This window comes from uncultured Methanobrevibacter sp., from assembly GCF_902770715.1.
GTDB lineage: Archaea > Methanobacteriota > Methanobacteria > Methanobacteriales > Methanobacteriaceae > Methanocatella.
In genome coordinates this window covers 1-56249 of record NZ_CACXTS010000010.1, presented here as the reverse complement: position 1 = coordinate 56249, position 56249 = coordinate 1, and the positions used below count along the sequence as shown (strand labels likewise).

The 56249-nt window shown below is 34.4% G+C and carries 59 protein-coding genes; 13 read left to right on the top strand and 46 right to left on the bottom strand.

The features are described 5' to 3' along the window. Nucleotides 1-375: 375 nt before the first annotated feature. The 3 genes from pdxT to QZU81_RS04410 all read right to left on the bottom strand — a co-directional run bounded on the left by pdxT (nt 376) and on the right by QZU81_RS04410 (nt 2824). Complete coding sequence (gene pdxT, locus QZU81_RS04420) at nt 376-966, bottom strand: pyridoxal 5'-phosphate synthase glutaminase subunit PdxT (RefSeq protein ID WP_292876359.1); 591 nt, start codon at nt 964-966, stop codon at nt 376-378. Between the two features lie 38 nt (nt 967-1004). Further along, entirely contained in the window at nt 1005-1886 is an 882-nt protein-coding gene (gene pdxS / locus QZU81_RS04415) for a pyridoxal 5'-phosphate synthase lyase subunit PdxS (protein WP_292883515.1), read from the bottom strand. 770 nt (nt 1887-2656) lie between these two features. Then, complete coding sequence (locus tag QZU81_RS04410; protein WP_292883509.1) at nt 2657-2824, bottom strand: hypothetical protein; 168 nt, start codon at nt 2822-2824, stop codon at nt 2657-2659. 764 nt (nt 2825-3588) lie between these two features. Here QZU81_RS04410 and QZU81_RS04405 point away from each other — a divergent pair. The 3 genes from QZU81_RS04405 to QZU81_RS04395 all read left to right on the top strand — a co-directional run bounded on the left by QZU81_RS04405 (nt 3589) and on the right by QZU81_RS04395 (nt 7005). Further along, the gene (locus QZU81_RS04405; RefSeq protein WP_295589613.1) at nt 3589-4557 is read left to right on the top strand and encodes a LytS/YhcK type 5TM receptor domain-containing protein; all 969 of its coding nucleotides are present in this window, start codon (nt 3589-3591) and stop codon (nt 4555-4557) included. A gap of 99 nt (nt 4558-4656) precedes the next feature. Next, entirely contained in the window at nt 4657-5232 is a 576-nt protein-coding gene (locus tag QZU81_RS04400; protein ID WP_295589611.1) for a TMEM175 family protein, read from the top strand. Between the two features lie 318 nt (nt 5233-5550). Beyond that, complete coding sequence (locus tag QZU81_RS04395; RefSeq protein ID WP_295589609.1) at nt 5551-7005, top strand: sodium-dependent transporter; 1455 nt, start codon at nt 5551-5553, stop codon at nt 7003-7005. Nucleotides 7006-7070: 65 nt separating this feature from the next. Here the strand turns inward: QZU81_RS04395 and QZU81_RS04390 are convergent, their stop codons facing one another. The 4 genes from QZU81_RS04390 to QZU81_RS04375 are packed head-to-tail and all read right to left on the bottom strand — an operon-like array spanning nt 7071 to nt 9198. Continuing rightward, on the bottom strand, nt 7071-7457 hold the full coding sequence (locus QZU81_RS04390) for a hypothetical protein (protein ID WP_295589608.1): 387 nt from the start codon (nt 7455-7457) through the stop codon (nt 7071-7073). Nucleotides 7458-7504: 47 nt separating this feature from the next. Further along, nucleotides 7505-8185, bottom strand: a complete 681-nt coding sequence (locus QZU81_RS04385; RefSeq protein ID WP_295589607.1) for a DNA alkylation repair protein — start codon at nt 8183-8185, stop codon at nt 7505-7507. Next, nucleotides 8186-8605 carry an RNA-binding protein gene (locus QZU81_RS04380; protein ID WP_292823322.1) on the bottom strand — a complete coding sequence of 140 codons (420 nt, stop codon included), beginning with the start codon at nt 8603-8605 and terminating at the stop codon, nt 8186-8188. 35 nt (nt 8606-8640) lie between these two features. Then, nucleotides 8641-9198, bottom strand: a complete 558-nt coding sequence (locus QZU81_RS04375; RefSeq protein WP_295589605.1) for a 50S ribosomal protein L15e — start codon at nt 9196-9198, stop codon at nt 8641-8643. A gap of 211 nt (nt 9199-9409) precedes the next feature. On the opposite strand from QZU81_RS04375, the gene QZU81_RS04370 reads away from it, so the two are divergent. Then, nucleotides 9410-9811 carry a DUF3795 domain-containing protein gene (locus tag QZU81_RS04370; protein WP_295589603.1) on the top strand — a complete coding sequence of 134 codons (402 nt, stop codon included), beginning with the start codon at nt 9410-9412 and terminating at the stop codon, nt 9809-9811. 162 nt (nt 9812-9973) lie between these two features. Here QZU81_RS04370 and QZU81_RS04365 read toward each other — a convergent pair whose 3' ends face one another. Continuing rightward, complete coding sequence (locus QZU81_RS04365) at nt 9974-14332, bottom strand: right-handed parallel beta-helix repeat-containing protein (protein ID WP_295589601.1); 4359 nt, start codon at nt 14330-14332, stop codon at nt 9974-9976. Between the two features lie 215 nt (nt 14333-14547). Here QZU81_RS04365 and QZU81_RS04360 point away from each other — a divergent pair, with 215 nt between their 5' ends. After that, nucleotides 14548-16011 (top strand): hypothetical protein, encoded by a 1464-nt coding sequence (locus QZU81_RS04360; RefSeq protein WP_295589599.1) that lies wholly within the window; start codon nt 14548-14550, stop codon nt 16009-16011. A 23-nt stretch (nt 16012-16034) separates the two neighbouring features. Here QZU81_RS04360 and QZU81_RS04355 read toward each other — a convergent pair whose 3' ends face one another. Next, the gene (locus QZU81_RS04355) at nt 16035-19034 is read right to left on the bottom strand and encodes a right-handed parallel beta-helix repeat-containing protein (protein ID WP_295589597.1); all 3000 of its coding nucleotides are present in this window, start codon (nt 19032-19034) and stop codon (nt 16035-16037) included. Nucleotides 19035-19297: 263 nt separating this feature from the next. Beyond that, nucleotides 19298-21115 carry an Ig-like domain repeat protein gene (locus tag QZU81_RS04350; RefSeq protein ID WP_295589596.1) on the bottom strand — a complete coding sequence of 606 codons (1818 nt, stop codon included), beginning with the start codon at nt 21113-21115 and terminating at the stop codon, nt 19298-19300. A 465-nt stretch (nt 21116-21580) separates the two neighbouring features. Between QZU81_RS04350 and QZU81_RS04345 the strand changes: the two genes are divergently transcribed. Further along, nucleotides 21581-23107 (top strand): hypothetical protein, encoded by a 1527-nt coding sequence (locus QZU81_RS04345; RefSeq protein WP_295589594.1) that lies wholly within the window; start codon nt 21581-21583, stop codon nt 23105-23107. 24 nt (nt 23108-23131) lie between these two features. Here QZU81_RS04345 and QZU81_RS04340 read toward each other — a convergent pair whose 3' ends face one another. The 35 genes from QZU81_RS04340 to QZU81_RS04170 form a co-directional block, all read right to left on the bottom strand. Further along, the gene (locus QZU81_RS04340) at nt 23132-23560 is read right to left on the bottom strand and encodes a DUF3021 domain-containing protein (RefSeq protein WP_295589593.1); all 429 of its coding nucleotides are present in this window, start codon (nt 23558-23560) and stop codon (nt 23132-23134) included. A gap of 8 nt (nt 23561-23568) precedes the next feature. Next, on the bottom strand, nt 23569-24009 hold the full coding sequence (locus QZU81_RS04335; protein WP_295589591.1) for a LytTR family DNA-binding domain-containing protein: 441 nt from the start codon (nt 24007-24009) through the stop codon (nt 23569-23571). Between the two features lie 3 nt (nt 24010-24012). Then, the gene (locus QZU81_RS04330; RefSeq protein WP_295589590.1) at nt 24013-24288 is read right to left on the bottom strand and encodes a 2TM domain-containing protein; all 276 of its coding nucleotides are present in this window, start codon (nt 24286-24288) and stop codon (nt 24013-24015) included. Further along, on the bottom strand, nt 24289-24540 hold the full coding sequence (locus QZU81_RS04325) for a 2TM domain-containing protein (RefSeq protein WP_295589588.1): 252 nt from the start codon (nt 24538-24540) through the stop codon (nt 24289-24291). 117 nt (nt 24541-24657) lie between these two features. Next, the gene (locus QZU81_RS04320) at nt 24658-25356 is read right to left on the bottom strand and encodes a diacylglycerol/polyprenol kinase family protein (protein ID WP_295589587.1); all 699 of its coding nucleotides are present in this window, start codon (nt 25354-25356) and stop codon (nt 24658-24660) included. Further along, a complete protein-coding gene (locus tag QZU81_RS04315) occupies nt 25356-26441 on the bottom strand; it encodes a tocopherol cyclase family protein (RefSeq protein WP_295589586.1) in 1086 nt (361 codons plus the stop codon). The genes QZU81_RS04320 and QZU81_RS04315 overlap by 1 nt, the downstream gene beginning before the upstream one ends. 130 nt (nt 26442-26571) lie before the next feature. Next, complete coding sequence (locus QZU81_RS04310; protein ID WP_295589584.1) at nt 26572-28680, bottom strand: nitrous oxide reductase family maturation protein NosD; 2109 nt, start codon at nt 28678-28680, stop codon at nt 26572-26574. Between the two features lie 380 nt (nt 28681-29060). After that, the gene (locus QZU81_RS04305) at nt 29061-29489 is read right to left on the bottom strand and encodes an EamA family transporter (RefSeq protein ID WP_295589582.1); all 429 of its coding nucleotides are present in this window, start codon (nt 29487-29489) and stop codon (nt 29061-29063) included. 44 nt (nt 29490-29533) lie between these two features. Continuing rightward, a complete protein-coding gene (upp, locus tag QZU81_RS04300) occupies nt 29534-30160 on the bottom strand; it encodes a uracil phosphoribosyltransferase (RefSeq protein WP_292851435.1) in 627 nt (208 codons plus the stop codon). Further along, nucleotides 30153-31442 carry a uracil-xanthine permease family protein gene (locus QZU81_RS04295; RefSeq protein ID WP_295589580.1) on the bottom strand — a complete coding sequence of 430 codons (1290 nt, stop codon included), beginning with the start codon at nt 31440-31442 and terminating at the stop codon, nt 30153-30155. The genes upp and QZU81_RS04295 overlap by 8 nt, the downstream gene beginning before the upstream one ends. A gap of 239 nt (nt 31443-31681) precedes the next feature. After that, on the bottom strand, nt 31682-32323 hold the full coding sequence (locus tag QZU81_RS04290; protein ID WP_292823348.1) for a queuosine precursor transporter: 642 nt from the start codon (nt 32321-32323) through the stop codon (nt 31682-31684). Between the two features lie 161 nt (nt 32324-32484). Then, entirely contained in the window at nt 32485-34206 is a 1722-nt protein-coding gene (locus tag QZU81_RS04285) for a hypothetical protein (protein WP_295589578.1), read from the bottom strand. After that, nucleotides 34164-34379 carry a hypothetical protein gene (locus tag QZU81_RS04280; protein WP_295589577.1) on the bottom strand — a complete coding sequence of 72 codons (216 nt, stop codon included), beginning with the start codon at nt 34377-34379 and terminating at the stop codon, nt 34164-34166. The genes QZU81_RS04285 and QZU81_RS04280 overlap by 43 nt, the downstream gene beginning before the upstream one ends. A 246-nt stretch (nt 34380-34625) precedes the next feature. Further along, entirely contained in the window at nt 34626-35261 is a 636-nt protein-coding gene (locus QZU81_RS04275; RefSeq protein ID WP_292823352.1) for an HPP family protein, read from the bottom strand. Between the two features lie 15 nt (nt 35262-35276). Beyond that, on the bottom strand, nt 35277-36104 hold the full coding sequence (locus QZU81_RS04270) for a 4Fe-4S binding protein (protein WP_295589575.1): 828 nt from the start codon (nt 36102-36104) through the stop codon (nt 35277-35279). Between the two features lie 25 nt (nt 36105-36129). After that, a complete protein-coding gene (locus QZU81_RS04265; RefSeq protein WP_292851420.1) occupies nt 36130-37062 on the bottom strand; it encodes a carbohydrate kinase family protein in 933 nt (310 codons plus the stop codon). Between the two features lie 9 nt (nt 37063-37071). Then, entirely contained in the window at nt 37072-37962 is an 891-nt protein-coding gene (locus QZU81_RS04260; protein ID WP_295589574.1) for a formylmethanofuran--tetrahydromethanopterin N-formyltransferase, read from the bottom strand. A 12-nt stretch (nt 37963-37974) separates the two neighbouring features. After that, entirely contained in the window at nt 37975-39021 is a 1047-nt protein-coding gene (locus QZU81_RS04255; RefSeq protein WP_295589572.1) for a hypothetical protein, read from the bottom strand. A 4-nt stretch (nt 39022-39025) separates the two neighbouring features. Then, the gene (locus tag QZU81_RS04250; protein ID WP_342764260.1) at nt 39026-40393 is read right to left on the bottom strand and encodes a 4Fe-4S binding protein; all 1368 of its coding nucleotides are present in this window, start codon (nt 40391-40393) and stop codon (nt 39026-39028) included. Next, nucleotides 40390-41418 (bottom strand): 4Fe-4S binding protein, encoded by a 1029-nt coding sequence (locus QZU81_RS04245; protein ID WP_292823365.1) that lies wholly within the window; start codon nt 41416-41418, stop codon nt 40390-40392. The genes QZU81_RS04250 and QZU81_RS04245 overlap by 4 nt, the downstream gene beginning before the upstream one ends. Then, nucleotides 41418-42542: a nickel-dependent hydrogenase large subunit gene (locus tag QZU81_RS04240; protein WP_292851408.1), complete on the bottom strand. Its 1125-nt coding sequence runs from the start codon at nt 42540-42542 to the stop codon at nt 41418-41420. Before QZU81_RS04240 ends, QZU81_RS04245 begins: the two co-directional genes overlap by 1 nt. After that, nucleotides 42539-42988, bottom strand: coding sequence for an NADH-quinone oxidoreductase subunit B family protein (locus QZU81_RS04235; protein ID WP_292823369.1), 450 nt, complete (start codon nt 42986-42988; stop codon nt 42539-42541). Before QZU81_RS04235 ends, QZU81_RS04240 begins: the two co-directional genes overlap by 4 nt. Before the next feature lie 34 nt (nt 42989-43022). Beyond that, entirely contained in the window at nt 43023-43415 is a 393-nt protein-coding gene (locus tag QZU81_RS04230) for a DUF1959 family protein (RefSeq protein WP_292851406.1), read from the bottom strand. Nucleotides 43416-43425: 10 nt separating this feature from the next. Then, complete coding sequence (locus tag QZU81_RS04225; protein ID WP_292851404.1) at nt 43426-43728, bottom strand: energy-converting hydrogenase subunit EhaL family protein; 303 nt, start codon at nt 43726-43728, stop codon at nt 43426-43428. A gap of 8 nt (nt 43729-43736) precedes the next feature. Next, nucleotides 43737-43991 (bottom strand): hypothetical protein, encoded by a 255-nt coding sequence (locus tag QZU81_RS04220; protein ID WP_295589569.1) that lies wholly within the window; start codon nt 43989-43991, stop codon nt 43737-43739. After that, complete coding sequence (locus tag QZU81_RS04215; protein WP_292851401.1) at nt 43988-44860, bottom strand: respiratory chain complex I subunit 1 family protein; 873 nt, start codon at nt 44858-44860, stop codon at nt 43988-43990. Before QZU81_RS04215 ends, QZU81_RS04220 begins: the two co-directional genes overlap by 4 nt. 9 nt (nt 44861-44869) lie before the next feature. After that, nucleotides 44870-45085 carry a DUF788 domain-containing protein gene (locus tag QZU81_RS04210; protein ID WP_295589567.1) on the bottom strand — a complete coding sequence of 72 codons (216 nt, stop codon included), beginning with the start codon at nt 45083-45085 and terminating at the stop codon, nt 44870-44872. Between the two features lie 9 nt (nt 45086-45094). After that, nucleotides 45095-45766, bottom strand: a complete 672-nt coding sequence (locus QZU81_RS04205; RefSeq protein WP_292851399.1) for a hypothetical protein — start codon at nt 45764-45766, stop codon at nt 45095-45097. Nucleotides 45767-45775: 9 nt separating this feature from the next. After that, nucleotides 45776-46471: an EhaG family protein gene (locus tag QZU81_RS04200; protein WP_295589565.1), complete on the bottom strand. Its 696-nt coding sequence runs from the start codon at nt 46469-46471 to the stop codon at nt 45776-45778. Then, the gene (locus QZU81_RS04195) at nt 46471-47064 is read right to left on the bottom strand and encodes an EhaF family protein (protein ID WP_295589563.1); all 594 of its coding nucleotides are present in this window, start codon (nt 47062-47064) and stop codon (nt 46471-46473) included. The genes QZU81_RS04200 and QZU81_RS04195 overlap by 1 nt, the downstream gene beginning before the upstream one ends. After that, nucleotides 47061-47321 carry a DUF2107 family protein gene (locus QZU81_RS04190; protein ID WP_295589561.1) on the bottom strand — a complete coding sequence of 87 codons (261 nt, stop codon included), beginning with the start codon at nt 47319-47321 and terminating at the stop codon, nt 47061-47063. Before QZU81_RS04190 ends, QZU81_RS04195 begins: the two co-directional genes overlap by 4 nt. Continuing rightward, entirely contained in the window at nt 47314-47583 is a 270-nt protein-coding gene (locus QZU81_RS04185) for an EhaD family protein (protein ID WP_292851393.1), read from the bottom strand. The genes QZU81_RS04190 and QZU81_RS04185 overlap by 8 nt, the downstream gene beginning before the upstream one ends. 5 nt (nt 47584-47588) lie before the next feature. Further along, the gene (locus tag QZU81_RS04180) at nt 47589-47837 is read right to left on the bottom strand and encodes a DUF2109 domain-containing protein (protein ID WP_295589558.1); all 249 of its coding nucleotides are present in this window, start codon (nt 47835-47837) and stop codon (nt 47589-47591) included. Nucleotides 47838-47841: 4 nt separating this feature from the next. Beyond that, on the bottom strand, nt 47842-48342 hold the full coding sequence (locus QZU81_RS04175; protein ID WP_292823393.1) for a hypothetical protein: 501 nt from the start codon (nt 48340-48342) through the stop codon (nt 47842-47844). Then, on the bottom strand, nt 48335-48724 hold the full coding sequence (locus tag QZU81_RS04170) for an energy-converting hydrogenase A subunit A EhaA (RefSeq protein WP_295589556.1): 390 nt from the start codon (nt 48722-48724) through the stop codon (nt 48335-48337). Before QZU81_RS04170 ends, QZU81_RS04175 begins: the two co-directional genes overlap by 8 nt. Before the next feature lie 114 nt (nt 48725-48838). On the opposite strand from QZU81_RS04170, the gene QZU81_RS04165 reads away from it, so the two are divergent. After that, on the top strand, nt 48839-49771 hold the full coding sequence (locus tag QZU81_RS04165) for an NAD-dependent epimerase/dehydratase family protein (RefSeq protein ID WP_295589554.1): 933 nt from the start codon (nt 48839-48841) through the stop codon (nt 49769-49771). 12 nt (nt 49772-49783) lie between these two features. Here QZU81_RS04165 and QZU81_RS04160 read toward each other — a convergent pair whose 3' ends face one another. After that, on the bottom strand, nt 49784-50155 hold the full coding sequence (locus QZU81_RS04160) for a hypothetical protein (protein ID WP_292851387.1): 372 nt from the start codon (nt 50153-50155) through the stop codon (nt 49784-49786). A gap of 226 nt (nt 50156-50381) precedes the next feature. Here QZU81_RS04160 and QZU81_RS04155 point away from each other — a divergent pair, with 226 nt between their 5' ends. The 6 genes from QZU81_RS04155 to gatD all read left to right on the top strand — a co-directional run. Continuing rightward, entirely contained in the window at nt 50382-50933 is a 552-nt protein-coding gene (locus tag QZU81_RS04155; RefSeq protein WP_292823401.1) for a helix-turn-helix domain-containing protein, read from the top strand. Nucleotides 50934-50953: 20 nt separating this feature from the next. Beyond that, entirely contained in the window at nt 50954-52621 is a 1668-nt protein-coding gene (locus QZU81_RS04150) for an AMP-binding protein (RefSeq protein ID WP_295589553.1), read from the top strand. 13 nt (nt 52622-52634) lie between these two features. After that, the gene (locus tag QZU81_RS04145) at nt 52635-52919 is read left to right on the top strand and encodes a 4Fe-4S dicluster domain-containing protein (RefSeq protein WP_292823405.1); all 285 of its coding nucleotides are present in this window, start codon (nt 52635-52637) and stop codon (nt 52917-52919) included. Continuing rightward, a complete protein-coding gene (locus QZU81_RS04140; RefSeq protein WP_295589550.1) occupies nt 52920-54035 on the top strand; it encodes a 3-methyl-2-oxobutanoate dehydrogenase subunit VorB in 1116 nt (371 codons plus the stop codon). A 13-nt stretch (nt 54036-54048) separates the two neighbouring features. After that, nucleotides 54049-55488, top strand: a complete 1440-nt coding sequence (locus QZU81_RS04135; RefSeq protein WP_295589549.1) for a 2-oxoacid:acceptor oxidoreductase family protein — start codon at nt 54049-54051, stop codon at nt 55486-55488. A gap of 9 nt (nt 55489-55497) precedes the next feature. Continuing rightward, nucleotides 55498-56249, top strand: a 752-nt coding sequence (gatD, locus tag QZU81_RS04130; RefSeq protein WP_295589547.1) for a Glu-tRNA(Gln) amidotransferase subunit GatD, incomplete at its 3' end; no start/stop codon positions are given.

Sequence of the window (56249 nt, the reverse complement as noted above, 5' to 3'; positions counted from 1 at the left end):
ATTTACAACATCCCCATCTTTAACATCCCCAATCAGCAACGGTGAATCTGGATCATGCAACTTCTGGTTCCTTTTGACCAACTTCATGTTGCTGTTGGCATAATAACATTAAATTTATAATCTCTTCTAATTAAATTTCATCACTAAACAAGAAGTCTAAGATATTCATATTTCGTATTCCTCTCTTGACATATTAAACTCATCAATGGATATTATATATTTTTGGATAATTGTCCTTAACCAGAATCATGGGAGGAATTCCCTTTCAATTGTTTCTTCATGAAAAACCTATATGGATAAGTATAAGTTAACAAATTTTAAAAAATTAAAATTGTTGCATTATAAGTTTACAATTTGATTAACTTCTAAAAGCAGTCAATGGTTCAGACTTGTTAAAACTTCTTCAATGAAATATTCATGAATTAAAGTGTCCTCTGTTAATTCTGGATGAAATGAAATTGCAATGTTGTGTCCTTGCTGAATGGCTATTATTTCACCATCAAATTCTGACAATATCTTAATATCATTTTTGGAGCCATCATAAGATTCAAGTGCCGGTGCTCTAATAAACACACCAGAATACTTTTGATTTAATATTTCAATTTCCGCTTCAAATGAATCCTTCTGCCTTCCATAGGTATTTCTTTTAACAGTTATGTCCATAAGTTCAAGTAGCGGCTGGTTGAAATCTGTTTTTTTGCCAAGAAGCACCATTCCAGCACAAGTTCCAAAGACAGGAATATTATTTTCTTTAATAACTTTATCAATACCCCTTTCCTTAATGAGCTTGCCAATTACAGTACTTTCCCCTCCGGATATGATTAATCCATCACATTTTTCAACATCATCACTGTATCTTACTTCTTCCACTTCTATATCGAGTTTTAAGTTTTCAACGGTTTTTCTTGTCATGTCAAAGTGTTCTGAAACTGCACCCTGAAGATTTAGGATTCCGATTTTTACCATCTAAGCACCTTAAAAAATAATTAAAAATATGAGGAATTTTAAATTCCCCTGTCCTGCATTCTGTCGGATTCGCTCAAAGTTGACATTTCCAGACCTTTCATGGCTTCGCCCAATCCTTTGGATACTTCCGCCAATACTTCAGGCTTGTCGTAATTTGCAGTTGCTTCAACTATTGCTTTTGCAAATGCTTCAGGATTGTTTGACTTGAATATTCCTGATCCCACAAAAATGCCGTCGGAACCTAACTGCATCATGAGTGATGCGTCAGCAGGTGTTGCAATTCCTCCTGCAGCAAAGTTGACAACAGGTAATTTGCCCAATTCTGCAGTTTGCTTTACAAGTTCAATTGGAGCTTCGATGTTTCGCGCATATTTCCAGAGTTCCTCTTCCTCCATTCCATGTATTGTTCTGATTTCTCCCATCACCATTCTCATGTGGCGAACTGCTTCTACAATGTTTCCTGTTCCAGGTTCTCCTTTGGTACGAATCATAGCTGCACCTTCGTCAATTCTCCTTAGTGCTTCACCAAGGTTACGTGCACCACATACGAATGGTATTGTGAATTCCTTTTTGTTGATGTGATATTCTTCATCTGCAGGTGTCAACACTTCACTTTCATCAATCATGTCAACTCCTAGGGTTTCCAATATTTGCGCTTCTGCAATATGGCCTATTCTTGCCTTTGCCATTACAGGGATGGATACTGCATCAACCACCTCTTCAACAATTGTTGGATCAGCCATTCTGGCCACTCCCCCAGCTGCACGAATGTCTGCAGGTACCTTCTCAAGTGCCATTACTGCCACCGCCCCTGCATCTTCTGCAATTGAAGCCTGTTCTGCATTCACTACGTCCATAATGACTCCACCTTTTGTCATTTTTGCAAAACCTTCTTTTAGTACTTTTGTTCCTTTTTCTATCATTTTTTTGTTCTCCTATTTCTGAATTGTTTGAAGGGGATATATTAAAAGGGCTCCCTAAAACGTTAATATAACAATAGTTATAATAACAATTATTAGTATATATTTTATCTATATAAATTTTATGGCAACAAACCCGACGGCACTTATATGAATTATTTCCAATAGCTTTTTCATCACCTCTGAAGCATAAATCCTGAAGAATCCAATTAAAACTGTCTAAAATTACTTATTTTACTAATTAAAGATGCAAGTAACCATTTACATTCGAAAAACTTTATATATGTCCTTTTTTATACTAATAAGTAGGTGTGAGAAGTTCTAAAAATAAATCAAACGAGAACTTCACCACAACAAAAGGTGAAAAAATGATATTAATATAATCTTCCATTAAGATCAAAAAAAATGTAAACTGCTGTCGAACATGAATTATTAAAAAAAAGGTGATTAACATGGCTCCAATATTAGGATTCACAAAACTCTTCATAAAGATCGCAAGTCTATTCAACTAAACACGAAATAAAAAAAAAATAATTAACACGGAGGTGGAGAATATGGCACCAACAGGATGCTTCTCAAAACTCTTCAAAAAAATCGCAAGTCTATTCAACTAATATTTGGAGGTTAAACACTTGAAATTCAGAAAAAAAGTGCAAAAAGACACCTCGCAACCAAAGCGAGGTGAACCTGCACAACTTATGACTCTTTTTTTAATAAATTGATTAAATTATTATAACTATCTTTTTTTTACTAAAAGCACTATGCAAAAATCAAATCAATTTTTGTTGTGTGTCAATATAGCTTGGTTCTGTAACTTCCATTACTGTTTCGCCCTCTTTAACCTCACCAAGTATCAACGGCGAATCCGGATTATGCAATTTTTGGTTCTTTTTGACCAGCTTCATGTTGGCATTGGCGTAACAATAATTGCTTGTCATCAATTGTTTATAATAATTTCAGCATCTTACCCTGCAACTTTTCCAATAATACTCAAGTAGTTACCTTTGTATCATTAATTGGTTCAGGTTGTGTCAGTGATTATAGTACATGTTCAGGATTTGTATTTCCACCATCCCAGTTTCACCCAGTATAGATGAAAATATTTAATTATCATGATTTCTAAAAAAAGTAGTGTAGAGAAAACATAAGTATGACAACTTTCGCATGCCCTTTCATATAACTCCTCTCCAAAATATAACTAGTTAGTTATTTCATTTTTAAATTATATATAATTAATCTAGTTTTAGCAAAAATAATTCTGCAAGAAACTTTTTTCAAATTTAAAAAGTAAATAATATTAGAAAAAGAATGGAATTAACCTGGGAATCAATCAATCTTCTTTTCGAAATTAAAGATGAATCCTTACATCAAATGGAAGAGTTGATGAAAATATTGATATTATCACTAGACTTACTTAAAAAATCATATGGAGACTCTTAAAAGACTCCAAAATGAAAGTTCAAGAGTCAAACAGAAAGTTATTTGGCAAGGGATTTCTTAAGTTTTAATCCCCTTTTTTTTAATTTAAATCTGATATTTCAACATTCTATCCGTTAAGATATAAATATCTTCATAGTGCATAATATAAAATAGTATGTTTTCTAATCTTAAAAATAAACTCACAGGCGATAAGAAGATTCTAATATTATTTTCAATAATGTTTATTTTTAATCTAGCCTTGTTTTTTAATCTATTTGCTTATATGGTCATTATTAAGAATATAAACGCATCAGTTTTACATGACCTTGTTACAGTCATTTCAGCAATCATAATTTTAGGTTTTATTTCAACTAGGCTCTCGAAACTTAAAGAATTAACCGACGGATCAGTTTATGAAATCGGTTATCTAATTATTATGGGTTTGTTAAGCCTTACTATTTCTTATTTTAATAAATCCGCTAATGGTGAATCATTATGGGCTCCATTTCTAGAAATGTTTAGAATGTTATCTGTAATTTTGATTATAACATACATTGCCACTAAATCTAAAAGTTTTCAAGCTATAGTTAAAGGTGATACTTCCCGTAAAACCATAATCTCGCAGATTATCATATGTTCCATAATTGGAATTCTTGCATCATATTTCACTATGGATATTAATGGAATTCCCGCTAATTCAAGAGGATTAATTGTAATGATAGCCTCAATGCTTGGAGGACCCTATGTCGGAATACCTGTAGGATTAATATCTGGACTCTGGAGATATAACATGGGAAGAACTACAGCATTGGCATGCAGTGTTGCAACAATACTGGCAAGTATTGTTGGAAGTTTCGTTCATATATGGAACGGCAGGAAATTCTTAAGAGCATATAAAGCTGCGCTTTTAATGCTTTTATATAGTGGCTTTGACATGTTTCTTATAACCGTATTAACCCCTCGACCAGATGGACTCCTTATTGCCAATACTCTTTATGCTCCAATGACCTTTAGTGCTGTTCTTGGAATGTTGCTCTTTACCATGTTCCTAGGTGAGAAAAAAGAGGAAATACTAATAAGCGAAGAATTAAAACAGACACTTGATGACAACACTGATAAAATCTCAGTCAATACTGATATAATTGATTTAAACACTGATAGGATTATTGAAATATCACAAGAATTAAAGGAATATAAAAATAAAGTTGATAAATTAGAGCAAGAGCTGAGTGATATCAAAAACAAATTGTAATTAATTTTGTGGAAATTTTGTAAACAGTTCGCCATATTAGAAGCAGTTTAGGATAATTTTTAAGAAAAAATTTATTTATTTTAAATTAAAAATGAAAACATGAACGAAAAATATATGTCAACCAACAGACTTGAAGCATTTTATGATGCGATTATTGCAATTATTGTAACAATCCTTGTTTTGGAATTGCCCCAACCGGCTGCCGCATCCATCCCATCTATTTTAGCACTTAAGACTTCCTATTTTGCTTATTTGATAAGTTTTTTAGTCTGCACCAACCTTTGGCAATACCATCATTTAATCTATAACCATGTTGAACGCATTAATGCAAAGATAATTTGGCAGAATATATTTCTGCTGTTGATTGTTTCACTTATTCCATATTTAACAACATTTGTTGCAAATAATCCGTTTTCTTTACTGGCTGAAGTATTATACGGTTTGGATTTCATCTTTGTCAATATCATTCTGTTTTGGATGGCAAAATCATTGCTTGATGTTAACTCCGATCAAGAGTACTTATCAAAGGCATTGGATGTGAAAAATGCACTGGTCATTCCATTCATACTGTTCCTCTTTGGTTTGGTAATTGCCTTTTTAGGATATCCCTTTGCAATCAGCATATGCTGTTTGATAAGCGTTATACGGTCAATTGTCTATTCTATTAAATATTAAAAAGTATGTTCATGGTATAGAAAGTCAAATAAAAGGAGAAATATTTTACTAAAAAAAAATTTGCCAAAAGCGTTAATTGAATTAAAATTAAAAAAATAAAAAAAAAAATAATTTAAAGAAGCTATAACATTTTTCAGACTTAAAAAGGACAATTATATGGAAAAATAAACTTGAACATTTAAATAATAATTTAATTTTTAGAATATATGATTAAAAGAATTAGTTCAATCTTAAAGAAAATAATCTTTTAGAGTAAAAAATAATATACCAACATGTTTATATTGCTTCTAAAATAAAGATTTATCCGGTGTATGACTAATGCTTAATGAAAGTCAATGGAATTCACGAATTGCTTTTCTTTTATCAATGATTGGAGCAGCCGTTGGATTGGGCAATATTTGGCGTTATAGCTATGTGGTCTATTCCAATGGTGGAGGAACTTTCTTTATACCATATTTAGTTGCGATTCTAATTATGGGCATCCCATTTCTTGTATTGGAATACGGTATCGGATTCAGGCACAAGGATTCATTTTCCAATATTTTAAAGAGCATAAATCCTAAATTGGAGTACATTTCATGGGCATTGGTTTTAATTATCTATTTTGTTTTAATTTATTATTTAGTTATAGTGGGCTGGGACCTGGTATATTTGGGCTCCAGTTTTAATTTCAACTGGGGAAGCGATTCCGCACTTTATTTTGTAAAGAATGTTGGTGGAAGTTCAAATCTATCCAATATGGCGAATTTCATAATTCCAACAACCATTTCAATGTTGATAGTTTGGATTTTTGTTTGGTACATTTCCCATAAGGATTTGAATGAAGGAATTGGTAAAGCTTCAAAGATTCTAATCCCTCTGCTTTTCGGGATAATGGCATTCATTATCATTTTTGCATTAACGCTTCCTGGAGCGGGCATAGGCATAAACGCATTGCTGAAACCCGATTGGCAAATGCTTTTGAACGTGAACATTTGGCTGGCAGCCTTTTCACAAATCATTTTCTCATTAAGTATGGGAGAATCAATTTCATTAACATATGCCAGTTATTTGCCTGATGGATCAAAATTGACCGACAACGTCTTGATTGTGGTTTTTGCAAATTGCGCATTTGAAGTATGTACCGCATTTGGAATATTTTCCATTCTCGGATATATGTCCTATACCTCTGGAACACCAATGGTTGAATTGGTAAGCGAAGGTACTGGACTGGTATTTGTTGTCTTTCCAATGATTTTCAATATTATGGGACCTATTGGTCGTATAATTGCTCCATTATTATTCATAGCAATATTATTCGCCGGAATAACTTCTGCTGTTGCGGTCTTCGAGCCGATGATAAATTCAACCGTCCATAAGCTAAATTGGTCCCGTAAAAAAGCAGTAACCATATTGTCAATAGTTGGATGCATTCTCTCACTATTGTTCACAACAGGAATCAGCAGCTATCTTGTGGGCATCGTCGACAGTTTCATTACGGAATTCTGCATTCTTCTTTTAATTGCAATTCAATGCATAATATTCGGATGGCTCTATGATATTGAAGGAGTTATTCCAGTATTGAATGAAAATGACAGGGTTAAAGTTGGAAAAACCTGGGTGTTTGTCCTTAAATATATATTGCCTATCTTTTTGTTCTTAATGTGGGGAACTGGAGTGTATAATTTACTTTTAGATGCTAATAATTTTGAATTGATTGTTTATGGCATGATTACAGCTGTCATTTTAATATTGAGTTATATCTTTACGAATATCCCTGAAAAAAGACAATGAAAAAAATTAGGTATGGAAAGAATGTACTTGGCACAGATCTTTCCAATATTATATGATTATGAATATTAAGGAACTACAGTAACATTGCCTTCATATGTGCATCCTTGATATTTGCCATTACCCGCAAATGTGAAATCACCATAGTAATTATCCTTACCTGCATCAGGCAAATATTCTGCATTTTCAATTGTAAATTGGCCATTTTCATCAGTGACTGCATCAACAAGGGTTCCCATTTCATGACCCGGCTTGTGGAATGTAATTGTTTGGTTTGCAACGCCATATCCGTAGGCATCAACCAACATGCCTGAAAATGATCCGCCTTCAGATACTTCAGTCTCATTCAACATCATAAAAGTAGCTACATCATTGTTGAACTGAAACCAGAATACTCCAATGCAGATTACAAAGGCAACCAATAAGATTATTAAATAATAGCTTTGCTTTTCCATATCAACACCTTGAAAATATATTATATCTTTTCTAAAATAAACTTTACTTATTGGGAAGTGGATTTTGCAAGCTTCTTTTGAACCTTGTCGCTTTCCAATTCCTTTAAAGCATTCCGGGCAACCCATTTGCTTGACTTATTGTCGATTTCAAGAATGTCATGTGAAAGTTCAATAGCTTTTCGGTTATTTTCCAAATTAGATTTGCCGATTTGTCTTATTGCCCAGTTAACTGACTTTTTAACGAAATTGCGATTATCCTTTGAGCCTTCCTTAAGAATATCAAAATACTTGTCAAAATCAGAACCCTTTTCATGAACCGCCAAAACAGCAATCAAACTGAATGCCGTTCTTTTGACAAATTCCTCTTCAGCGCGGCACCAGACAAATATGTTATCAAGGGCTTGGGGAATGAATCTCAAAAGGTTAATGCATGCCTGGTCAACCAAATCCCATGAATAGAATGAATTAACCCAATAATCCAATTGTGCAGAAGTTACCTTTTCGGGCTCTTCAACAAGTGTCGCCAAAAGGTATGTTTCATGATATCCGTGGTTCCAAAGTCTTGATGCGAGCTCATGGTCTTTGCCGCAGCCCTTAGCTATTTTTCTAATCTGAGGAAGTCTTAATCCATAGCTTTTTACATATCTAATGCCGAATCTTTTCATGTTTTCGGCAAAATAATCATCTGACAATTCTTCCAATTCGCAAATGATATCATCGAAATCCATTTAATCACTTAGAATAGCTTCACGTACCTTATCAACTGCAATTTGTTTTTTAGCAGGAAAAGCGGCAATTTTAATTTTAAGGTGAATTGCATCGCCTTTATCAAGAATAGTAAATTTTTCATCCAGAGCGTCAGATTTATCGAATCTTAAAAACCAATTACCTTTTTCATCCATCTTACGCTCTAAATCATTGTTTAATTTTTCCAAATCAACAGATTCGAGAAGTTTGTTAAAAAAAGTCTTTGTGTATCTTTTTTTAGATACCGTACCGGATAAAATAATTATCTTATCTTCCATTAATCCTTCAGCCTCTTCAGCTTCGATTTCGGCTTCAGGAAGTAAATTTAAAATAGCTTGAGAAATCTCATCAACGCTTTCATTTTCATAAACGAAAGCTCTGAATTTAATATTATGAATCATTTAAATCAAAAAAAGAAAAAAAATTAAAAGAAGAATTATAATTTTCTTCTTCTAGCTTGTTCTGATCCTTTTCCTTTGGATTTGATTCCACGTCCTTTGTTACCAGCACTAGTTAAGCCTCTGAGAGCTCTATTAGTGTGTTTTTGGGAACAGATCCAATTGATTTTCTTATCGTTAATGATAGAAGGACTGTTAGGATCAACTAAAATTACTTCGTAATATTTATGTTTTCCTGTAGACCATACCCAGTAGGAGTTCAATACTTCTAAGTTAGGGTATTTTTTAGCTACACGTTCTTCAGCAATTCTTTGAATAGATTTTGCTTGGGTAATTTTGTTTACACCCATTCTTTTAGGTTTACGACCATTGAAGTGACGAGTTTTCCTTCTTCCACCACGTCTTACTCTGGTTCTTACTAAAACAAATCCTTTTTTAGCTCTGTAACCTAAGCTTCTAGCTCTGTCGAGTCTAGTTGGTCTTTCAATTCTTTGAACTGCTTTTTGCTTTCTCCATTTAGGAGCTCTTTGCCACATGAGTTCACGTACGTAGGACTCATCTGGATTTTTCCATGCATCTCTAATATATTTGTACATAAATAACACCTTTTTGTTCAGCCACGAAGGCCACATCCATATGGGAACTTATCCCAAAAAAAGTAATTATCACTGCTAAAAAATAACAGTAATCAAATATTTGTTTTATGTATTTATAAAGGTATCGTAAAAACCATTAAAAAATATGTAAATGCTCCGTTCCATAGGATTATATGCAACTATATAAGTTTCCTAAAATAAATTAATTATCATGAAAATGCCTGAAGAACTCGATTCAAAATTACTGGCCCCATGTGGAATTAATTGCATCAGCTGTGAAAAATACCAAAATCCATGTGCAGGCTGTCTGATAAGCGATGACGGCAAAAGCAAAGCCAGTCTGAAATGTAAAATTAAAGCTTGCTTCGACACTAAGAATTTCAGCTACTGCGGACGCTGCAGTGAGTTTCCATGCCCATTGATAAAGAAACATTCCAAAAAATATGTCAAAAGACATGACTTGAATACATTGGATAGTGCAAAAAGAATCAAAACCACAGGTATCGGAAAAATGATGTCACAAGATCGTGAAAGGTGGTTATGCCCACAATGTGGTGGAATTGTGAAATTTCAAACCAAATCATGTAGTGAGTGCGGTTTTAAAATTGATTAAATTAAAAATTCAATGAATAATTTTAATATTTCCATTGTTACTATCAATTTAAAAATGTTTATAATTAATTTAAGCATACCTATTGTGAAAAACAGACAATTATTTTAAGCAACGATATATGAAAAAATAAAAAAAGAATAAATATGCATAAAACATATTTATTTAAGCCGGAATTTCGCTTGCAGGAACTTCATAAGTTGAAGTTATTTTAAATGTCCTGTATGTGGAATCAAGCAAAGACCCAACAGATATTTCAATGACATTATTTTCAGCATTAAAATTCGCTGAATCGAATTTAAATGAACCTACACCATTTACAACATTAAAGTTTACTTCAATTTCTTTAGAGGTTCCCCTATTCAAAGTCGCAAACATGTCAAATTCCGGAAGGTTTGATGCAACTTCACCGTTTTTGTAGAATACTATGCTGTAATCACCTGGAGAATTACATGTTACATTATCGAATTTGATTGCTGTTGTGCTGATTCTAGGACACATTGTTCCATAGCCTACAACGCCAGTATCATAGTCCCATGTTACAAGATTGTTTGTACCGTACCAGTTCGGATCCAATTTTAGCCTCAATGATTCATTCCATTGGCCAGGACCATAAATTCCTTCAGGATTTGCACTCATCTCACCTAAAATCATCATGCTCGGACCTCTTGCATTCCTATAGACTGCATTATCGGTTACAATAGGTTCAACTGCATTTTCGGCCAAATCATATCCTGCATTAAATCTCATGCCCTCCAATACATTGTCAGTAATTGTATTTTGGGTAATAACAATGCCTGTTGAGTAATTTGCATCAAGAGAAATTCCCAAATGATTCCAGGCAATGTGATTATGGTTGATTGTTACATTAACAGCAGAGTTGTTTAAGAATATTCCATAACCTGACGGGCCTTCAGGGACTGTCATGATATACAAACCGGTTTGCTGAGAAATTTCATTATTAACAATTTCAGTATTTGAGACTCCAAATCCATATTTGATACCATAATTATTCTCCCTTAATGTGTTGTTGTCAATTAGTAAATTAGAAGAGTATTCTGCGAAAATACCGCTTTCAAACAAAGATAAACTATTTCCATACAACAATATGCCAGTGGAATTTGAAATGCGAACTCCATATCCCGGCATATTAACGGTTCCATCAACATAGCTTTCAATTTTGGATTCATCTAAATGATTCACAATTGAATTACCTATTAAATTTACGTTATGCGCATTGATAATGTCTACAGCATCACTTGAATTTCCACAAATGACAAAATTGCTAATAGATACGGTATCGGCCACTATTTTTAAAGCAGGACTATTTAAAGGAGCGTTTAGAATAGTTACATTCCTAGAATAAATATTCAATTCATTATTAATTGTTAATGAAATGTCAAAGTAATAATCTCCTAAAAATTCAACATGAGACCAAATAGGAGCATTATCTAAAATGCATTGGATTTCTGAATTCGGCAAGCCCTCATCAACAAATATGATTCCGGATTCATTTAAAATGGCAATCCTGTTAGTATTTGAAGTTTCCTTATACTTATCATCACCGGAATAGCTGATCTTAATATCAAAGGATGTGACGTTGTTGGTTGCCAAGTCTATTCTAATTTTACCGCTATCATCGGTAGCTTTAGAATAGCTTTCGCCATTAATCTCGTATGTCAATGTCTTATTGATTAAGGCATTTCCTGAGGCATCCCTTAGAGAAATCTGATAATCCTTTTGGGCATCTGCTGAAAATGTTCTGTTATAGCTTTCTATAACTGTGCCTAATTTGGCAACAGTGACTTTTCCAGTGGATTTTGATGCCTTATAAACTGCAGTTCCCTTATAGTTAGCAACTACAGAATATGTCTTTTCATTAGCCAAATTGACGGATAAACTTACTTTACCTTTAGAGTTTGTGGTTTTAGTGTAGGTTTTACCATTTAATTTGAGAGTTACTTTCTGTTTGGCTAATGCTTTTCCAGTACTGGTCTTTAAAGTTACTGTGTAAGTTTTTGCTTCTTTTGGAAGAGCTGAAACTGTAGGGGTTGTGAGTTTGGTTTTTATTTTTGCAACTTTAATTTTACCGGAAGATGAAGCTTTTTTATAGACTTTGCTTCCCTTATAGCTTGCACTTACCTTATAATTCTTTAAAGCGGAGAATTTCACTTTAATCTTAACCTGGCCTTTAGAGTTTGTCTTCTTAGTGTAAGTTTTGCCATTGATTTTAACAGAAACTTTCTGTTTTGAAATAGCTTTTCCGTTTCCATCCTTTAATGTTACAGTGTAAGTTTTGGATGTTTTAGGAGGGATTGTTACGGTAGGTGTTGATAATTTTGCAGTTTTTGAAGAATATTTGACAACAATTTTCTTTGTTTTTGAAGCTACCTTATATTTATTGGTTCCTGCAAATTTAATGGAAATTTTGTAGGTTTTCTTATTTTTAGAGAATTTTAACTTAACTTTAGCAACACCTTTGCTATTTGTGGTTTTGGTATATTTCTTTCCATTGACCTTGAATGTTATCTTTTGTTTTGCAATGGCTTTGCCGGATGCATCCTTTAATGTGACTGAATAGTATTCGGCCATTTTTGGAATCATGTTTAAGTTAGCTGAAACTAATTTTGTAGTGGTTTTTTTGACTACAACTTTTGCTTGAGCACTACATCCTTCATAATCGACTTCATCACCAGGATAAATAATATTTGCTGTGTATGTACCTTCTTTTGCAATTGCTACTTTAACTGTTGCGCGGCCGTTAGCATCGGTTTTAGGTGTGAAACTCTTAGAGTTGAGTTTGACTGTCACGGTTTCGCCAACTACAGGATTTCCGTTGCTGTCCTTTAAGGTTATAACCAATTGCTGATTGGAATTTGGATAGGTATTTAGATTAGAGACTGTCAAGGTAGTGTTTGACGGTGTTCCCGGAATGGATTCATCTGCTACTGTGAAAGTTTTGGATACCTTATTGTCAAAATTGACCCCATTTGTTGGAACAACAGCGGTTATGACATTGCCAGTTTCGGCAAATTCGTCTTGATAGAACCTTACTGTTGCAGTTCCATTCACCATCATTACTGTTCTGTAGATATCTCCTTCATCAGGTTTTACATGTTTTGTAACCTTGTTTAAGTAAAAGGTTACCGGAACGGAACTTAAATCCTTTGCAATGTTGCCGTTTTCATCCACAATTGAAATGGAATAGATTCCTTTTTTAACCTGTTTAATCTCACTTAACTGAAGCTCATAATTTCCGCTTAAGGACCATTGAACCCCTTTATCATAGTTATAGAAAATTACGGGGCAGTTAACGTTTTTATTTATCTCAAATACATACCTTAAGAAAACTGCTCCCTTATTTGATATGTAATCTCCCTTATTGTCCCCCACATAGTTGAAGACATCATTGGCTGAATCATATGAATAATCACCTTTGTTTGTACCTCTGTATTCAAAGGTATTGCGGAAGACCGGCCTTTCTTCCTGTGCTCCTTCAAGACCAACCATGTAATTGTTATCGATGATTTCCAAATCAGGATATCCGATTCTTTTAGCTGAATTGACCAAATTTCTAACTTTATAATCATTTAAAATTTCATACATCTTATTTTGATTGAAGAAGTTACCCTTAATCTCTATTCTGGTAATATTGCAGTTGACATAAACACCATGGGTGTTATAAGCTATGTAATTGCTTAAGATGTAAACATAATTGGAAGATGTCAAATTGACACCAACACCATTATTGGTAAGATTATTGAATTTGATGTTTGTATTTTTGCTTGATCCGGCAACTGAAACGGCCGCAACCTTATTGTTCTTTATATCTGAATTTTTAACAACAACATTGTTAGAATTCTTGATGTTAACTCCATATATTGCATCGGAAATTGCCACATCATCAATTGTTGCACCATTGGCATTTTCCAATCTGATTGCATCTCCACTGCCCATATCGGAGAATGTGCAATTTCTAATGATTACATTTGAAGCCCCATTTATGAGAATGCCATAATCTCCATTGCCGTAAAGCATGCCATCTCCAATGAAATTAAATCCTTCAATTACAGTACCGCTAGCCTTTGAAGTCAAATAGAAGATTCCATGATATCCGGATACTGCTGAACTGGAACAAGGACTCAAAACAGTTCCAATTTCACTTTTTATTGTTACTTTTTTATCAATGGTGACGTGAACATGCTCATAATTCTGACCATTGACAATTATTGTATCTCCAGCATTTGCAGACTGTATGGCATTTCTGATAGTATGCTCATTCATTTCGTTATGATTTCCCCCATTTTTATCAACAACGGTAGTTTTTGGTGTTGACAATGCAGAATCATCACTACTTACACTTAATTCAGTTAAATCAGAGCCATCGTTACTTTTAAGTTCCATACTCGATGAATCAGATGTTAAATTATTATTAGAATTATCCTCAATAGCCGCAACTGAACTTATACACATTAATGCAACCAATAATAAGGATAAAGTTACAAAAATTTTTTTATTTATCATAATTTTCCCACAATTTTTTTCTATAACGATTGAAATAATATATCAATATTAATTATTATACTATCGATATATTTAATGTATTTCGGTTTATTTATATATTAAAATGAAAATTATGTATTTTTTAATGGAATGAATTGAAGTAAAATACATATAGAAATAAAACTATAAAAAAGATTATATGAACTTGTGGGGGATTAAACATTAAAAACAAAATCATGATTTTAAGTATCCTATTACTCATTTTAATTACATTATCTTGTGTTAATGCAACAAAAATCAATGAAAATGATTCCATATTGGATATTTCAGAAGATTACACTAATGATAAATTGGAAACCTCTTTGAATGATTTTTCAACACTGAATGATGAAATTAATGCATCATCACAAACAAAAACATTGAACTTGACAAAGGATTATGCATTCAATGGCGATAAAGACGTATCCTACTCAGATGGAATTACAATAGATATAGATGATTTGATCATTGATGGCCAGGGCCATACGATTGATGCCAATAATCAGGCCAGAATATTTAATATCAAATCAAATAATGTAATTTTAAAGAATCTTGTTATTACCAACGGATATTCCAAGTCAAATGGTGGTGGAATTTATTGGTCTGGACTCAACGGACAAATTAGCAATTCAAATTTTAAAAATTGTGCATCACCGCAAATAGGTGGAGCCGTTTATTTTGAAAAAATCGCTACAGTTACAGATTCCAAATTCGTGAATAATTCCGCTTATTTTGGAGGTGCCGTTGATTTTCAAAGCGAAAGTGTAATGAACAACTGTGAATTTGACAATAACTTTGCAAAATATCTCGGAGGAGGGGTATTCTGCTGTGAAGATACAAAAATATTGAATTCAAAATTCGCTAAAAATATTGCTTCCGACGGAGGCGGGCTTTATTTCTTCTCAACAGGGACAGCTGAAAACTGCATGTTTGAAGAAAACACAGCCATTGGATATGGCGGAGCAATTACAAACGAAAATAAAATTTCTGTTAAAAATTCGACTTTTATAAAAAATAATGGAGCATATGCAGGAGCCATTTGCTTAAAAGGAGATGGAAGCATATACTGCTGCAATTTCACTGAAAACTCCGCTGCCAAAACAGCCGGTGCCGTTTATACTGATTGCTATGACGCTTCAATATTAAATAGCAAATTTGACCATAATAAAGCCGAACAAGCGAAATCCATTTACATCACCAACAAAAATGTAAGGCTTGAAAACATTACATTCAATAATAACCCCTCAACTTATGCAACTGAACTTTATATTGAATGTGGCAATAAAACTCTAATCAATTTAACTTACAATAATATTGCCAAACAGGAATCAACAAACCCTGCCAAGACTGTTGTAAAAACTGTTACTAAAAAAGTTACGAAGAAAAAAACAGCAATTACTGCAAAAACCAAAACATTTAAACTGAAAAAAGTTAAAAAGTACACAATTGCCTTGAAATCTGGAAAAACTATTCTTAAAAAGAAAAAAGTGACTCTTAGAGTAAAAGGAAAAACTTATACTGCAAAGACCAACTCCAAAGGAAAAGCAGTGTTTAAACTCAAAATAACAAAAAAAGGAAAATTTAAAGCTACAATCAAATTTGCTGGAGACAAATTATACAAGGCATCTAAAAAAACAGTTTATATCAAAATCAAAAAATGAGGATAAATAACTTATCCTCCAATCTATTTTTTAACTCTTAAAGTTATCTTTACCTGTGATTTCAAGTATTTGACTACCACAGAATATTTGCCGACTTTTAGATTCTTAAAGCTGACAGTAGCAATGCCTTTCTTATTTGTTTTGGCACTGTAGGTTTTGCCTTTAATTTTAAAGGTAACCTTTTTATTCTTTATCGCTTTGCCTTTGCTTGTTTTCAAAGCAGCGCTATATTTAATCTTTTTAGATTTTTTCACGGTTTTGCTCTTGGCTTTTAAGACTTTTTTAACAGTTATTGTATTTTTTACTGTTGATCCCTTATAGGAAGTTGTGATTTTATACTTGCCTGGAGTTAAACTGAATGTTTTAGATGCATACCCTTTACTATTGGTTTTGACTTTATATGATTTTCCGGCTATTTTCATTACAATAACTTCGTTTTTGCCAACATATTTGCCCTTATTTCCAATAACACGAACTTTAAATGTTACTTTTCCTTTATAATCCACAACAACATTCTTATTATTGGTAATTTTTGATGGGTTTTTAACCGCTTTGAATGTGAAAGTTTGGCTGTTAATCCTAGCAGTTATGGAAGCCTTTGCAGGAATCACAACCGATTTTGAAATAACTCCTTTTACAGTAGTTAGAGTGCCAATATTTGATAATGTAACTTTAAAGTTAGGTAATGCTTCTAAAGAATCCAGATTATTATCAGTCGTATTGATGCCAATGACAAATTTGGCCAGCTCGTATTGCATCAATGGGGCTTTATTTTTTAGATTGATAATTATCCAATTAAATTCATCTGAAAGGTTTAGATTAACCAATTTATCAAAGTTTGGATTATTTGTTCCCCACCAGTTATTAGTCAAATTACTGTTTTGATCATTAAAATAAATTGCCTCACCGGCAGCCGCTTTATTGTTAAATAAAGAAGAATATGTTAAATTGATATCCTTTCTTGCAATAATCGCTCCACCTTCACCACCTGCAACATTGTTTTCAAAAACGGATCCCACAACGTTTAATAAATTATTATTATTTATTGCACCTCCGTTTTTAGTTGCAATATTGTTGGTGAAATTAGATTTAATTACTGTTAGATTTCCACCATTGTCTATAGCACCAGCACCATAAGCCTGATTCTTATCAAATAAGGAGTTCATGATAGTCAACTGACCAGAATTATCGATAGCTCCACCGTAGCTTAAAGCCTTATTCGAAGTGAATCTGGAATTATTGATTAATATGGTTCCATCAATGTTGAAAATAACTCCTCCTTCATCAGACCCCGTATTTGAATCAAAAATTGAATCAGAGAGGTTCACATTTCCTGCATGAATATTAATTATTCCCAAACTATGGGAGACTACATTTTTTTGGAATTTAGAATTTGAGACAGTTAAATCAACATTTGTATAGATTACTGCTCCTCTTGAAGCCTTATTTTCATTGAATAGGGAGTTACTGATTTCACAGCTTTTTCCAATATTATATATTGCGCCAGCCATTGAAGCCTCATTTGATTTAAAATTGCCATTATTTACAAATAAAGCGCCTAAATTATATATAACTCCACCATAATTGTCTGCATTATTACTGTCCATAATTGAATCTTGAATTTCAACATTTTCACAATTATAAATAATTCCATCGAAAGCAGAATTGGATTTTAAGTTTGATTTGATTATAGTTAAATCAGCATCATTATATATTGCACCACCATTTGGTGCCTGATTGGAGTTCACATTAGAATTAGATAATATTAAAGTTCCTTTATTATAAATTGCCCCTCCTTTATCAGCATTATTTGATGTAATTGTAAATTTATCAAAAGTAAAATCACCGGTATTGTATATTGCACCACCTACAGCTGCAGAATTATTCATTAATGTAACATTATTAAAGTTACTGCCATAAAGTTTAACCAAATTTAACCCGCCGCCATACTGTGCAGAATTATTGATTAAAACAACATCTTTCAGACTGCAAGAGAATTCGACGCCTGCAATAGTGCCTAATGCTGATGAAATTCCTCCGCCCTTATATTTTGCAACATTATCAGTGAAAATGCAATTCTTTGCATTGACATTACCGGTATCCGCAGAAATTCCACCCCCATAATTAGCATGATTACTGTTTATTTTAGAATCAGATATGATTAAACTGCCAAAAGAGTCGGCAATCAAACCTCCCCCTTCTTCTGCTGTGTTATTGACAATTAATGTATTTATTACTGTCATTGTGAATTCGGAGATATACATTCCTCCACCATACTGGCCCCTGTTGTTTCTAACATCACTGTCATATATTTCACAGTATCCCCAACTCTTGATTCCGCCACCTAAATGAGATGCTGAATTTGAATAAAATTTAGAGTTTTTAATAACCAGATACCCCCTATTATTGTAAATTCCTCCACCTCTTGTTGCGGAATTATTAATAAAATTAGAATTGATTAACTGAATATCGCTGAATCTGTTATAAATTGCTCCTCCCTCATGACCGTAGTTATTGAGAAATGTACAATTGATTATTTTTGTAGTGGAATAAAATGAGTCAATTGCAGCTCCTCCTCCACTACCATAATTATTTGCAAATAGTGAATTGTAAACAGTTAATGAAGAGCCTGCAGATCCTCGTACGGCACCATAATCCGCAGAATTATTAATAAATTTAGAATCTTTAATTGTCAAAATCCCCTCGCTTTCAATTGCAGCGCCATTTCCAGTAGTTTTTCCATTGACAAATGATATTCCATAGACATTAACTGTTGTCCTTTTGGATATGATAAAAATGCTTGATTTTGAATTAGCATCCAAAATTGTAGATGACGAATCAACACCATAAATATTTATATCCTTATCAATCTTGATAACATTCCCACTGCCTTCATATGTTTTATTTTCCAAGTGAATGGAATCTCCAGGATTTGCATTATCGATTAAACCTTGAATTGAACTGAAATCGTCAGGCACTGTTGAATTAACAGTTGAATTGCCTTCAGCATAGACATTATTCATAAGTAATATCGAAAAAATCAATATTAATAAGATAATCAACTTAAATTGAAATTTTTTTATAATATCCCCACCTAATAATACAATTTAACAAAATTCAATGAAATTAAAACAATAATAAGATAAATAGAATAATTATATTAAATTTAGAATTATCGTTATAAAATTAACTGAATAACATGATAATTGTTATATTGAAAATTATATTTATAGATTTTTAAAATTGAAAAAAAAGAAGAAAAATAAGTAATAAAAATATTACTTATCTATTTTTTTATGGTAAATTTAACTGTTTTGGATGAAGATGCTTTGTAAGCAGCGTCACCAGCAAATTTGAAAGCAGCTTTGAAAGTTCCTTTTTTAGCAACTTTTACGCTAATAGTAGCTACACCTTTTGCACTGGTTTTAGCAGAGAAAGTTTTACCGTTTACTTTAATAGTTACTTTTTTACCTTTAATTGCAGTTTTACCGGTTTTTAAAGTTACTTTAACTTTGATAACTTTTTTAGCTTTACCGGTAACTTTAACTTTAGCTGCAGTTAATTTGGTAGCTTTTTTAAGCACAGTAATTTTAGCGGTAGCGATGGAAGATTTGTATAAATTACCTTCACCAGCGTATACGATAGCTGCATATTTGGTGGTTGCACCCGCATATTTAACAGATAAAGTAGCAACACCGTTTGCATTAGTAGTTGCTTCTTTAATTACACCATCAATAATAATAGAAACTTTTTTGTTGGTTAATGCAACACCATTGGAATCTTTTAAGGTAACTTGTAATTTACCATTGTTACCAGCGTAAATTTTAATATTAGCTGCGGTTAACACAGTGTCGTATAAAGTGTTTGCACTGTATACATGATTTGCGTCTAAGGTTTCATTTAATAAAGCTTCAGTAGCAGAGAATATTTCATTTCCATCGAAGTTGATTGAAATACCTTTAACTCCAGCCGCAAGAGTATTTTTAGATACGTCAATAGGTGAAGTTACATTTAAGGAAGTAGCATCTCTGATTAAAACATTGAATAATGTTACAGTTGATGCATCAACATCATCAGCGTATTTGGTTACAGTGTTTCCAGTAATGTTAATATTACCGATTGGAGTTGGGAAACCGTGAGCTTCGTTACCTTTTTCAGCTGCAATTAAAACATTTCCATCGATAACTTCAAAAGTGTTATCAGTAATAGCAATGTCATCAGATGCTTTTTGGATACTGATTACAGGTAAACCTTTCCAATCAATAGATCCTTCTTTAAAGAAACCACAATTTACGAAAGTGTTGTTAGCAATTAATGAACCTGCAGTGGAAGCACCACCGAAGTAAATGGAGTAACAGTTACCTTCAAAGTAGTTGTCTAAAACATAGTTAGCTCCACTTCCTTGTGCAATGGATACACCATCAAGAATAGGTCCAACAAATCTGTTTCCTTTTACAGTCACTTGTGAAGATTGTCTGTAAATGTTTAATGATTTGGAACCTTGTTCTTTGTTTACTGTAGGATCGTTAGCTAATAAAGTAGAGTATCCTCCAGTAAAGTTGTTGTCTTGAATTGTAAAACCAGTAGTTTGCATTACAACAACACCACTGTTGAAATCAGTGAATTCACAATCTTTAATTAAACCACCATTAGCTGCTGAAGCACTAATACCCCAACCTGCAGTAGTTCCATTGTATTTAAAATCATTTTTAGGATTAGTGTCGATGAATTTAATACCTTGAATAGTTACATTTTGAGCTTTGATAGCAAAAATACCATTACCGTCACCATAACCTTTAATGGTTGTGGTACCTTTACCATCGACAATAACACCATTGTTACTGATTGTTACAGTCTTATCAGTAAAATCATATTCTGCATATTTACTTAAGTCTACAGTATTTCCTTCTTTAGCTGAATCAACTGCGGTTTGCACATCATCAACACTGTCACTAGCCGGTTGAATAGGTTCATCCACTGAAACAACATCTACAGCATCATCCACTGCAAGAGCATCGGTTGCATTTTCAGCGGAAACTGAACCAAGAGAGAATGCAATTAAAACAACTAAAAGAAAAGACAATAAAATCTTTTTGTTATTCATGATATTTCTCCATTAATAAATTTTTGAAAATTGATACTAATATGAAAATAGCCTGAATTAAACCAAAATTAACAATCGTCTAATAAATTAACAATATTTTTATATTAGTGATATTATTTATGTAACGACTTGTAATATAAATCTTATCGTTTATCGATGTTTTTTAAAAATTAATTAAAAAACAAATAACAACATACAACAAATAAAATGATTATAATAACTAATAAAATTAATTTAAAATAATTAATTAACTAAAATAATTAATATATGATAGAATAATAGCAAAATAAATAATTTAAATAATATTTTATATACTTGTAATATATTTCATATCGTTTATAAATCCTCTATGTTAAGAATATTATTATATATCATCAAAAACAAAAAGCATAATTGATGATTACATCCTTCGAATTACAAAAAGGAGGTGAGAACATAAAAAAATGCCTATCGATTATATTATTGATGACAATTATCCTAATTTCAATTAGTTCCGTCAATGCTTATGATAATGACACAAATTTGGAAATTAACCCTGAAGAGACATTATACCTTGATGAAACTAATGATGATATGTTAGCAAAGGCCCCTGTCGATTTAGAAAGCAAAATAAATAATGCCAAAAACAATGCCAAAATCACAATAACCCCTGGAGCTTACCAATTAAATAATATCAAACTTACAAAAAACATCACCATCCAAGGAAATGGGAATCCAAGGGACATCATTATCGATGGAGGACATAAATCAAGCATCTTCCTAATTAGAAGCCCTGATGTTTATGTTACTTTCAAAAACATCACTTTCATCAATGGATTAACAGACAATTTTGGTGGAGCAATCTCAATAGAAACAGGAAATGTTGTTGTTGATAATTGCATTTTTATAAACAACACTGCATTAAACGATACGAATGCTGGAGGAATATCCAATTACGGAACCAAACAGAACAGAGGTTATCTGTTAGTTAATAACTCATTATTCATTAACAACCATGCCGATCACGATGGAGGGGCAATTACAACATGTTATGCCAATTCATACATTTACAATTGCGTTTTTATCAATAATTCAGCTCATCGTGATGGAGGAGCGATAAGGGTTAGCGTATATGGCTTTGGGGATGTTCAGGACTGTATCTTCATGTTCAATCATGCCGATGAATGGGGAGGAGCATATTACAGCTGGTCCGGTAAATCTGACATTAAACGATGCATATTCCTAAACAATACGGCTGGGACCAATGGAGGAGCTGTAATGGTATCAGGAGACATTAATCTTCAAGATTCAATCATCGCAAATAACAACGGCGGTGAAACCGGAGGATCATTTTACATCCAGCAACCGATGTACAACACAAAAACCGTGATTAACGTTCATAATAACCTAATTACAAACAATACCTCCCCTTACGGTCAGGAAATATTCATAAAATGGAAGGATTCCTATAATCTCTATACCCAGTTTGACAATAACGATTGGGGAGATGAAAATCCGAACGACTCATCAGTGATTGATCCGGACAACGTTACCTCAAGAAGTAAAGTATCCAACACAATCAAATCTGATTTGTTTGAAAGATTGAATGTTGATTTATTGGACAAGTATTCTGATTTGCTAAAAGATTATTTCCAGAATAATTCTTTAGATAACTTAAAGAAACAATTTAAAAAACCTGAAAATAATCAGAATCAAAAAATATCCGATGAACAACCTAATGATGAAACTGGCAAACCTCAAATTAGTCAAAATACTGTAAATGCAACTTCAGCAGTTTCCAAACCGATGAATTCTAATCAGAACACAGTAATCGTCGGTAATTCAAGTTCATCACCCGTGGGTGAAAGCAAAGAGAAAAATGCATATGAACTTAATGAGACACCGTCAGTGTCTAAAAAAATTATTTTTGATTTTAGAAAATATTTCCTAATCATTGCATTAGTAATTATATTGCTTGCAATAGGATATAAAAGACATAAAAAAGAGGAGTAAATAGCTTAGCTATTTACTTTAATACTATTTTTTAATATTTAACTTATTATTCAAGTCACGTGCAACCAGATAATAATAAATGTAAAATCCGCACCAGGAAACAGCTGCAAATATGCATGCTATAATTATCCATTCTATAATGATGCCTATTCCAAGGTTAATCGGCATCCATTGAAGATATATTGCTACAATAAACAATATCACCATCCCAATGCCCATCTGGAATGTAACTTGAAGTGGAAATGCGATATCTTCCCTTTCATATATTAATCCAGTTAATGAAAATCCCCAACCAACAACAATTGATCCTAAAAATGCATTTATTATTGTGGTACCGTCAAAGCTGATATTTTGAGGACCCCTTTGAAAAGACATCAGAGCCATGATTAACAATACAATAAAGCAACCTACGAAAGCACCCATTGCCAATCTTTTAATTAAGTCTATTTTCATGCTTTCACCTACAAATCCAAAGCCTGTTTAAAATCCGGCAAATATTTCCTTGAGATATTGTCCTTTAATCCATTCTTAAGCTGTATGAACATCATTCCCTTAAGTGATGGAGCTACTCTTTCGACTTTTTTCAAGTTGACTATGGTGGTTTTTGAAATCCTAACAAAATCGCTTGTTAAAGTTTCTTCAACCTGATACAATGGCTTTTTGATTTGATATTCACCCTTTTCAGTGTATACCTTCACCTGCTTATCTTCAACCCTGAACATGTAGACATCACTGAATTCCAAAAGTGCAAAATCTGATCCCTTTTTAACGGCCAGCATTTCGCTTGACTCGTCACTTTCCAGAATTGACATTGCCTTTGTGATATTGTCAGTCAGTTCATTGGTGTGAATATCTGCATAAGGCTCTTCAATATCTCTTGAAACAAATAAATTTACCTTCATAGTTTATTTCCTTAACTTTTCCATTTCCTCTTGAATTTTTTGCTCCCTATAAGCTTCAGTGTCAAATTTGTCATTAAATACAAATGCTTTTAGAAAATCAACCAACACTCCTATACCCCAGAAGAATACAGGAAACAGCACCCACCAGAAGTCAGGAGTGCATATTGCATTAATTACAGCTAAAATTGCGTTTACAATTACATAAGCCTTGAAGTTTTTAAAGAATTTAATCTTTGCATCCGCCCTTTGTTCAGCCAGTGCCCTTAAGTTATCACTCATCTAATCACCCATTTTTGAAAGTTCTTTATTGATCATTCTTTCTCTATAATCACTAAGAGGATAAGCTTTAAAAAAGTCGTCTACAACTTCAATTCCCCAGAAAAACATTACAAACACCAATAACCAAAAGCTTTGTAAGAATATTATACATATTACTGCTATTATAGTATTTACAATCAAATATTTATATAGATTTTCTTGAAATTTTATTTTTGCATCGACTCTTCTTTCCGCCTGTTCTCTTAAATTCATAATATCACCATTCGATATCAATAGTTAGTAAAGTAATATATAAATGACTATTTGGCGATGTGTCTAAGATGCAAAATTCGACTGCTGAAATGCAAAAAATAAGAATTGAAATAGTAGCTATAATACAGCTACTAAATAATATAAAATTGAAGTTAATGCAGGAACTGTCAAATTGTCAATTCCGCCATAACTTAAAGCTTCACATACAGTTGCAACTGCTGAGATGACAATGATATACACTATATTGAATTCAGGCATTGTACATCCGATTGAAGTGAAGACCATCCATACAAATACGCTCATTACAGTTGTGACAACAAACATTGTAAGAGATCCTTCAACGGATTTTTGACCTTCAAATACTGTGTATTTGAGTTTTCCGAATTTTTGGCCAATCAATGCCGCAAATCCGTCACCATACACCATAGGCACAATAGCTAATGCCACAATCCAAATGTAGAATTTAGGGTCGCCGGCAGGAGCAATCATTGTAAATACCGCAATCAATATTGTCCAAATCAATGCATAAAAGAAAAGTCCCAATGCATGGCCTGATTCGGTTACGCTGTTTTTAATGGTAATTGGTGAGTATTCAGTTAAGAAGAACAAACCAATTGTGATAGGAAGTGTTAAAAACCAAACCATTACCCACGGATCTGAGAAAAATGGCATGGCAAATATCATGTTACCTACCATGATATGCAAAAATTTACGTGAAACTTCAGGCCTTGTCTTTAAAACCAATTCGGCTACAACGAAAATGACAGCTACATAAATGTATACTACAATTAACGCAAGGATGTCAGAGAATATCATTACTTATCATACTCCCCATATTCACAGCCAGCATTTTCCATTTTAACATGATCAATTAATGTTCCGTCTTTCTTGTATAGTTTGATTTCACCCCAACCGTTTCCACCATTCCATAAACGGTTGTGTCTTTTTTGGCCATCAGGAGCTTCGTAATTAATAAACATCATTTCATCACGTTTACAGTAAAGTACCATTTCCATTCTGGAATTTCTATTACTTGCATTTACATGCCATGTGTGGATATCTTCTCCTTCTTCAAAGTCAAAGTCTATTTTAACCATATTCCAGAATCTTGCGAAATTGTATTCATACATAGTACCTTCATAGTAAAAACCAATCAATAATTTACGAGGTATGGATATTCCAAATGCCTTTGGTCTTCCACCACCAGCTTCAAATGCGGAATTGTTTAGTTTTTTACCGGTTTTGAGACTTGTCAGATTACATGATGAAATCCATAGCCATGGTGAGGTAAAGTCCGCTCCCCAGTTCTTATCGGCATATCCATAAGATTTTTCAGGAATAACCTCATACTCTTCACCATCAAGCCAGATGGTTCCGCTATACTCAGTTTTGATTCCTTCAGCATGCCAAAACATTTCAAATGAGTTTAATTTTCTAAATAATGAATTTGCACCGTAACCCACATTAAAAGTGATTTTTTTATCAATATCCAAATCCCACATCATGTCACCCGCATCAGACATGTATTCAGGATGTTCGCGAGCTTCCTCTTCACTCACTCTTGAATATCCGCTCATGTGAGTTTCTGTTAAACTACAATCACCTACTTTAATATTCAATTCATCATCAGGGCATTCAAAGTATTTCATTGAATAGAAATTATGAATCTGCTTTGGATTTTTACCCCATGTTCCAGCTTTGACCATACAGTAAGACGGTTTTTTACCTGCAGCCTTATTTTCAGGCAATTGTCCTAAAGTTGGTTCTTCTTCAGCTAATGCTGGATTGCAAACAAAATATTCAATGAAAAAAGGTTTTGGTTCCCCTGTTTTTTTATTATATGCAGTTAAAGAGTGCCACCACCAGTCATATCCCTGTTTGGCAAGTGGACCTTTGAGCATAAAATAATCTCTCTTCAAATCACTTTTATTCATATACATCCTCCAAAGGTAATATGATATAAAGTTTGTTTTAATTATAATAAATAGGTTATTGTTAAATTAAAGAAAAAAAGAAGAAAAATAGATGAATTTACATTTTGGATTTCATTTCTTTAATATCTTCACGATAATAAAATCCGATAGTCAATATTATCAATAGGACTATAAATGAAATACCTGTCACTTTGAAAAATTCATCTTCATCAATTACAATTTGCTTTACAACAGATTGAGTGCCTGAATTTGCATCATTAGCTTTACCTGCATCGGATGCACTTGCCTGTGAGGTAGTTTGTGCACTTTCAGGTTGTGAAACATCATTTATCTGATTATTGCCGCTGTTACTAGGGTCCATACTTTGGCTATGGGTGCTGTTTCCTGTATTGTCACGGCTTTCATGGGATGACTTTCCATCACCTTTTGCAGTATTTCCGCCATGGCCCTGTCCATTTCCAGATCCATTACCTGTACCATCACCTATGTCCCCAAACAGCTCATATTGAGGAATAATCGGATAATTATACTCCGGAGACCTTCCATTAATCTCTTTAATGTTTTTTGTGTCCAAATCATGAGTATTGTCTCTGCGAGAATTGTCTACAGTTGCTCTTACAATATCCCCATTATTTGCATCAACAGTAAATACACCTGCACCACCATTGATTGAAATGCTGACTTTTTGACCATTATTGTTATAGGTTAATACTCTGTCCGGAAGCAAACTTGCAATATTTCCATTTGAATCAGTAAACAATGCCTGGTATTTATTAGGTCCAATTTGTGTAACAGTAAACTTAATATTGTTGGTTTTAATTTTTGGACAAACTCCTGCAAAATCTGTATACCAATTATCTCCTAACTGCAGTCTTTCACCATATTCCTGATAATAGGTATCTCTTGCTTCAACATCCATGTGCAAATTGCTGAAAATTGCATTATAGCTAATTTCCTGATTATTAGGCTTGACATATTCATCAAAGAATTGAATACCGTTTTCCCAATTATCGCTAATAACATTGGATTGAATGGAATTTGATCCTATTTTAGACATGGAAATCCCATTACCATGATTCGCTTCAATGGAATTGGATTTGATATTAACATTATTTCCAGCATTATATATTATAATTCCATCCTTAATGTTTTTTGAAATCGTATTCTTGTTGATGTGGATGTTTTTAGAACCTTCACCATAATTAACACCATTAATGCTTGTAGTCAAGTAGACACCATGTCTGCTATTGCTTGAAATAGTATTGCCATGGATATAAAGATTGCTTGTTTTTGCAACTACGATACCATTCTGACCATTTCCGGTTATCTTATTATTGAAGATATAAGTATAACTGGAATCTGCAATAGTTATTCCATTTTTAGCGTTTTTTACAAGATTATTATTAGTTACATTAAGATATTTGGTTCCGGTTGCAACAATACCATCGCCTTTGGATGTAATGTCATTATTAACTATTGTTACATAATCAACCTTATTTATTTCAATACCATTGCCTTCATTTTGAATATTGAACCCACTAATCTTGGTTAAAGCAGCATTTTTGCCTTTAATTGTGATTACTGGACTGGATGAACTGGATTTTAATGTGGTTTTGGAATTACTGATTAATGTTAAACTTTTAGTGACAATCAGATTAACATCTGAATAGCTCTTGCCTTTAAATAAAATCACATTATTCGGCTTTGCATTATCAATAATCTTTTGAATCTGAGTGTTACTCAATCCACTATCAACAACACGGGTATTGTTCATGATAACTGTTGTTGTTTTTGATGTTGATTGATATTTAGAATTCCCGGCGAATTTTGAAATAATCTTATAAGACCCATCTTTCAACCTAAGCTGAAGAGATGCAATACCATTTAAATCAGTGTTTTGATTATAAGTATTTCCATTAACTGTAAATGATACCCTGGTATTTTTTAAAGTATTATTATTTTCATCACTCAACTTAATTTTAAAATAATCTCCGATTACATCAAAGGTAGTATTGCTTTCAACATTAATATTAGTCTTAATTAATGAATCAGATTGCAAAACTTGCTGATTAGAATCCGCCTGCAATTCATGAGCTTCCTCCGACATCTCCAAATCCGTTGAATTATCAATATCGTGAGCTGCACTAACATTTAGAGTAAACAAAACCAATATAAACATTATAATAATGGTTAGTTTTTTATCCATGTTTCACCTCCTTTTACATCGATTGAGAAGAATTAATTATCATTAAATTAATCTTATGATATATATTTAATAATTATTAGTATATATTATTGTCTTTTTTATATTCATTAACAGAATTTAATTAAAAAAAAGCATTTTAAATAAATATTAATAAAAACTAATGAATTTAAGTGTTTAATAAAAAAAGGATATAACCTATAGGTAATATCGAAAATCAGAAAAAATAAACAATTCTAAAAACAAAAAATAAGCATTTTAAAAGTAGACCTAAAAGATATCATCCTCTTCATCAATGCAGTAAACATCATATCCGCATTTCGGACAATATTCCAGACCTTCATCAACCCATGCACCACAAACCGGACAATACATCAAATCCCTCACAAATTAATCAAAATCAAACCGAACATGCAAACGAAAATTCCCAAAATTTGGCGAATGGAAACATTTTCCCTATATAAGACGTATCCTACAACCAGAAGGACGCATGCAAGACCTATATTAGCCACAACGCTTGCATTGCTTACCTGCCAACCTGCACGATAAACAAAGACATATCCAACTTCCAAACCTACAATGACCAATGCTAAAATGATTGATGTCCAATTGATCTTTGATATTTCAACACCAACATTAGATGGTCCAACAGCAAATGCAAAGATAACTGCAGAAATTATTGCAGCTACAAAATAAGTAACCATCAATGCACCAAACGGATTTACATCACTTGGCATTGACTTCATGCATACATTATAAAACGTATTTGCGAGAATAACCATCAAAATAGGCCAAACTAGGTTCCAGTTCAATTAAATCACCAAAAAAAAGAAAAATTGAGTGAAGATAAACTTCACTATTTTGTACCATATACTCTGTCACCAGCATCTCCAAGACCAGGTAAAATGTATGCATTTTCGTTTAATTCCCTGTCAACTGTAGCGCAGAAAATTTCAACATCAGGATGGTCATCTTCAATGCATTTAATACCTTGCGGAGCAGCTACAATACATAACAGCTTGATTTTGGTTACTCCATCCTGTTTGAGTCTTGAAATAGTTGCAGATGCGCTTCCCCCCGTTGCAAGCATAGGGTCGATTACTAAGACTTCTCTTTTGTTAATTCCTTCAGGCATTTTATAGTAATATTCGACAGGTTGGAATGTTTCCTCATTTCTGTAAAGTCCAATATGGCCTATTTTTGCATTAGGGAAAACATTTAAGACTCCATCGACCATTCCCATTCCTGCTCTTAAAATTGGAACAATAGCATAATTATCTTCATCAATCATACCAGTTTCCATTTTTTCAAGTGGAGTTTCAATGGTTGTTTTTTCAAGTTTTGCATCTCTCATAGCTTCATACATTAAGATTGTAGAAATTTCAGTGACTAATTCCCTGAATTCCTTAGTTCCAGTATTAATATCTCTTAAAATTGCAAGCTTATGAGTTATTAATGGGTGATTTAATACAAATTCATTCATGTTTTTCCTCCGGCACTAACAAGTTCAACAATACACCAACAATCGCTGCAAGAGACATTCCTGAAATGGATATTGACAAGTCACCATATACAAATGATAAAGCTGCACCACCTAAACCTAAAACAAGCATAGTTGCGGCTATAACAACGTTTTTAGTATTGGTAAAGTCAACTTGGTTGTGGATTAATATTTTAAGACCATTTACACAAATGAATCCATATAACAATACAGAAATACCTCCTAAAACAGGTTGAGGAATAGCAGTTAAAAGAGCAGTTAAAGGTCCTAAGAATGCAAAGAGTATTGCAATAACTGCTGCAAGACCAATAACATAAGTGGATGCTACACGAGTCATACCCACAACAGAAGTGTTTTCACCGTAAGTTGTGTTTGCAGGACCCCCTAAGAATGCAGCTAACAATGTAGCAAGACCGTCACCGAGCAATGTTCTTTGAAGACCAGGATCTTCGATTAAATCACGGCCAATGATTTCACTTAACACTTTGTGGTCCCCAACGTGCTCCACCATTGTTACCAATGCAATTGGAACAATTGTCAGGACTGCTGCAAAGTTTAAATTATAATTCATAAATGGCAAGTAAAATTTAGGAACTTCAATTAAATGAGCAGACCATACCGGAGCAAAATCAACCATACCCAAAAATGCTGCAACAATATAACCTACAATAATACCAATTAAAAATGGAATGACCTGCTGGATTCCTCTTCCACGAACTGCAACAATTGCAGTCATTAAAAAAGCAACAAAAGCAACAAACAAATTATTCCATGGAACGGTCACTAAATCCAACCCAATCTCCTGGATAGCTGTTGGGGCAAGAGACAGACCGATAACCATAATCATCGGACCAACCACCACTGGAGGCAGTAACTTGTTAATCCAACCAGGACCAGTGACACGTATAATCAATGAAATAATTACATAAACAATACCAACAATCATTAATGCTGTAAATACACTTCCAGTACCCCCAATCGCATAACCTGTAACCATCGGAGCAATGAATGCAAACGAACTTCCCAGATATACTGGGCTCCTATTACGGGTACAAACTAAATAAATTAATGTACCTAAACCAGATGAAACCAATGCTACAGGAATTGATAAAATATCTGCGCCTGCAGTGGTGTTTACAACAATAGGAACTAAAATTGTAGCTCCAAACATTGCACATACATGCTGAATAGCAAGTAAAAGCATCCTAAGTGCAGGCGGTTTTTCACCAGTTCCATGTATCATATTAGAATTTATTTCCTCCATATATATCACAAAATTCTATATTTTTTCATAAATTGATTAATTATTTTAAAAAATTCTATTGAATGATTTAATAATTAAACTAAAAATATCTAAAATTTGTAAATCTTATTCCAGATATCGTTTTAACAATTTCTGATTATTAATATATCTCTGAATAAAAGTATAAAATATTTTCTTTACATGAAAAATTGATGGAAAAAATAAAAAAAAAGTTGGGAAAAAAATTCCCATTTAAATATCTAAGCTTCTGCAGGTTTTCCTTTCTCAGCCCATTTTACAGTCATAGTTGTAAATGGTTGAGCGATTACAGTCCAAATCAAACTTAAGAACCAATGTGAGAATATCATGACTAAAATTTCGATAGGAGAATATACACCAACGAATGCGAGACCGATAAATACAAAGTTATCGATCAATTGACTCAAAGCAATTACTCCAAAGTTTAAAACTGATGAATATTCTCTTCCTCTGTTAACAATAACAGTCATTCTTGCATTTGCAAAGTTACCGATTAAGTAACTGATATAAGATGCTATAAGAATTCTTGGAGTTTGGGTAAATACAAATGCTAAGCTTGAATCTCCTGTAAAGAAACTTGGAGAAGGCAAGAACAATATTAATGTTGTCATGAAAACAAACAACACGTCAACCGCAATACCTAAAAAGAGGGTTCTGCGCGCTGTTCTCTCGCCATAAACATCTGCAATTACGTTTGTTAAAATGTATACTAAAGGATAGATTAAAACTCCAGCCGGAGTTTCCATTCCTAAAAATCCAATGTTAATAATTTTAACAGTAATCAAGTTTGCGATTGTAAACGCCATACAGAAAAATGCAGTAATTATTACACGTTTTTCAGTAAAGTCAAAATTTAAATCCATACAAAATAATATTGATTTTAACAGTATTTAAACTTAACATTCAAAAATATCAAGTTTATTTTAGTTTAGACAAGGTAACTTGAATATCTGTCTAAAAAAAAGAAAAAAATGTCTAAAATTAAAAAATAACCTAATATTTACATTTTTTAAATAGTAATTTTTCAGGTCAATCCCATTTTCTGATTGGTATTGTGGCGATACCAATTGGCCCCCATACTATTGTAAAAACAATTTATGGAGTCCTTAGTCGAATTGCTGAGATTGTAATCAAGTCTGACAATAACGCTTTCTTCCCATACGGAAAATTTGTTTTTCATATAACTTACCTTAATCCACTTGCTTGGAATATTGTCATAACTGCCATATGAATTGCTAACCAAAACCTTTTTGCCGTCACCACTTATGTCCAAAATTGTAACATAATGTCTTTCGGCGTGGAAAATTAAAGCAGCTCCACCTTTTTTAAGCTCATCTAAAGCATCACCAAAAGACGCCTTGTAGAAGTATGTGCAGTTAAAGCCTGTTTTATTTAAACCTGAAATAATCCAAGGGCATTTTGTTCCATCAGCTGGATTTGTGCCCATTTGCTTAGCTAAATATCTTTCACAATAATAATTCCTTAAAACTTGAGTGCACACGCTTGCTGAAGTTGGTCCGCAATTATAATTTGTAGACTGAACATCCCTCACTTCCGGATACTTATATTCTTTGCCCTTTAGAGAAACGGTAATTTCTCCAGGCCAATAATTATACTTATTCTTTTGAACCAATTTTACATTAATTGCCCTTTCAATGACATTCCACTTTTCCCTCTTGATGATATGATTAGTATTAGGATGATTTTTTGTTTTGAAGAAGGTGTATTTGGATAATTTATTATTTAAGAACAGACAATAACTATCCCTTTTTATGACTTCCCTGTATTGTGCCTTAGTCAATGTGTATTTTGCACTATTATCCCCCATAACATAGCTTCCAGGCATTAAATCAATGTTTGGAATGCCGTTTTTAGTAGGAATTTTCTCTTTTAACGGATCTTTTACATTGCCTTCCACACAATTAATCTTTTTAAAAACCTTGAATTTGTCATACTTTGCACTTACAGTATAAGTCTTTGCCTTGACTTTAGGCTTAATAACAATAATTCCTTCGGAATTTGTCTTTTTGGTGAACTTATTGCTGCCGACTTTAATCTCAAGGGTTTTCTTTGTAATTGCTGATTTGGTCAATCCTTTCAAATAGATTCTCAAATAACCGTTTGTCAGAAGTTTGGAATTTCCTATCTTTATTGATCTTGCATATGTTACATGAAATTTGAGATATTTTGAAGATGATTTAAACTGATTGTCACCTTTAAATTTGGTATTTATAGAATATGTTGAAGGCTGAGCCTTTATCTTGCATGCGATTCTTCCATTTTTATTGGTTTTTTTGGCTAGCGTTTTTCCTTTGTATTTTATTATTATCTTTTTGCCTGAAACTGCATTCGAATTCTGGTCTGTTAGATAAAAATACAAATAATTCCCTCGGACTACAAAATTGGTGTAACAGGTGATTTTGGTTGCTAATTTTGATACTTTTATAGAGAATTGCCTGCTAACAGGATTGAATTTATCGTCCCCATCGAAAGAAACAATTACTTTATGGGTTTTGGCCGCCAAGTTAATGTTTAAATCAGCTGCACCTTTGGAATTTGTTGTAATTGAATATTTCTTACTGCCAATGGATGCAGTCAGCTTTTTAGATTTAATAGAATCTCCTGATGAATTCTTCAAATAAATTGTTAATGTATCCTTACTTTTGACCTTTGTTGACTTGACAGAAATCTTCGGAGTTGACTTTATGACTTCCATTTCCTCGGTAATGTTGGCATCATCTGACACATCAATGAATTTGAATCATCACCGCCATTTGAATAATCATCCACAACCAATTCAGATCCATTTCCATCCAATTGATAAGAATCAGTCACATTAACGTCATTCGCAGAAACGGCAGCTATATTCAAAACTATGAAAATCAACAAAATAATGAGAAATTTCGTTTTAAACCGCATGAATTCACCTTAACCATTCTAATATTTGGTCAGATTGATTAAATAGTTGATGTAAAAATTATTTTACAATTCATGTGAATTACATTTTGAAAAAAATAGATTTGTTAAAAAGAGTTTCAATTAAAAGAAATTTTAGGAAAAACCTAAAAAATCTAATCAATTGAAAGATATCACGAGCAATTAGTTAATTGTTGTATTATAATCCAGTTAATGCATTTTTAGGTCTGTAAACTACTCAGTGATTATTTATTTTCTTGCATTTCCAACTCTACGAGCCACTACTAATTCTCCAACAGAAATTAAACCTGCAAAGAATTTTTCCAAACCGCCGGTTGCCCAGATTGCTTCACCAAATGTGGAATTAACAATGCTGGCCTCATATTCTTCAGCTGTGATTTTCTGACCGGTAGTCTTTTGGGATACCAAAGCGGAAGCCGCCATTAGCTCTTCCCATGTTACTCCATGGAGCTGATTTTGCATTGCTTTATATAATTTTTCAACTTTAATATCGTATAAATCAGACAACAGTTCTACAATGTCGCAAGCGCGCACCATACCGATTACCTGATTGTCGTCATTTACAACAGGCACGGTAACGAACTTGTTGTTTGCAGTCAAAATCACTGCTTTTCTTGCAGGATCCTCTTCATGAACAGTTGAAACCTCTTCAGCACTGCTCATAATCTCTGAAATTTTTTCATTGCCTTCTCTTAAACCTTTAGTAATGTCAAAGGAGGTTACCCATCCGACCAATTGCTTGTTATCATTCACGACAGGACAAGTAAAACGTCTAACCTCTTCCATTGCTTTTGAAACATCCACTACACTGTCATCACAGTTTAAATATACAAAATCTTTATCCATTAATTCTTTTGCTCTCATAAACAGACCTCATTTTTATTCAATTTCAATTCTTTTCAAAGCTCCAACAGGACAATGTTTTGTGCATTGAGTACATCTGATGCATTTATCATTGTCTAATACAACTTCACCATCCACCAATTCAATAGCATTAGTAGGACAATTCTCTTCACATAGATAACAATTAACGCATAATGGGTAATTGATATCAATGACTCTGCCGTGGACAATAGGTCCTAAATACCTATCCAGTTCAATTGCATTGTCATTAAGTGAGATTTCAACGCAAGCCCCACATCCAATGCACATTTTTTCATTAATATATGGATATAATTCATCTTCAATTAAATCGATGCCCAAATCCATATTCAAATTATCGAAAAACTCTTTAAATTCAAGAGTGAATGCATTCGTTGGACATAAGTTCGCACAATCATCCCAATTGTTATCAACCGAATAATCAATTGAAATACTATTCATTCTAACAACCCTGTGAGGACAACTTACATTGGACAACTTGTATTCAATGACGTCTCGGTCATCGTCATCATCGTAAACAACTGAGTTATCAATTAATTTTATTGCTGAAACAGGGCATGTTTGAACACAACTTTCACATTTAACACATTTTTCAGTTATTTTAGCTATTCTGAAAATATTAGCTGGTTCAATTGCATTAACTGGGCATTCACCAACACATGTATTGCACCTTACGCATCTAGGTGCAACCGCAATGATTTCATCATCAACATTGAAATCCTCCAATTCAAATTGGAAATCATCGCTGTCATCATCTAATTCAACAGATTTTAATAATACTTCCTTTTCCAGGTTTTTCATCTGTTTTATAAAAGATACATTCATATTAATACCAACTAACTAATTTTTTTTAAAAGAACTCCTCTAAATCTTTTAAGGTTGGGAATTTATCCATTCCAAATCCTTCAATAGCTTTGCTAGCAACCCAATTTCCGATTTTGCAAGATTTTTCCAAATCAAATCCCTTTAGGTAGGAATATAAAAATCCGCTGTTGAAACTATCGCCTGCGGCAGTAGTGTCCACAACATTGCAGGGGTATGATTCAACAAAGCAATCCTGTGAATTGCTCATTGCAAATACTCCTTTTGAACCTTGCTTTATTACAACAGTTTCGATTCCAAAATCGAGTAAACCAACAGCCAATTCCTTTAAAGAAGCTTTATTATTATTACATAATAATCTTAATTCTGATTCATTAATGAGTAGAATATCTGTTCTTTTCAATATTGGTTCTAACTCATCAAATCCCTTTTGTACATATAACATTCCAGGATCAAAGCTCAATACGGTTTCATCATTGAGAAGATCCAACAATTCAATTTGAGCTTTAAATGAATCTCCGACAAATGACGTATAATGCATAATTTTGCATCTCATGATGTTCAACGGATTTATCTCTCCAATTTGAATATCATCATTGACACCAGGGTCAATATAAAGACATCTTTCACCATTGCTATCGACAAATCCCAAACATTTGCCTGTAGCTCCGGTTTCAGAGTAAATCAAATTATTGCTGTAAACTCCATTAATGGCCAAATTATATTCAATCAAATCGCCGTCATCATCTTCAGCAATTTTTCCAATGAATGATGTGGAGCAACCTAACCTAGCCAAACCCACAATGGTATTTGCCGCTGACCCCCCTGGAGTGTCAGTTTCGCTTTTTATAAAGCTTTCCTCATCATGGCCAGCGATATTTTCCACGGAATAGAGTTTGTCAACATTCAATGCTCCAAATCCTATTACCTCTGCATTAAGATCATTATCTAGAATTTCCATTTTAAAACCTTACTTTAGAATATCTAATAAATTTACATTTTTATCTCCAAGTTTACCGTCAAAATTACCTGCAGATATTTCAATTACTCCATCAAATTTTAAAGCCGCATCAATACCAGCTTTTAAAGCTTTATTCATGGACTCCTCATCAATTGCATTAACTACAATTTCAGGAATATAATTAACGCCTTCCGGAACTTTAGAAATATCCCCTAAAGTTTCCTTAAGGGAAGGGCAGTAAAAATGATTAGTAGTCGGACCGATTTCCGGATAATTTGTTTCCGGTTTTGAAGCGGCTGAGCATACTCCAAATGGCGCAGTTGCACCTTCAACCTCCATTATGGCATCAATAATTGCATCTCCAGCATCTAAAACCGCTTCTGGAGTTTCACAGAAATACCAGAAATTACCTCCCATTATTCCATCATTTATTTTGAACTTTTCTTCAATCTGGAAATCAGGAACCGCAATTGGAACATTAATCATCTTTCTTCCGTATTCTTCTACAACCCATTCGTAGCCATCACCGCAATGGCCTACAATATCCATCATTTCAATGTATTCATCACTGTCAGTTGTAGAATAATCAAAAATACGTGTAAATGGTTTAACCAACACATCCTGTCTTAATCTGTAGGACAGTTCGAAAGCAAATTTATCAATATCATCATCACCTAACCAATATTGAACAACAGCACCAAATCTGCCGTCAGGAGTTTGTGATTCATCTAAAAATCCTTCAACACCCCCTTCAACTCTTCCAATGACTGAGCTTGGAGTTGAAGTTGAATCATAAGCTGCACTTTTAACAATTTTTTCATTTGGTCCTGTAATTAAAGCTCTTACATATTTGCCTTCAAAAGCTTCAAAGAATGTGTCTTGTACTTTTTCATAACTCATTTTATACACCTATTAACCTAATCCACCTATATCCTCACCGCGAATGTTATTTCTCATTTCTTTGCTGACTTTTAAGATATCCTCATAATTGTCATCGGATATAATCTGGATTATTGGATAATCTTTACCATCAAAAGTTGAGAAAAACTCTTTTTTGACTTCAGAGTCAATTTCATAGCCATCAAATAAGTTTTCCATATCTTTTGAAACATTATAATCATCAATAAATTTTAAAACATTATTTTTATCAGTATTTATATAGATACTAGCTATTACCGCAGTTGTAACCGCACTTGGAGATACAATGGCGATTTCAGCAACCCTCAACGGGTATTCATTGCCATTGAATGAAATGCTTATTCCATTATTTTTGCGGGCAAAATCTAGGGGCTCCACATCAGTGATGCTGTCTCCAATGTACAATATCTCATTGACATTTATGCCGTCCCTTTCAATAATCTCGTCAATAGCCAACTTCTTGCCTTCGCCACCAACAACATCAATCTTTTTGATTTCCTCATAAATTCCCATTTCAGTTATTTCGGAAAAGAATATTCTGTCGAATAATTCGTAATCATCCGGATTGTCCAAAATCAATTCCTTGAATTCATTGATTTTTTCTAATTCTTCGTTAGTTAGAGTTAGGTTATCTAGATTGACCTTTGTGTAAAATGTATTTTCAAATGGAAGTTCCATATAATTGGATATGGCTTCAATATATTGGCCATAACTGGTACTAACAATGTAAGTATTCATGGCTTTCTTCAAGTAACTTAAAAGGAATTTTGAATCGTTGACAGCAAAAATGTGATTTTGTGAAAAATCAATTAAATCATCATTTGAAAGATTTTCAGATACGAAGAAAGGCAAAATCAATTTTAAAGTATTACCTGCCTTATAGCCTTCCTTTTTAACAACGTCAACTAAATAGTCATCATATAAACTAAGGATTTTAAACAGTTCATCCCCATTTTCTATGAAGTTAGCTGATAACTCAAATGCATTGTCATTTAAGGTTAATGGCCCTTCACAATCGGTTATAAATGATTTTTCAAACATCAACTCACCTGAAATTAACTATTCTAATTGCATCAAGCGGGCAAATTGCCTCGCAGGTTCTACAATAAATACATTTTTCACCGTCGAATTCTATCTTATCGTCGTTTAATGTCAATGCCCCAACAGGACAATTCTTTGTACAGATTGCACAGGCTTGACATTTGTTTTCTGAAAGTGAAAAATCGCCCAATCTTTGCTTATAGAGATAAGACCTTGCATAATACAAATCAGTGTCTTTACTATAGAAATAATCATCATAAGCTCCAATTGCATCAAACTGACATTGCTCTACACACTTACCGCAATATACACAGTCATCATTAATTACAATTGGACTTGGACCATTTTGCTCAATAGCTCCAACAGGACATACATTGAAACATTCACCACATGCGACACATTTGTTTTCATAAACCTCGATGTTCCTATCCATTAGATAAGATCCGAAAAGTTTTGTGAACTTATCCACTTCAATGCTTGAATCAATACTGACTCTCAATTCCCTTTCCATCGCATCATTCACTTTATATTCAACGAAGTTTTCAAAGTCCAAATCATTGAATTCCAATGCAGTGGATTTTCCTACTTTTTCTAAAACTTTATTAAGACTGATTAAATCAAGAGACAATATTTTTATATCGTGGTCGACGATTTCAGAGACAATGTCGAATGATTTGATTTCACTATACATCTTATAGGCCTTTTTACGTGAAGAGTACTTTATTGCTCCTGAAGGACAGGAGTGCATACATTCCTCACATCTTGCACAGTAGCCCGGATTGATGTACGGCAGCTTGTTTGTTCTTGCAACATTAAGCGCTCCCATTGATGGGCAGACTCTTGTACATGTCATACAGCCTATACAGTTATCCTGATTTACAACAACAGCCTTACCACCCTTGACAGTCTTAGGAAGCAATTGACCGTATTTGATTGCATCTGTAGGACATACCCTGAAACAATATCCGCAGCGTACACAGGTATCCTTATCAATCTCACTGTGAGGTTCATCCTTACCATCAGCAACAATGTGTATTGACCCGTTTTTACAGGCTTGAACACATGCCCCACATGCCTTACATAATTTCACGTTGATGTTTGGAACATTTTCCTTTATTGGAGGATCCATATGCACATCTAATGAAATGGCATCATATGGACAAGCATTACGACATAATACACAACCAAAGCAAGTATTTTTTATTTTTATAAGACCTTCATCTTCATCTGTGTAAATCGCATCGATTGGACATGAATTAAGACATGGCTTATCTTTACAGTTTGCACATTTGGTCTGGTCAATTAAATAATCAACGTCAACATATCTCAATGGTCTTGGTGTTTTAGTATAACTATCAATCATAACACTCACTCCATTACAATATCCTCATTTAGATTAGATGCCTTTACAGTCACATGAATGTTCTCACCGTCATCAAGTGAAAATTTGGCAATGAAATATTTGATTACTGAAAACGGACATGTCTGGTAACAAATACTACAACGCAAACATCTATCTTTATCTCTTACAATAGTGTTCTCCTTCTCATCAAAGGAAATGCACTTGGTAGGACAGTCAGGAATACATAATTGGCATTTTTCACATTTGTCCTTATCCCAATCAATAATCCTGATTTTAAGCCTATTCACTGCATTGGTAATGATTTCCAATGCGACTTCATCATCAGGAATGATTTTTAATGCATCATCCCAAATCTCAGATAGGGGAACATCATATTGCAATAGCTCATCTCTTTCCAATGACCTCAAGTCTTCTTCTTTATTATTGATGTAATCTTCAAGATAAGTGACGCATAAAAGGATCAGGTCTTTTTGGTCTTGTAAATTTTCAACAAAGACACCTTTCATTGCACCATTTACCGGACAAACATCCAAACAATCTCCGCAGGAAATACATTTGAGTTGGTCAACAACAACCCTTCCGTCAATTTCGCTGATAGCATCTACAGGACATTGCTTTAGACATTTTTTACATTTTATACATAAATAATCGTCAACAATATATTGCCTTTTTGAAGGAATAATATTGAATTCAGGTAAAATTAAATGATTCAAACCGCATTCCAAGGTTTTTGGGTCTGTTGGGCAAACTTCAGCACAGAAACCGCAACGTATACATGCGCCAGGTGTGATTACCGGGTAAGTCAAACCTTCCCCTGTTTCACTGTCCTTTTCACGAATTAATTTGATTGCATTTGGAGAAGGACATGAAACGGTACAAGCACCACAACCGATACAGTATTCCTTGTTGACTTTTGGAAAATCCCTGAATCTTTCAGGTTTTTCGGCGATTTCAGGGTCTGTCTTTGCATCTGCAAACGCATCGGCCCATGCCTTTCTTGCAAAATCAAAAATATACCACATCAGAGATGACATCATATCACCTCATAAATATTTTTATATTCGGTTTTTCCGTGCTCATTAGTAATGGCTACCCTTTCAGCACATGCCACACAAGGGTCGCATGAAGCATAGGTTGAAACGGCATCAGCCACTGTTGGAACATCACGTATCATATATTTTGCACAGGAATCCATATTTGAAATACTTGGAGTTCTAATGGAAATGTTCTTAATCAGATTACCATTAGTCTCAATCATGTAGGTAACTTCACCACGAGGAGCCTCATTTCTACGCATTGCATAGCCTGATTTAATGTCAGCAGGAGTACGAACTTCACCATCAGGAATGTTTTCAATCGCTTGTCTAATTAAACTGATTGATTCTGGAATTTCATCGAATCTAGTCATTGTTCTTGCGTAATTATCTCCTTCTTTTCTTCTGATTACCTTAAAATCAAAATGATCATCATAAGTATAATGGCCTACCCTGTAATCCTCCTTAACATCAGAAGCCCTTCCTATAGGACCTACAGCACGTCCTTTAATAGCTTCTTTTTTACTCATTACACCGATTCCTTTACATCTTAATGCTAAAGCAGGACCTTCTGCAAACAGAGCACGAACAGTTTCGAAATTGTCTTCAATTATCTTAAGGTTTTCGAGTATCGGTTTGAAATGGCGTTCATCAGCATCCATTCTGACACCACCCACAACATTCCATCCCATGTTGACCCTATTTCCTGTTAACAGTTCAATCGAATCCATTGCGTATTCCCTTAATTCCAAAACATGCATAAACAATGTTTCGTGATCCATTGATTTGAAGAATGTGGAATTCGCCAGGAAGTGGCTTTGAATTCTATCGAGCTCATTTGTAATTACTCTTAAGAATTGAGCCCTTAGCGGAACATCAACATCGGAAATTTGTTCAATGGTTTCTGCGAAAGTTTGAGTGTGTTCATAGGAACAAATACCACATACACGCTCTGAAAGATAAATTCCTTTCTGCCAGGTTTTACCTTCAATTATCTTTTCAATACCTCTGTGAACATAACCATATTCAATCTCTGCCTTAACAACGCGTTCCCCTTCAGTTTGCAGTTTAAGTCTGATAGGTTCCTTTAAAGCAGGGTGAATTGGACCAATAGGCACTATCATCTTTCTTCCCTCCCACGATCAGCAATAGCTTGCGGACCAACGGCTAGAATAGCTTCCAATATTTCACTAGGTCTAGGCGGACATCCTGGAATAGCCGCATCAACAGGTATGAAATCGGATGCAGGTGCATTTACGTGACCTCCTTCCTGATTGAATACATCACCTGATTGCGGGCAGTTTCCAATAGCTACCACTATTTTTGGTTCAGGAGCTTTATCATAAACTCTTTTTAAATTATCGACCCATTGCTCTGTTACTGCACCAGTTATCAATAGGACGTCAGCTTCACGAGGATTGTTGTGAACATAAATACCGTATTGCTCTAAATCATATCTTGGAGACAACAGTGCAACAACCTCTACGTCGCATCCATTGCATCCGCCACAGTTAATGAGGCAGACGTGAATTGAGCTTTTTCTCACAACATCCTTAATAGCATTTAACATTGTACTCCCTCTCTCTTTTTATAAAATTATAAACTTAATATTTAGCTTCTTTCTTTAATAATTGATATAATTCTAATTGACCCTCTTTTAGCGCATCTTCATAAGATTTGCCATTCTTAACTTCTTCTACTAATTTCATTTTTAATTTTCTACCTTCTTCAGGAGGAATTATCTCCAATGTGCCGATAAACCAGCATAATCTCAAATCGGCATTGAACTTTTGATATAGGCAAATATCCTTTGCGGATTCAAATGTCCCATGCATATTCTCGAGGGAATCCATATCCATTAAAGAAAAGAATAACTCCTCTAATTCTTCAACAGTACAATCAAATTCCTTGGAAAGTGGAACAATAATGTCTCTTTGCCAAGCATAACTTTTTATAATTCTATTTTGCATTAATCTTAATTTAGCATCGTCGTCCATTCCAATCACATCATACTGCCCATTTCATTAATAAATATAAAGCTATTGCAATAATTAAACCAGCAGCGGTTTCCTTTCTGCCGTATCCTGGTCTTTCTCCCATTACAAAACCGCCCATGAGAATACCAATAGCTGTCAAAATCACATTGCCTGAACAAAATGCCAAACACCATCCCAAAATTGCAACAACGGCCATGGGCATGTTGAAATCAGGAACTGCCACAAATGGTTCACCATGCTGTTTATAACTGTAAAGTAAACCAAGAATGGAACCAACAGCAAATGCAAGTATATAAATCATATAATCTAACATAATATCCCCTACATTGGTTTATAAAGTAATATAAATGAGCAAATTATTGCTATAAATGTTATTATAAAACATATTTTCTCAATACTTTCTATTTTGTGCGCAAAATTGCCTTTGGCCAATAATGCAAAAATTGCCAGAACAATTCCAATTATCACTATTGGAGCAATGATAGCTGAATGCAATACTGTTGTCAATAATGCAACTACAATAATGCCAATGGCAACTAATGCTGTGAAGTAAACAATTACATTCTCACTATTCATACTACCACCCCGCTAAATATCATAATTATTGTTCCAAAGAAGCATATTGCCCCTATAGTAATTTGAGTCATTACAGAATGATTTGGACTTAAAATCGGTGTTGTAGCATTGATAAATCCTGTAATAAATGTAATTGCAATCATTCCAATCAAGTATCCGACTGCATTTAACGGTCCGAAGAATATTGTCAGGAACACCCAAAGCAGCACATACCATGCAATAGATTCGGAGAATAACATGAATCCCCTTAAAAATCCAAAGTGTTCAGTTTCAAATCCTGAAATTAACACCTTATCTTTTGTAATTGCAAATGGGGAATATGGTGACTTTGTAATGATCAACATGAAGAACATCAATGCCGCAAGAGGTATTTTAAATATTAAAGCACCATGAATTGATTGATAAGCAATGATTTCACCAATGTTCATTGATCCAACAATTAAATAAACAAACACGATAGCTGCAAATAACGGAAGTTCTGTTGCCGCTGAAAGAACAGCCCTTACACAACTCAATTTACCGTAAGGAGAACCGGAACTTGATCCTGAGTTATGCTCTACGATTTTATAGACTGCATAAACACCGAATATGATTAACAGAGAATCATGAGCTACAGGCCCTGCAATTACCCCAACAATCCAGATTAAAGCCAATATAAATACGATACCTATATAAAATACTTTTGAAACAGTTTTTGGAATTGCGGTTTCCTTAAAGAAAAATTTCAAAGAGTGTATCAAATGCTGAACTATAGGTGGTCCCGGACGTTTTTGAACACGTGCCATAATCTTTCTATGCAAACCCAAAAGCAGGCTTCCTGCAAGGAATGCAATAATAACTTGAATTAATATTTCTGCCATTAAATTCATAATACCACTCTAATACCCAGTAAATGGTTCTTTCACCCTTTCTTCCGCATCTTCTGGTCTTGGCTTAGCCATTGTCAATAAACCTAAAGATAAAACCCATAAAGGAATACCAAAGATAGCTACAGTATAGACAATCCATGCTTCAAAGTTAATGACCAAACAAGCAAGAATAGCTATGGTTGATATTGCCAATAATATAATACATAAAGTTTTTTGACTATTCATACTCACCACTTACCACAATACCAATAATAAAATTTCAACTGCTCTTACTATAATGAATAAAGAACTTAAGTGAATAATCACAATGAACGGGGATCCTGCTGTCCTGAACATTTCCGCCTTACTTGCGAAAAATGGCGCTACCCCACTTTCACCTAATATTCCTATTAACATCAATACTGCACCAAATACGACCATCGGACTTGCAGGCATTTGAGACAATACCGCAAGAGATAATGTTCCTGTTGATGCAAGAATAATAGCTGCACCACCAAACAACGGCAAACTACACATCATGGCAATCAAACCATAATTGAAAGCGGAGTTTAACACGCTGGTTTGCTTTACAGCAGAAACAATACCGATGTTTAAAATACCGACCAAGGCCATGAACAGAGTGAAATTAAACAGATCCCCTGTTATCATTGCGCCTGCAGATGCTATGCCGCAGATAACAGATAAGAACCTTCTTTGCTTAAACTCCTTTTCACCTACTTTAACTTCAGTATTGTTTAAATAATGAAATGTAGCTTCTATTTGAGTTTCAGGTTTACTCAAACCAATCATTACTGTAAATCCAAGTAAAACCGCAAAAAGGAACAAGTTAAACGGTGTGAGATATAATACGATATCGCCAAGCGGAATTGTTCCAAGTAAATTTCCTCCAAGTGTAACAAAATCCATTCCCATCACCTACTCCTTGTCTATGTCCTCTCTCATAAGCAGACCAATCAAGCCCACTTTTGAAGCTACTTTTAATAATAATCCACATGCTGCCAAGAATAAACTTAATAACCAGTATTGAGGAGTTACAAAGAACAATAAGAAACCTATTATCCATAAACACCATGCAATTCCTGAAACACCAGCTACACCATCCAAGATTAATACTGGGAGCCCTCTTGCCTTTTTAGACAATGCGTACAATACAATTCCTCCACCAGCTACTGCCCCACCAGTAAAACCGGTCAAGAAAATACCATAACCGATTAAAACCAATGCTATGAAATTAGGAGCAGTATTCAATATTTCCATATTCAGTGCAAATGGCTGTGGGAAAAGGGAAGCAGACTTAGACAGATTTCTTCTCGGATCGCTTTCAATGATACGCATTTCCCTTGTAATTAAAATCTCAGATATGGCTAAAGTTTCTGCAAGTTCTACTACCAAACCCGGTAAAATTAAAGCTTCAGCCAAGTCAGTTCCAACGGCAGACACTACAAAAATCATAGCAAGACCGACCAAATCAGTCAGGATAAGAATGTGAAGTTCTTCTCTTTTCATTGCTATTGCCATTGTAGCTATAAATCCGACAATCAATCCAGCGTAAATGGCCGGCATGTACATGCTTAAAAATGCACTAGGGACAAATGCAGGTACAAAAACCATTAGTTATCCCTCCTTAACTGTTTTGATCTAGCTTTAGCATCGTTCGCTTTAACTTCATTAGCTACTTTTGTTGAGTCAGTAATAGCTTTTTTAACATCTTTTCTAATTTCATTTTCATCATTTTTCCTGTCCATGGTATAATTGATGGACAACCATGAAGCAATGATGAATGCCATCATCAATATTGAAGATTCAAGTATTGTATCGAAACCTCTTGTATAATACAATATTTCATCTATAAGTCCGCCAGGAGATGAGTAAATTGATGTTCCAAAGTATGGGGATATAGAGGATACCCATTGTGATATTGGAGACATATATCCTGTAATCATACCCAGCTGCGCTGCATTTTCTGGGTATTGAGGATTGATATTTCCCGGCTCGGTTAAAACTTCACCGCCCCTGTCATAAGGAGCGATTGCCAAACCTTCATCTATTTGCTCTTGAGGAGCGGGTCTAACATACAGTTGATCTGGATTTAAGGCCATAGGTACAATAAGGCCGATTATTAATATAATCCCCAAACTAAATGCAAACAGACGAGGAATATTTTTGGGGTCTGCTAATTTATTCCATAAAACTCCTATCCTCATATGTCAGCCCCCATTTCTTCTAAACGAATAATAGCTCTAAATAAGATTAAAGTAATTATAACAGTGGTTGCAAGCAATGTCAATAATGCTAAAACATGATTGTAACATAACAAGACCAAACAAACACCTATTGAAGCAACTTCAGTATTGAATGTCCTTATTATCGGGTCATTGACTCCAGGACCCCATGCAGTAGCAATACTTCCAACAATTGCAAGGAATATTCCAAAGTAAAAGAATAATGGAACGCTAATCATCTACATCACCACTTGCAATTTTATTTTTTCTGATTTCATTAATTTTCACAATGGCCAGAATAAACACTAATGTGGATAACGGGTCAACCAAAGCTGCAAACATTGCCACATCCAAATATTTGAATAAAACAACCGCCAAAACAAATCCTGCATCAAGTATTGTAAACATTATAACCTTATCCAATGGCTTTTTAAGGAAAATAATACCGAATGCACCGATAACCATCAAAGCAATTGCAATTATTGATACGAAAAACTCCATATTCATCACTCCAGCAGTATTTCATCATCAAGTCTTTTCAAAGTGTAAGCAATTGCATTTGCACTGATTGTAGAACAAATAAAGAATGCAGCTGCAACAACAAGAGCAAATGGAGTGTTTATTACCAGCGCTATAATGGCAGATACTCCAAACCCGATAACATTAATGTACAAAAGCCTTTCGACCCTGTTTCTTGTTACCAAAGCCCTTAATGCTACGAATACGACTATGATACCGATTATTTCTACATACATATTATCACTCTCTAGCGTGCCTATTGAATTTTTCGGCGATTTTACCTAAAACCACAGAAGCCCTGACTTGATCAATACCTTGAATTGTTAAGATGGCAATTACCATTCCCACAATGAACATTTCAGGTGCAAATCCTAAGAAAGAACAGCAAATGAAAAGAATTAAAGTTGCTGTTAAACTTCCGCAAGTTCCGGCATACCCTGGATCAGCGCATAACCTATTGCCCATAAATACAAAGAATGCTGCTATGATTCCCCCAGGAATTCCTAAAAGCAAGTATCCAATAGAAGCCAATAATGTACCAGCAGATGCGTCCGGAGAACATAAAACGTTTCCCTGGAAATATCCGCCAGCAATATCTCCTCCCCTTTTTTCAACATTTTTTCCAACAATCTTGGCTCCTCTAACGCCAGGTTGTTCGGGAAGTCCGAAATATGTATCTACAATAACAAAATTCAACCAACAAAGAATTGCAGCAATTATTATTCCAATTACCTCATTCATCAATATCCTCCCCGTTATCTTCATTTAGAGGCTTTGGAAATACAAAATCAAATAAATATTTCACAAATAATGCAGATAAAATACCGATAATAATAGCTAAAACCAGACCGTTATACATGAAAGTATAATTTAAAACTAAAAATATTGAAAATATGCCGATAGCTATTATTGGAGTTGGATATATCGCACTAACATCAAAAGAATACCTATATGGTTTGCTTGGCAATAATGGGATTTTCAAAGCTAAGGCTACAACTATTGAAACGACAATGGCAGCAATATATGCTAAGACAATGTCAAACGGACCAATGCTTACATTAGCCAATCCTAACGCATTCCCATAAGAAGCAAAAAATATGGTACTATCAACCAAATCAAACATATTATTAAGACTCCTCTTAAATAATTAATATACTTATAAAAATATATAAATATTGTTACTTAAAAATAATAAATAAAAGCTTAATTATAATTTAAATTGGTAATTGGTGGCTTAATGAAAGATAAAAAAATTTTAATCACTGGTGGGCTAGGTTTTATTGGTTCAAACATTTCAAATCAACTAATAACTGACAATGAAGTCACTATTGTTGATAATCTATCCACAGGAAGCATTTATAATTTAAAAGAATCAAAACACGAAAATCTAACAATAATCAACGAAGACATCCGTGATGCTAATTTTGACGATTTAACATGCGATGCTGATTATGTTTTCCATCTTGCAGCAATGGCAAGTGTTCCGTTAAGTGTAGTTCAACCGTTTGAATGCAATGAAATAAATGTTTCCGCTACTGTGAGACTGCTTAAATCAGCCGTAAAAAACAACGTTAAAAAAATAGTGTACTCATCATCCTCAGCGGTTTATGGTCAGAATGAAAGTCTGCCTTTAAAAGAAAGCGACACCCCAATGCCAACATCCCCATATGGAGTATCAAAAGCCAGCTGCGATTTTTATTTGAAATCATTTTATGATACCTATGGTTTGGATTACGTTTCCTTAAGGTATTTCAATGTTTTTGGACCGAAACAGGATAAGAATTCTGAATATGCCGCTGTAATCCCTAGTTTTATTAATACCCTCCTTGAAGGAAGGCAGGCCGTTATCTACGGTGATGGCGAACAGACAAGAGATTTCGTCTACATTGACGATGTGGTTAAGGCAAACATTAACGCCTGCAAGTCCAACTACAGAGGCATAGTAAATGTTGCATCCGGAGAAAACATAACCATAAATGAGTTATATGACATTATCAAAACCACTCTCGACAGCGATTTGGAACCTAAATACCTTCGTGAAAGAGTTGGAGACATCAAACACTCCCTTGCGGATGTAAGCAACATGAAAAAAATCAATTTAAAAACAGATCCGAAAAAATTCTACGAACAACTGGACTTTACAATCCAATGGTATAAGATTGAAATTTAAAAAAAAGTTAAGTTAGTGGAATCCGCATCCACTACAAGTTTCACATTTTTCCTCTTCAATAGGGTCATATTTCTTATCTTCCTGAAGAGTTGCTGAGATAAAATATTGGTCAAATTCATCCTTACTTTTTAAAACAGGTGAAAGACCCTTAAAGTCGCATCTGATATCACCGGTTCCACCAATATCGACCAAAATCGGTTCGCCTAATTTGAACCTTTTAAAATATGATTCAACTTCATCTTTTAAGGCCCCTGGCACTCTGAAATTAAAAGATAAAATATTGTTCTCCTTCATTTTCAAACCAACATATTTCTGGTCAATCTCATAGTTTAAACCTAATTGTTTTTTGAAAATAATGTTAGTACCGATCTCATTAGATACCATTTTAATAATCTCCTTTACGTAATAAATTAGAATTATAGTTTGTAATATATAAAACTTTCCAAAGATATTCAATTTAGAATTAAATTAAAATTTTTTTGTTTAAAAAATTTATAACGAATTATAACGATTTTTAATAAGGTTTATATAATCTTAAATTCAAAATATACAATATTATAATATATATTATTATAACAATTACAAATCAATTAGAAATAGGTGTTAATGAATGAATGAATACAATAAAGATATTGGAAACAGAATTAGAGAATTGAGAGAACTGTCAGACATTACTATTAAAGAAATTTCAGAAGACTTGAATATTAGCGAAGAAACTTACATCCAATATGAAAATGCTGAAGTAGACATTCCAGCAAGTTTCTTATATGAACTTGCACACATTTTTAAAGTTGATTTAGGATTATTATTAACAGGTGAAGAAAGCAGAATGAACATTTTTGACGTGACTCGTGCAAACAAAGGGGTTTCAGTTGACAGAAGTAAGGAATATACCCACGAGAACCTATGCTCAAAATTCATTCATAAACAGGCTGAAACATTTCTTGTTGTTGTGGATCCCAAAAAGAATCCGAAGCCTTCTCTAAATTCACACCCGGGACAGGAATTCAACTATGTCCTTGAAGGCTCACTTAAAATATACATCCACAATAACGAAATCATATTAAACGAAGGAGATTGCATCTTCTTTGATTCAACACACAGACACGCAATGGTTGCACTTAACGACAAGCCCGCTAAATTCTTAGCAGTAATCATATAATACTTACAGGAGATAATTTAATGACATCAGTAATTGAAGATTTTGTAGAGAGAGTTGACTTTGACTCTTATGAAGACTTTTATAAAAACTTTAAGCTTACCTATGAAGAAGACTATAATTTCGGATTTGACGTAGTTGACAAATATGCCGAAATTGACCCTGATAAAATTGCTTTAATCTGGATTAATGACAACGATGAGGAACATGTGTTCACTTTCAAAGAAATGAAAGAATATTCCAACAGAGCAGCAAACTTATTCAAACGCTTAGGAATCAAAAAAGGCGATTGCGTAATGCTAACCCTCAAAAACAGATATGAATTCTGGTTCTGTATGGTTGCATTGCATAAGATTGGAGCAATACCAATTCCAGGAACACATATGCTGAAACTGCACGATATCGATTTCAGAATAAAGGAAGCTAATGTAAAAATGGTTGTTTCAGTAGAGGAAGACACATTACTGCCTGATTATGAAGAGGCTGAAAAATCATTGGGAATCGATTTGAAAAAATTAGCTATTGAAACCGATAGGGATGGCTGGATTAACTTCAATGAAGCAATCATGAATGAAAGTACTGTATTTGAAAGGCCAACCGGTGAAGACAAGACCTACGCTGAAGAGGTTTTCCTTATCTACTTCACTTCAGGAACCAGCGGACTTCCTAAAATGGTTTCACACAAGCATACCTACTCATTAGGCCACATCCCTACTGCCAAATATTGGCACAATGTTGTTGAAGATGGAATCCATCATACAGCAGCCGATACCGGTTGGGGAAAGGCCGTATGGGGAAACCTGTATGGACAATGGATTGCAGGAACCGGAATTTTCATTTATGATTATGACAGGTTCAACGGATTGAAATTACTTGAAAAGATTATTGAATATAAGGTAGATACATTCTGTGCCCCTCCAACAATTTACAGATTTATAATCAAGGAGAACATTGAAGGCTATGACTTGTCAAACTTGAAATATGTTACAACCGCAGGAGAGCCTTTGCCTCCTGAAGTGTCCGAAAGATTCTATGACCTTTCAGGCTTAAGAATCAAGGAAGGATTCGGTCAGACCGAAACAACCTTGTCAATCGGAACATTCATTTGGCTAGATGCGAAAATCGCTTCCATCGGTAAGCCTTCCCCATTATTTGATTTGGAATTATTGGATGAAAATCACAACAGAGTTGAAATCGGTGAAGAAGGAGAACTCTGTTTCAAAATGAATGACGGGCCAAATCCTGGATTATTCAAAGATTATGTGAATGATGAAGTAAAATACAAACAACAGATACATGACGGATACTACCACTGCGGAGATACCGCATGGGTGGATGAAGACGGATACGTGCACTTCGTTGGAAGAAACGATGACATTATCAAATCTTCAGGTTACCGTATCGGACCGTATGAAGTGGAAAGTGCAGTATTGTCTCACGAAGCAGTTGCACACTGCGCAATTACCGCTTATCCTGATGAAGTGAGAGGTCAAATCGTAAAGGCAAGCATTGTATTGCAGCCGGACTTCGAACCATCAGATTCTTTAACTAAAGACATTCAAAATCATGTTAAAAGAGTTACAGCTCCTTATAAATACCCAAGAATGGTTGAATACGTCGATGAACTTCCAGAAACCATCAGCGGTAAAATAAGAAGAGTTGAAATAAGAGAAAAAGATAATAAAAACTAATTTAGATGATATAATGACAGAAGAGATATCTTATCCCGTTATAAATAAGGAAATTTGTAAAGGCTGTATGAGATGCATAGTCGGATGTCCTCAAAATGCAATATTACTTTCAGAAGACATGAACGATGCAGGATATCAATTTGCATATTATAGCGGAAATGGCTGTACAGGCTGTAAAGACTGTTACTTTACCTGTCCTGAGCCATTGGCATTAGAAGTACATCAATATAAAAAGATCGTTAACGATTCAGTTGCAAGAATGATTAAGGCAAAAGCGACTAATCAAGGGGGAGAATAAATGAGCAATCAAATGGTAAAAGGAAATACTGCAGTCATCATCGGCGCAATGTATGCCGGCTGTGACTGTTTCTTTGGATACCCAATCACTCCTGCAAGTGAAATATTGCACGAAGCATCAAAATACTTCCCGATGGTTGGAAGAAACTTTGTTCAAGCCGAAAGTGAAGAGGCATCAATCAATATGGTTTACGGTGCATCAGGTACCGGCCACAGGGTTATGACTTCCTCATCAGGACCTGGTATCAGCTTAATGCAGGAAGGATTTACTTTCCTTGCAGGTGCGGAATTGCCTGCAGTTATTGTTGATATCATGAGAGCCGGACCTGGACTCGGTAACATCGGACCCGAACAGGGAGACTACAATCAAATCGTCAAGGGAGGAGGCCACGGAAACTATAAGAACATAGTTCTGGCTCCAAACAGCGTTCAGGAAATGTGCGATTTGACCATGAAAGCATTTGAACTTGCAGACAAATGGAGAAACCCAGTAGTTGTTCTTGCAGACGGTACATTAGGCCAAATGGCTGAACCATTGGTTTTCCCTAAAGAAGCAATTGAACCAAAAGATGACAAGGATTGGGCAGTTAAGGGAAATAAGGAAACCATGGACAATCTAATCACTTCAATATTTAACGATTTCAACGATTTGGAGGACTTCAACTTCAAGCTTCAGGAAAAATATGCCAAAATCGAAGCTGAAGAAGTCATATTTGAAGAATATCAAGTTGAAGATGCTGACATCGTTTTGGTATCATTCGGTATCAGCTCAAGAATCGCAAGGTCCGCTGTCGACAAAGCACGTGAAAAAGGCATAAAAGTCGGACTTTTAAGGCCGATTACATTATCACCTTTCCCAGTTGACAGAATCAAGGAGTTATCAGATAAAGGCGTAAGTTTCATATCCGTTGAAATGAGCAACGGACAACTCTTGGCTGACGTGCAATTCGCTGCTTTGAGAAAGGAAGATACTCATCTGGTCAACAGAATGGGTGGAAACCTAATTGAACTTAAACAGATTCTTGCTAAAATCTATGAAATAGCAGGATACAAAGATGAAGACATAGACCTATCCAAAAGAAGTGAGGAAAAGGCCAGTCCAAACATAATTGATTAGAGGATGTGGAAGAATGAGTGATAAAGAAAATAAAGATTATGAATTGCAGGTACGTAGAAATCCACAATCCCTTTTAGAAGAGTATCCTAGAAAAGGAACCAATATTCAATCTACTCACTACTGTGCCGGTTGTGGACACGGAATTTTACATAAACTGATTGCAGAATGTATGGATGAGCTTGGAATCCAAGAAAGATGCGTGATGATTTCCCCTGTAGGATGTTCAGTATACGCATACTTCTACTTCAACTGCGGAAACTTCCAGACAGCTCACGGAAGAGCACCTGCAGTTGCTACAGGTATTTCAAGAGCAGAAGACAATGCAATCGTCATGAGCTATCAGGGAGACGGAGATTTGGCTTCAATCGGTTTGAACGAAACCCTTCAGGCTGCAAACCGTGGAGAAAAGATGGCGGTATTTTTCGTAAACAATACAGTATACGGAATGACCGGTGGACAGATGGCACCAACCACATTGATTGGTGAAAAGACAGTTACCTGCCAGACCGGAAGAGATCCTGACTATGCAGGACACCCTACCCACATGTGCGAATTGATCAATACCCTGAAGGCACCTGTATTCATTGAAAGGGTATCCCTTGCAAACCCATTGAAAATCAGGCTTGCCAAATTCGCAATCAAACAGGCATTGACCGTTCAAAAGGAAGGAAAAGGATATTCATTCGTTGAAGTATTGTCACCTTGTCCAACCAACTTAAAACAGGACGTTGCAAGTGCTCAAAAATTCATTGAAGAGCAAATGGAGAAGGAATTCCCTGTTAAAAACTTCAGAAATAACTTATACACAAAAGAGCCTGTCCAAAGGCCAAAAAGTGACTTTTCAACTGAATCATTAGATAAAATATTCAATGTCAGCAGAAGCGAAGATTCAGGCTATGTCGATGAGGACATCGAACCTGTAAGCATCAAGGTTTCCGGATTCGGAGGTCAGGGAGTATTGAGCGCAGGACTTACCATTGCTCAAGCTGCATGTGCTGAAGGAAAGCACGTATCATGGTATCCGAGCTACGGACCTGAACAAAGGGGAGGAAAATCAAACTGTTCTGTTGTGATTTCCAACGAAACAATCGGAACACCTGTAGTTGATGACATTGACATTCTTATTGCTTTAAACAAGCCATCATTGGAACAGTTCTCACAGGACGTTAAAGATGGCGGAGTTATACTTTACGATTCAAAAATTGGCGAATTTGAAACTGACAGAGACGTGAAAGTCATTTCAATGCCATGTGTCGACATTGCAGAAGAGCATGGAAATGCCAGAACTGCAAACACCGCACTTTTAGGTGCATTGACTGAACTGACTGATGTTTTAAAACGCGAATCTTATGAAAATGCCATTCGCGAAATGTTTGCATCAAAACCTAAAGTAATCGGAGTAAACATTGACGTTCTTGAAGCGGGAGCGGAATGGTTAAAAAACAATTCATAGTGTGATTTGATGACATACAAAGAAATTTCTCAAAATTATATAAACAATTACGGTTTGGGCATTGGAGATACCATCAAAGTGCATAAGGAGGATATCTCCTATACCGGTATCCTGCTTGACCGTCCGGAGGATGCCGATGACGGATATCTTGTTATAAAACTATCCAGCGGTTATAATATCGGTGTGGCTATTGAAAATACCACCTGCGAGCTAATCGAAAAAGGGGATAAGCCAAAAATAGGCTATGATGAAACTGAAATTCCTCACGATGATTCAAAGCAGAACATTTCAATCGTTTCAACCGGAGGTACAGTATCTTCCGTTATCGATTACAGAACAGGTGCTGTGCATCCTAAATTTACAGCTTCAGACCTTGTAAAAGCCAATCCTGAACTTTTGGATTATGCAAACTACAACGTTAAGGCATTGTACAACATATTGAGTGAAGACATGAAGCCTGAATACTGGGTTAAGGCAGCAGAGGAAATAGCTAATGAGATTTCCGAAGGCAGTGACGGAGTTGTAATAGCTCACGGTACAGATACAATGCATTATACCGCAGCTGCATTGAGCTTTATGTTAAAAACACCAGTGCCTATTATTTTGACCGGCGCTCAGAGAAGTTCAGACAGACCTTCAAGCGATGCAAACATCAACCTGATTGATTCCGTGATTGCGGCAAAATCAGACATCGCAGAAGTCTGCGTCTGCATGCATGGAAGCTTAAACGACCAGTACACCTACCTGCACAAGGGTACAAA

Bases quoted from the DNA above. Each gene is read 5' to 3' on its own strand.
- QZU81_RS04220 (WP_295589569.1), bottom strand. From the start codon at position 43,991: ATGAATAGTGAGAATGTAATTGTTTACTTCACAGCATTAGTTGCCATT.
- QZU81_RS04350 (WP_295589596.1), bottom strand. From the start codon at position 21,115: ATGAATAACAAAAAGATTTTATTGTCTTTTCTTTTAGTTGTTTTAATT.
- QZU81_RS04390 (WP_295589608.1), bottom strand. From the start codon at position 7,457: ATGGAAAAGCAAAGCTATTATTTAATAATCTTATTGGTTGCCTTTGTA.
- QZU81_RS04295 (WP_295589580.1), bottom strand. From the start codon at position 31,442: ATGGAGGAAATAAATTCTAATATGATACATGGAACTGGTGAAAAACCG.
- QZU81_RS04240 (WP_292851408.1), bottom strand. From the start codon at position 42,542: ATGATAGTGCCTATTGGTCCAATTCACCCTGCTTTAAAGGAACCTATC.
- QZU81_RS04320 (WP_295589587.1), bottom strand. From the start codon at position 25,356: ATGATATTCTCTGACATCCTTGCGTTAATTGTAGTATACATTTATGTA.
- QZU81_RS04245 (WP_292823365.1), bottom strand. From the start codon at position 41,418: ATGTCATCTCTGATGTGGTATATTTTTGATTTTGCAAGAAAGGCATGG.
- QZU81_RS04205 (WP_292851399.1), bottom strand. From the start codon at position 45,766: ATGGATTTTGTTACACTTGGAGGAAATTTACTTGGAACAATTCCGCTT.
- QZU81_RS04395 (WP_295589609.1), top strand. From the start codon at position 5,551: ATGCTTAATGAAAGTCAATGGAATTCACGAATTGCTTTTCTTTTATCA.
- QZU81_RS04235 (WP_292823369.1), bottom strand. From the start codon at position 42,988: ATGTTAAATGCTATTAAGGATGTTGTGAGAAAAAGCTCAATTCACGTC.
- QZU81_RS04230 (WP_292851406.1), bottom strand. From the start codon at position 43,415: ATGGACGACGATGCTAAATTAAGATTAATGCAAAATAGAATTATAAAA.
- QZU81_RS04260 (WP_295589574.1), bottom strand. From the start codon at position 37,962: ATGAGTTATGAAAAAGTACAAGACACATTCTTTGAAGCTTTTGAAGGC.
- QZU81_RS04355 (WP_295589597.1), bottom strand. From the start codon at position 19,034: ATGAATAATGTCTATGCTGAAGGCAATTCAACTGTTAATTCAACAGTG.
- QZU81_RS04185 (WP_292851393.1), bottom strand. From the start codon at position 47,583: ATGGAGTTTTTCGTATCAATAATTGCAATTGCTTTGATGGTTATCGGT.
- QZU81_RS04135 (WP_295589549.1), top strand. From the start codon at position 54,049: ATGAGTGATAAAGAAAATAAAGATTATGAATTGCAGGTACGTAGAAAT.
- QZU81_RS04370 (WP_295589603.1), top strand. From the start codon at position 9,410: ATGAAAATGCCTGAAGAACTCGATTCAAAATTACTGGCCCCATGTGGA.
- QZU81_RS04265 (WP_292851420.1), bottom strand. From the start codon at position 37,062: ATGGAAATTCTAGATAATGATCTTAATGCAGAGGTAATAGGATTTGGA.
- QZU81_RS04225 (WP_292851404.1), bottom strand. From the start codon at position 43,728: ATGTTAGATTATATGATTTATATACTTGCATTTGCTGTTGGTTCCATT.
- QZU81_RS04200 (WP_295589565.1), bottom strand. From the start codon at position 46,471: ATGGTTTTTGTACCTGCATTTGTCCCTAGTGCATTTTTAAGCATGTAC.
- upp (WP_292851435.1), bottom strand. From the start codon at position 30,160: ATGAATGAATTTGTATTAAATCACCCATTAATAACTCATAAGCTTGCA.
- QZU81_RS04375 (WP_295589605.1), bottom strand. From the start codon at position 9,198: ATGTACAAATATATTAGAGATGCATGGAAAAATCCAGATGAGTCCTAC.
- QZU81_RS04325 (WP_295589588.1), bottom strand. From the start codon at position 24,540: ATGAATTTAAGAGAACAGGCGGAAAGAAGAGTCGATGCAAAAATAAAA.
- QZU81_RS04330 (WP_295589590.1), bottom strand. From the start codon at position 24,288: ATGAGTGATAACTTAAGGGCACTGGCTGAACAAAGGGCGGATGCAAAG.
- QZU81_RS04335 (WP_295589591.1), bottom strand. From the start codon at position 24,009: ATGAAGGTAAATTTATTTGTTTCAAGAGATATTGAAGAGCCTTATGCA.
- QZU81_RS04310 (WP_295589584.1), bottom strand. From the start codon at position 28,680: ATGGATAAAAAACTAACCATTATTATAATGTTTATATTGGTTTTGTTT.
- QZU81_RS04385 (WP_295589607.1), bottom strand. From the start codon at position 8,185: ATGGATTTCGATGATATCATTTGCGAATTGGAAGAATTGTCAGATGAT.
- QZU81_RS04150 (WP_295589553.1), top strand. From the start codon at position 50,954: ATGACATCAGTAATTGAAGATTTTGTAGAGAGAGTTGACTTTGACTCT.
- QZU81_RS04380 (WP_292823322.1), bottom strand. From the start codon at position 8,605: ATGATTCATAATATTAAATTCAGAGCTTTCGTTTATGAAAATGAAAGC.
- QZU81_RS04155 (WP_292823401.1), top strand. From the start codon at position 50,382: ATGAATGAATACAATAAAGATATTGGAAACAGAATTAGAGAATTGAGA.
- QZU81_RS04195 (WP_295589563.1), bottom strand. From the start codon at position 47,064: ATGAGGATAGGAGTTTTATGGAATAAATTAGCAGACCCCAAAAATATT.
- pdxT (WP_292876359.1), bottom strand. From the start codon at position 966: ATGGTAAAAATCGGAATCCTAAATCTTCAGGGTGCAGTTTCAGAACAC.
- QZU81_RS04365 (WP_295589601.1), bottom strand. From the start codon at position 14,332: ATGATAAATAAAAAAATTTTTGTAACTTTATCCTTATTATTGGTTGCA.
- QZU81_RS04270 (WP_295589575.1), bottom strand. From the start codon at position 36,104: ATGAATGTATCTTTTATAAAACAGATGAAAAACCTGGAAAAGGAAGTA.
- QZU81_RS04175 (WP_292823393.1), bottom strand. From the start codon at position 48,342: ATGAATGAGGTAATTGGAATAATAATTGCTGCAATTCTTTGTTGGTTG.
- QZU81_RS04165 (WP_295589554.1), top strand. From the start codon at position 48,839: ATGAAAGATAAAAAAATTTTAATCACTGGTGGGCTAGGTTTTATTGGT.
- QZU81_RS04345 (WP_295589594.1), top strand. From the start codon at position 21,581: ATGACAATTATCCTAATTTCAATTAGTTCCGTCAATGCTTATGATAAT.
- QZU81_RS04160 (WP_292851387.1), bottom strand. From the start codon at position 50,155: ATGGTATCTAATGAGATCGGTACTAACATTATTTTCAAAAAACAATTA.
- QZU81_RS04180 (WP_295589558.1), bottom strand. From the start codon at position 47,837: ATGTATGTAGAAATAATCGGTATCATAGTCGTATTCGTAGCATTAAGG.
- QZU81_RS04400 (WP_295589611.1), top strand. From the start codon at position 4,657: ATGAACGAAAAATATATGTCAACCAACAGACTTGAAGCATTTTATGAT.
- QZU81_RS04215 (WP_292851401.1), bottom strand. From the start codon at position 44,860: ATGAATTTAATGGCAGAAATATTAATTCAAGTTATTATTGCATTCCTT.
- QZU81_RS04340 (WP_295589593.1), bottom strand. From the start codon at position 23,560: ATGAAAATAGACTTAATTAAAAGATTGGCAATGGGTGCTTTCGTAGGT.
- QZU81_RS04145 (WP_292823405.1), top strand. From the start codon at position 52,635: ATGACAGAAGAGATATCTTATCCCGTTATAAATAAGGAAATTTGTAAA.
- QZU81_RS04290 (WP_292823348.1), bottom strand. From the start codon at position 32,323: ATGGATTTAAATTTTGACTTTACTGAAAAACGTGTAATAATTACTGCA.
- QZU81_RS04170 (WP_295589556.1), bottom strand. From the start codon at position 48,724: ATGTTTGATTTGGTTGATAGTACCATATTTTTTGCTTCTTATGGGAAT.
- QZU81_RS04275 (WP_292823352.1), bottom strand. From the start codon at position 35,261: ATGAGAGCAAAAGAATTAATGGATAAAGATTTTGTATATTTAAACTGT.
- QZU81_RS04360 (WP_295589599.1), top strand. From the start codon at position 14,548: ATGATTTTAAGTATCCTATTACTCATTTTAATTACATTATCTTGTGTT.
- QZU81_RS04315 (WP_295589586.1), bottom strand. From the start codon at position 26,441: ATGCTCAAAGGTCCACTTGCCAAACAGGGATATGACTGGTGGTGGCAC.
- QZU81_RS04140 (WP_295589550.1), top strand. From the start codon at position 52,920: ATGAGCAATCAAATGGTAAAAGGAAATACTGCAGTCATCATCGGCGCA.
- QZU81_RS04405 (WP_295589613.1), top strand. From the start codon at position 3,589: ATGGTCATTATTAAGAATATAAACGCATCAGTTTTACATGACCTTGTT.
- QZU81_RS04190 (WP_295589561.1), bottom strand. From the start codon at position 47,321: ATGATTAGCGTTCCATTATTCTTTTACTTTGGAATATTCCTTGCAATT.
- QZU81_RS04210 (WP_295589567.1), bottom strand. From the start codon at position 45,085: ATGAATAGTCAAAAAACTTTATGTATTATATTATTGGCAATATCAACC.
- QZU81_RS04280 (WP_295589577.1), bottom strand. From the start codon at position 34,379: ATGCGGTTTAAAACGAAATTTCTCATTATTTTGTTGATTTTCATAGTT.
- QZU81_RS04255 (WP_295589572.1), bottom strand. From the start codon at position 39,021: ATGTTTGAAAAATCATTTATAACCGATTGTGAAGGGCCATTAACCTTA.
- QZU81_RS04410 (WP_292883509.1), bottom strand. From the start codon at position 2,824: ATGACAAGCAATTATTGTTACGCCAATGCCAACATGAAGCTGGTCAAA.